Origin of the sequence: Rheinheimera sp. EpRS3 (assembly GCF_001513785.1) — a bacterium.
Taxonomy (GTDB): domain Bacteria; phylum Pseudomonadota; class Gammaproteobacteria; order Enterobacterales; family Alteromonadaceae; genus Alishewanella.
In genome coordinates, this window is sequence record NZ_LNQS01000011.1 from 114996 (window position 1) to 172666 (window position 57671).

At 50.0% G+C, this 57671-nt stretch carries 51 protein-coding genes (2 of these 51 cut by a window edge); 28 read left to right on the plus strand and 23 right to left on the minus strand.

Annotated features, from left to right (window positions below; genetic code table 11):
- From mtnC to AR688_RS18495, 4 genes are all read left to right on the plus strand, one after another.
- Window positions 1–582, plus strand: the 3' portion of a protein-coding gene (mtnC, locus tag AR688_RS18480; protein ID WP_068237604.1) for an acireductone synthase. Its footprint begins 102 nt before the window's first position; only the last 582 of its 684 coding nucleotides appear in the window; its start codon lies beyond the left edge, outside the window; its stop codon occupies window positions 580–582.
- A complete protein-coding gene (locus tag AR688_RS18485; protein ID WP_068237608.1) occupies window positions 579–1121 on the plus strand; it encodes a 1,2-dihydroxy-3-keto-5-methylthiopentene dioxygenase in 543 nt (180 codons plus the stop codon). Before mtnC ends, AR688_RS18485 begins: the two co-directional genes overlap by 4 nt.
- 271 nt (window positions 1122–1392) lie before the next feature.
- The gene (locus tag AR688_RS18490) at window positions 1393–2259 is read left to right on the plus strand and encodes a LysR family transcriptional regulator (protein ID WP_231732174.1); all 867 of its coding nucleotides are present in this window, start codon (window positions 1393–1395) and stop codon (window positions 2257–2259) included.
- Between the two features lie 165 nt (window positions 2260–2424).
- Window positions 2425–2949, plus strand: a complete 525-nt coding sequence (locus tag AR688_RS18495; RefSeq protein WP_068237610.1) for a hypothetical protein — start codon at window positions 2425–2427, stop codon at window positions 2947–2949.
- 213 nt (window positions 2950–3162) lie between these two features.
- Here the strand turns inward: AR688_RS18495 and mtnA are convergent, their stop codons facing one another.
- Complete coding sequence (mtnA, locus tag AR688_RS18500) at window positions 3163–4188, minus strand: S-methyl-5-thioribose-1-phosphate isomerase (protein ID WP_068237613.1); 1026 nt, start codon at window positions 4186–4188, stop codon at window positions 3163–3165.
- An 87-nt stretch (window positions 4189–4275) separates the two neighbouring features.
- Here mtnA and mtnK point away from each other — a divergent pair, with 87 nt between their 5' ends.
- Window positions 4276–5478 carry an S-methyl-5-thioribose kinase gene (gene mtnK, locus AR688_RS18505; RefSeq protein WP_068237616.1) on the plus strand — a complete coding sequence of 401 codons (1203 nt, stop codon included), beginning with the start codon at window positions 4276–4278 and terminating at the stop codon, window positions 5476–5478.
- Between the two features lie 76 nt (window positions 5479–5554).
- Here mtnK and AR688_RS18510 read toward each other — a convergent pair whose 3' ends face one another.
- Window positions 5555–6154, minus strand: a complete 600-nt coding sequence (locus AR688_RS18510) for a redoxin domain-containing protein (RefSeq protein WP_068237619.1) — start codon at window positions 6152–6154, stop codon at window positions 5555–5557.
- A 37-nt stretch (window positions 6155–6191) separates the two neighbouring features.
- Window positions 6192–8252 (minus strand): protein-disulfide reductase DsbD family protein, encoded by a 2061-nt coding sequence (locus AR688_RS18515; protein ID WP_068237623.1) that lies wholly within the window; start codon window positions 8250–8252, stop codon window positions 6192–6194.
- 236 nt (window positions 8253–8488) lie between these two features.
- Between AR688_RS18515 and AR688_RS18520 the strand changes: the two genes are divergently transcribed.
- The 3 genes from AR688_RS18520 (at window position 8489) to msrA (ending at window position 13421) form a co-directional block, all read left to right on the plus strand.
- Complete coding sequence (locus tag AR688_RS18520; protein WP_068237626.1) at window positions 8489–10732, plus strand: TonB-dependent receptor; 2244 nt, start codon at window positions 8489–8491, stop codon at window positions 10730–10732.
- A gap of 257 nt (window positions 10733–10989) precedes the next feature.
- Window positions 10990–12072, plus strand: a complete 1083-nt coding sequence (gene ltaE, locus AR688_RS18525; protein ID WP_068237629.1) for a low-specificity L-threonine aldolase — start codon at window positions 10990–10992, stop codon at window positions 12070–12072.
- 77 nt (window positions 12073–12149) lie between these two features.
- Complete coding sequence (msrA, locus tag AR688_RS18530; RefSeq protein WP_068237783.1) at window positions 12150–13421, plus strand: peptide-methionine (S)-S-oxide reductase MsrA; 1272 nt, start codon at window positions 12150–12152, stop codon at window positions 13419–13421.
- Window positions 13422–13506: 85 nt separating this feature from the next.
- Here msrA and AR688_RS18535 read toward each other — a convergent pair whose 3' ends face one another.
- The 6 genes from AR688_RS18535 to AR688_RS18560 all read right to left on the minus strand — a co-directional run bounded on the left by AR688_RS18535 (window position 13507) and on the right by AR688_RS18560 (window position 24997).
- Window positions 13507–16005 carry a S8 family peptidase gene (locus AR688_RS18535; protein ID WP_068237632.1) on the minus strand — a complete coding sequence of 833 codons (2499 nt, stop codon included), beginning with the start codon at window positions 16003–16005 and terminating at the stop codon, window positions 13507–13509.
- A gap of 2 nt (window positions 16006–16007) precedes the next feature.
- Window positions 16008–17057, minus strand: a complete 1050-nt coding sequence (locus tag AR688_RS18540; protein WP_231732176.1) for an AAA family ATPase — start codon at window positions 17055–17057, stop codon at window positions 16008–16010.
- A 152-nt stretch (window positions 17058–17209) separates the two neighbouring features.
- Window positions 17210–18550 carry a mechanosensitive ion channel family protein gene (locus AR688_RS18545; protein ID WP_068237635.1) on the minus strand — a complete coding sequence of 447 codons (1341 nt, stop codon included), beginning with the start codon at window positions 18548–18550 and terminating at the stop codon, window positions 17210–17212.
- Between the two features lie 54 nt (window positions 18551–18604).
- Window positions 18605–19492, minus strand: a complete 888-nt coding sequence (locus AR688_RS18550; RefSeq protein WP_068237639.1) for a DMT family transporter — start codon at window positions 19490–19492, stop codon at window positions 18605–18607.
- A 196-nt stretch (window positions 19493–19688) separates the two neighbouring features.
- Entirely contained in the window at window positions 19689–22319 is a 2631-nt protein-coding gene (gene ppc, locus AR688_RS18555; RefSeq protein WP_068237641.1) for a phosphoenolpyruvate carboxylase, read from the minus strand.
- Between the two features lie 167 nt (window positions 22320–22486).
- Window positions 22487–24997, minus strand: coding sequence for a TonB-dependent receptor plug domain-containing protein (locus AR688_RS18560; protein ID WP_068237645.1), 2511 nt, complete (start codon window positions 24995–24997; stop codon window positions 22487–22489).
- Window positions 24998–25331: 334 nt separating this feature from the next.
- Here AR688_RS18560 and AR688_RS18570 point away from each other — a divergent pair, with 334 nt between their 5' ends.
- Window positions 25332–26075 (plus strand): LytR/AlgR family response regulator transcription factor, encoded by a 744-nt coding sequence (locus AR688_RS18570; protein WP_068237651.1) that lies wholly within the window; start codon window positions 25332–25334, stop codon window positions 26073–26075.
- A gap of 68 nt (window positions 26076–26143) precedes the next feature.
- The gene (locus tag AR688_RS18575) at window positions 26144–26857 is read left to right on the plus strand and encodes a VC0807 family protein (RefSeq protein ID WP_068237653.1); all 714 of its coding nucleotides are present in this window, start codon (window positions 26144–26146) and stop codon (window positions 26855–26857) included.
- On the opposite strand, the gene AR688_RS18580 is transcribed toward AR688_RS18575, so the two are convergent.
- Window positions 26844–27680 carry an ion transporter gene (locus AR688_RS18580; protein ID WP_068237657.1) on the minus strand — a complete coding sequence of 279 codons (837 nt, stop codon included), beginning with the start codon at window positions 27678–27680 and terminating at the stop codon, window positions 26844–26846. The genes AR688_RS18575 and AR688_RS18580 overlap by 14 nt on opposite strands.
- A gap of 293 nt (window positions 27681–27973) precedes the next feature.
- Here AR688_RS18580 and AR688_RS18585 point away from each other — a divergent pair, with 293 nt between their 5' ends.
- The 4 genes from AR688_RS18585 (at window position 27974) to AR688_RS18600 (ending at window position 30936) form a co-directional block, all read left to right on the plus strand.
- Entirely contained in the window at window positions 27974–29449 is a 1476-nt protein-coding gene (locus AR688_RS18585; RefSeq protein ID WP_156420354.1) for a pectate lyase family protein, read from the plus strand.
- Window positions 29450–29759: 310 nt separating this feature from the next.
- Window positions 29760–30065 carry a hypothetical protein gene (locus tag AR688_RS20295; RefSeq protein ID WP_068237660.1) on the plus strand — a complete coding sequence of 102 codons (306 nt, stop codon included), beginning with the start codon at window positions 29760–29762 and terminating at the stop codon, window positions 30063–30065.
- Between the two features lie 103 nt (window positions 30066–30168).
- On the plus strand, window positions 30169–30384 hold the full coding sequence (locus AR688_RS18595) for a hypothetical protein (protein ID WP_068237663.1): 216 nt from the start codon (window positions 30169–30171) through the stop codon (window positions 30382–30384).
- 120 nt (window positions 30385–30504) lie between these two features.
- Complete coding sequence (locus tag AR688_RS18600) at window positions 30505–30936, plus strand: HD domain-containing protein (protein WP_068237666.1); 432 nt, start codon at window positions 30505–30507, stop codon at window positions 30934–30936.
- Between the two features lie 199 nt (window positions 30937–31135).
- On the opposite strand, the gene AR688_RS18605 is transcribed toward AR688_RS18600, so the two are convergent.
- On the minus strand, window positions 31136–32308 hold the full coding sequence (locus tag AR688_RS18605; protein ID WP_068237669.1) for a cystathionine beta-lyase: 1173 nt from the start codon (window positions 32306–32308) through the stop codon (window positions 31136–31138).
- A 215-nt stretch (window positions 32309–32523) separates the two neighbouring features.
- Here AR688_RS18605 and AR688_RS18610 point away from each other — a divergent pair, with 215 nt between their 5' ends.
- Window positions 32524–35022 carry a TonB-dependent receptor plug domain-containing protein gene (locus AR688_RS18610; RefSeq protein WP_068237672.1) on the plus strand — a complete coding sequence of 833 codons (2499 nt, stop codon included), beginning with the start codon at window positions 32524–32526 and terminating at the stop codon, window positions 35020–35022.
- Window positions 35023–35080: 58 nt separating this feature from the next.
- On the opposite strand, the gene AR688_RS18615 is transcribed toward AR688_RS18610, so the two are convergent.
- The gene (locus tag AR688_RS18615; protein ID WP_068237675.1) at window positions 35081–35851 is read right to left on the minus strand and encodes an EAL domain-containing protein; all 771 of its coding nucleotides are present in this window, start codon (window positions 35849–35851) and stop codon (window positions 35081–35083) included.
- A 228-nt stretch (window positions 35852–36079) separates the two neighbouring features.
- Here AR688_RS18615 and ubiD point away from each other — a divergent pair, with 228 nt between their 5' ends.
- Genes ubiD through fre form a run of 3 tightly spaced genes read left to right on the plus strand, consistent with a single transcriptional unit; the run spans window position 36080 to window position 38579 of the window.
- Window positions 36080–37570, plus strand: a complete 1491-nt coding sequence (ubiD, locus tag AR688_RS18620; RefSeq protein ID WP_068237678.1) for a 4-hydroxy-3-polyprenylbenzoate decarboxylase — start codon at window positions 36080–36082, stop codon at window positions 37568–37570.
- Window positions 37567–37845, plus strand: coding sequence for a 2Fe-2S iron-sulfur cluster-binding protein (locus AR688_RS18625; RefSeq protein WP_068237682.1), 279 nt, complete (start codon window positions 37567–37569; stop codon window positions 37843–37845). The genes ubiD and AR688_RS18625 overlap by 4 nt, the downstream gene beginning before the upstream one ends.
- 26 nt (window positions 37846–37871) lie before the next feature.
- Window positions 37872–38579, plus strand: coding sequence for an NAD(P)H-flavin reductase (gene fre, locus AR688_RS18630; protein ID WP_068237687.1), 708 nt, complete (start codon window positions 37872–37874; stop codon window positions 38577–38579).
- Between the two features lie 44 nt (window positions 38580–38623).
- Here fre and AR688_RS18635 read toward each other — a convergent pair whose 3' ends face one another.
- The gene (locus tag AR688_RS18635) at window positions 38624–39943 is read right to left on the minus strand and encodes a TonB family protein (protein WP_068237690.1); all 1320 of its coding nucleotides are present in this window, start codon (window positions 39941–39943) and stop codon (window positions 38624–38626) included.
- Between the two features lie 162 nt (window positions 39944–40105).
- On the opposite strand from AR688_RS18635, the gene AR688_RS18640 reads away from it, so the two are divergent.
- Window positions 40106–40516 carry an acyl-CoA thioesterase gene (locus AR688_RS18640; protein WP_068237693.1) on the plus strand — a complete coding sequence of 137 codons (411 nt, stop codon included), beginning with the start codon at window positions 40106–40108 and terminating at the stop codon, window positions 40514–40516.
- Here AR688_RS18640 and AR688_RS18645 read toward each other — a convergent pair whose 3' ends face one another.
- The 9 genes from AR688_RS18645 to cyaY form a co-directional block, all read right to left on the minus strand.
- Window positions 40517–41239, minus strand: coding sequence for a hypothetical protein (locus AR688_RS18645; RefSeq protein ID WP_068237696.1), 723 nt, complete (start codon window positions 41237–41239; stop codon window positions 40517–40519). It abuts the gene before it with no gap.
- 103 nt (window positions 41240–41342) lie between these two features.
- Window positions 41343–42734 carry a Type 1 glutamine amidotransferase-like domain-containing protein gene (locus tag AR688_RS18650; protein ID WP_068237699.1) on the minus strand — a complete coding sequence of 464 codons (1392 nt, stop codon included), beginning with the start codon at window positions 42732–42734 and terminating at the stop codon, window positions 41343–41345.
- A gap of 343 nt (window positions 42735–43077) precedes the next feature.
- Entirely contained in the window at window positions 43078–43599 is a 522-nt protein-coding gene (locus tag AR688_RS18655) for a DNA-deoxyinosine glycosylase (protein ID WP_068237702.1), read from the minus strand.
- Window positions 43580–44659 carry a heme biosynthesis HemY N-terminal domain-containing protein gene (locus tag AR688_RS18660; RefSeq protein WP_068237705.1) on the minus strand — a complete coding sequence of 360 codons (1080 nt, stop codon included), beginning with the start codon at window positions 44657–44659 and terminating at the stop codon, window positions 43580–43582. Before AR688_RS18660 ends, AR688_RS18655 begins: the two co-directional genes overlap by 20 nt.
- Window positions 44656–45792, minus strand: coding sequence for a uroporphyrinogen-III C-methyltransferase (locus tag AR688_RS18665; RefSeq protein WP_068237707.1), 1137 nt, complete (start codon window positions 45790–45792; stop codon window positions 44656–44658). The genes AR688_RS18660 and AR688_RS18665 overlap by 4 nt, the downstream gene beginning before the upstream one ends.
- On the minus strand, window positions 45789–46556 hold the full coding sequence (locus AR688_RS18670; RefSeq protein WP_068237710.1) for a uroporphyrinogen-III synthase: 768 nt from the start codon (window positions 46554–46556) through the stop codon (window positions 45789–45791). Before AR688_RS18670 ends, AR688_RS18665 begins: the two co-directional genes overlap by 4 nt.
- Window positions 46553–47482 carry a hydroxymethylbilane synthase gene (hemC, locus tag AR688_RS18675; protein ID WP_068237713.1) on the minus strand — a complete coding sequence of 310 codons (930 nt, stop codon included), beginning with the start codon at window positions 47480–47482 and terminating at the stop codon, window positions 46553–46555. The genes AR688_RS18670 and hemC overlap by 4 nt, the downstream gene beginning before the upstream one ends.
- Window position 47483: 1 nt before the next feature.
- Window positions 47484–48164, minus strand: a complete 681-nt coding sequence (locus tag AR688_RS18680) for an alpha/beta hydrolase (protein ID WP_068237716.1) — start codon at window positions 48162–48164, stop codon at window positions 47484–47486.
- Window positions 48165–48190: 26 nt separating this feature from the next.
- Complete coding sequence (gene cyaY / locus AR688_RS18685; RefSeq protein ID WP_068237789.1) at window positions 48191–48508, minus strand: iron donor protein CyaY; 318 nt, start codon at window positions 48506–48508, stop codon at window positions 48191–48193.
- 71 nt (window positions 48509–48579) lie between these two features.
- Between cyaY and lptM the strand changes: the two genes are divergently transcribed.
- From lptM to xerC, 5 genes are read left to right on the plus strand one after another with little or no spacing between them, the layout of a single operon-like run.
- Window positions 48580–48768, plus strand: coding sequence for an LPS translocon maturation chaperone LptM (lptM, locus tag AR688_RS18690; RefSeq protein ID WP_068237718.1), 189 nt, complete (start codon window positions 48580–48582; stop codon window positions 48766–48768).
- Window positions 48755–50011, plus strand: coding sequence for a diaminopimelate decarboxylase (lysA, locus tag AR688_RS18695; RefSeq protein WP_068237792.1), 1257 nt, complete (start codon window positions 48755–48757; stop codon window positions 50009–50011). The genes lptM and lysA overlap by 14 nt, the downstream gene beginning before the upstream one ends.
- Before the next feature lie 12 nt (window positions 50012–50023).
- Window positions 50024–50854 (plus strand): diaminopimelate epimerase, encoded by an 831-nt coding sequence (gene dapF / locus AR688_RS18700; protein ID WP_068237721.1) that lies wholly within the window; start codon window positions 50024–50026, stop codon window positions 50852–50854.
- Entirely contained in the window at window positions 50851–51507 is a 657-nt protein-coding gene (locus tag AR688_RS18705) for a DUF484 family protein (protein ID WP_068237724.1), read from the plus strand. The genes dapF and AR688_RS18705 overlap by 4 nt, the downstream gene beginning before the upstream one ends.
- Window positions 51494–52432 carry a tyrosine recombinase XerC gene (gene xerC, locus AR688_RS18710; RefSeq protein WP_068237726.1) on the plus strand — a complete coding sequence of 313 codons (939 nt, stop codon included), beginning with the start codon at window positions 51494–51496 and terminating at the stop codon, window positions 52430–52432. The genes AR688_RS18705 and xerC overlap by 14 nt, the downstream gene beginning before the upstream one ends.
- Before the next feature lie 194 nt (window positions 52433–52626).
- Here the strand turns inward: xerC and AR688_RS18715 are convergent, their stop codons facing one another.
- A complete protein-coding gene (locus AR688_RS18715) occupies window positions 52627–53073 on the minus strand; it encodes a DoxX family protein (RefSeq protein ID WP_068237729.1) in 447 nt (148 codons plus the stop codon).
- A 159-nt stretch (window positions 53074–53232) separates the two neighbouring features.
- On the opposite strand from AR688_RS18715, the gene AR688_RS18720 reads away from it, so the two are divergent.
- The 4 genes from AR688_RS18720 to uvrD all read left to right on the plus strand — a co-directional run.
- On the plus strand, window positions 53233–54147 hold the full coding sequence (locus tag AR688_RS18720) for a LysR family transcriptional regulator (RefSeq protein WP_068237795.1): 915 nt from the start codon (window positions 53233–53235) through the stop codon (window positions 54145–54147).
- Between the two features lie 5 nt (window positions 54148–54152).
- The gene (locus AR688_RS18725; protein WP_068237798.1) at window positions 54153–54851 is read left to right on the plus strand and encodes an HAD-IA family hydrolase; all 699 of its coding nucleotides are present in this window, start codon (window positions 54153–54155) and stop codon (window positions 54849–54851) included.
- Window positions 54852–55102: 251 nt separating this feature from the next.
- A complete protein-coding gene (locus tag AR688_RS18730; protein ID WP_068237731.1) occupies window positions 55103–56326 on the plus strand; it encodes a multidrug effflux MFS transporter in 1224 nt (407 codons plus the stop codon).
- A 111-nt stretch (window positions 56327–56437) separates the two neighbouring features.
- On the plus strand, window positions 56438–57671 hold the 5' portion of the coding sequence (gene uvrD / locus AR688_RS18735; protein WP_068237734.1) for a DNA helicase II. The gene runs 938 nt beyond the window's last position; the window shows 1234 of its 2172 coding nt (coding positions 1–1234); its start codon is at window positions 56438–56440; its stop codon lies off the right edge, out of view.

A 57671-nucleotide genomic window follows, 5' to 3' on the forward strand; every position in this document is an offset into this window, starting at 1 on the left:
TTTATCCGGGCCAATACGACACAGCCCGATGTAGCAACCGCGCTGGCCACCTGCCGCGAACTGATGCAGCAGCCTGAAGCCAGTGCAGAGCAGATTATTACCCAATTACTGGAATGGATAGCTGAAGATAAAAAAGTAACACCGTTAAAAACCTTACAAGGTATGGTGTGGCAACATGGCTACCAAAGCGGTGCTTTTACCGGCCACCTGTATGCCGACGCAGCTGAACAATTACAGCACTGGCACAACCTTGGTATCAGGCTTTATGTCTATAGCTCTGGTTCTGTGCAGGCACAACAGCTGTTGTTTCAGTACAGCGACTATGGCAGTTTAACGGCGTTGTTTAGTGGTTATTTCGACACCCGTGTTGGCGCCAAAGGTGATATTTCATCTTATGCCGCTATTTTGCAGCAGTTACAGCTGCCGCCAAAGCAGGTGTTATTTTTGTCTGACGTAGTAGCCGAACTCGATGCCGCCAGAGCGCTGGGTATTGCCACAGTGCAATTGATCCGTGAAGGCCAGCCTGCAGCAGATCACTCCATTGCCCACAGTTTTGACCAGATCCAGGAGCAGATACCATGAGCCGGTTAACTGTTTATGCCAGCGACAACGCTATAACCCCGTTGCTTGACACCAGCGACAATGAACAGATCTGCACTGAGCTGGCCAAAGCAGGCATCCGCTTTGAGCAATGGCAGGCCGGCGCGACCGTAACCGCTCAAAGCAGCAACGACGCTATCCTGCAGGCTTATGCGGCAGATATTCAGCGCTTAAAACAAGAACGTGGTTATATTACTGTTGATGTTATCTCGCTTAGTGCCAATCACCCCGACAAAACCGCGTTGCGGCAAAAATTTCTGGCAGAGCATACACACAGTGAAGATGAAGTACGCTTTTTTGTTCGTGGCCAGGGCCTGTTTTGCCTGCACATTGCCGGTAACGTGTATCAGGTGTTATGCCAACAAAACGACCTGATCAGCGTACCCGCAGGAACCACACACTGGTTTGATATGGGCAGTGAGCCGGAATTTACCGCCATACGGCTGTTTAACAATGCCGATGGCTGGGTAGCCAACTTTACCGGTAATGCTATAGCCCGCAATTTTCCCCTGCTGGCATAGCCCTGCGCCAGTATACTGATATAAATAACAATTTTTCTACATATCGAATTATCAGCAGCTATATTTTGATGCAATTGCTGCGCTAAACTGGCGCAGTCAACCTGCAGTCTCGATCACTAAGCTATGATTTTACTTGTGATCAGCATTGGTGCAGTTTATGCAGTACGTTAAGCATAAATTCAGTGTTGTTAATCATAATGCAACCTTCGTCGACTATAACCATCGGCTAACAAATGAGATTGAGTGCTACATAATGCCAATGCATACACCCATGCGCGGCCTGCGTTGTTTTTGTGTCGCGGCAGACTGTTTAAGCTTTAAAGAAACGGCAAAACGGCTGTACCTGACACCCTCTGCGGTAAGCCACCAGATTAAACAGCTGGAAGACAACCTCAACCTGCAATTATTTGAACGTCAGACCCGTGCCATAGTGCTGACAGAAACCGGCAAACGTTTTTATCAATCTATTCAGCCGCTGATGCAGCAACTGGCCGCGACAATAGGCGAATTCAGCCAGGTACAACGGATGCTGGAAGTCAGTATTTCGATGCCCGAATTTTTTGCCAGTGAATTATTTGTGCCCCGGTTGATTGGCTGGTCAGAACAATACCCAAATATTAACCTGAAGCTGGAAACGGTAAAATCACGCCGCGACAGCCAGAAATACACCGATCTGTCGATTATTCTGTCGGGTAAAAAGCCGGAAGAAAACATCTCCTACGATTTATTCCCCATCAGCTATGTACCAGCCTGCAATGCCCAGCAGTACCAGCAATGGCACAGTAAAGGCTATCGCATTCTGGAAAAGGTGCCGCTGCTGTTGCATCAGGCCCGCCCTTACGCCTGGCATCGCTGGGCAGAACACGTGGGGTATCATAATTTCAGGCCAAAACAAATTATCCAGCTGGACAGCATGTTCAGTGTAGCGCGCGCTGCACAGCAAGGCTTAGGTGTTGCGCTGATCCCGCTGCCTATCAGCAATGGCTGGTTCAGCAACGGCAGCCTGCAGCGTTTGTTCGAGCAAGAACTGCTTAGCCGCGATCGCTACTATCTGGTGCGGCACGACAACGATCCCCACCGCGATGAAATTCAGTTGTTGATCGACTGGATCTTGCAAAGCTTTCATTTAGATAAGTAAACTCCTCCCCTCTTTCGTTGTATGACAAACATTAGCGACTTATAGGTGAATTTATTTCACCTGTCGCATTTTTTTTTATCGTTTGTCAAGTTTAGTGCTTTTGCTCAAACTTACACCTGCAGACCGATAGCGGCTGCCTGGATGGGAAATTGGGAGCAACACACTATGAAAGCGAGATCAGTTAAATTAGGCAGTTCTTTGGCGTTGATGCTGATGGCCTCGGGTTCATTTCTCGCATCAGCCAACACCAATGGCTATAAAATGGTACTTATTGAAGATACTCCTGGCGTAGCCGCCTTACAGGCCGGCCAATTTGATCAGGGTATCAGCGAAACATTAAACAGCAGTGCAGAAGTAGATAACTTCTCACGTCAAATGAGCCTGTGCGTTGGCTTTACCAAAAGCGGCAAACTGGAGCAGGCATCAGGTGCATGCGACAGCGCGGTATCTGCCTCACAGCAGTTTCACCAGGTTAGCAGCAGCGACAAGCGTGAAATGCGTGCTTACGCTCTGACTAACCGTGGCGTACTGCGCCTGTTACAAAACAATAACCTGTCAGCACTGGCCGACTTTAAACGCGCAGCTGAGTTAAACCGCAGCGACGTAAATCAGCACAACCTGCAACGGTTAGAGTTAGCACTGAACAAAGCCAACAACGGCTTAGACATCGCGATGGTGTCAGCAGAGTAAGTAACTTCTGCGATGTAACAGTAACAAAGGTTATTGCAGAGTAAGCGCCTGCATTAACCTCAAAGGAAACAACCAGCAGTAAACAGAGTAAGCGCCTGTTTACTGCAACAAAGATTACACTCCCCCGTGTATGCAGAGTTACTACTCCCCGGTGTAACTCTGCTTTTTTTATTTGTGCCCGATAAAACATCATGGCAACGACTGCAACAGCCGTTAAGCAAACTGCTTTAACACCCCGGCGGCGATATCAGCTTGTGAGTAAACGCCGGTATCCAGCACCCAGCCGGTAACTAACGCCGCGGGTGTTACATCAAACGCCGGGTTAAATACCACCGCATCTTCCGGTGCCCAAATCGCTGTGCCAAAAGCTCCGCTGACACCGCGAACTTCATCACCATGGCGTTGCTCAATCGGTATAGCGCTGCCGTCACTGCAGGCTAAGTCTACCGTGGTATGCGGTGCCACCACATAAAATGGCACCTTGTGATAATGTGCCAGCACCGCCAGCGAGTAAGTACCGACTTTATTAGCGAAGTCACCGTTGGCGGCGATGCGATCGGAGCCGACAAAAATACGGTCGACCTGACCGCGGGCCATTAGCATGGCGGCCATATTGTCACAAATAAGCTGATATGGAATACCCAACTGCTGACATTCCCACGCCGTTAAACGCCCGCCCTGCAGCAATGGCCGGGTTTCATCTACCCACAGGCGGATATTTTTACCCTGCTGATGTGCCAGATTAATTACGCCGAGGGCAGTACCTACACCAGCTGTGGCCAGGCCTCCGGTATTGCAGTGCGTTAACAGCTGTTCGCCCTGCTGTACCAAAGCGGCGCCATGGCGCGCCATATTCAGGCATAGTTGTACATCTTCAGCGAACAGTTGCCCGGCACAGTCAATAGCAGCCGTTTTAAAATCACTCTGTGCCAGTGCTGCTATCATGCTGTCGAGGTTATTCATCAGGTTAACTGCCGTAGGCCGGGCTGCACGCAGCACTTCTGCATCCAGTAACAACTGCTCACGGCTGTCGCCCACGCTGGCCCTGTAGGCCAATAATAAACAAGCACCAATACCAATAGCAGGCGCACCGCGTAACTGTAGTGCTTTAATCATGGTAACCATGTCGTTAACTGTATGGCACAGAAGCCATTTTTGTTGTTGTGGCAATAAGGTCTGATCCAGCACATACAATTCACCCTGTATGGTTTTCAGGCTGAGTGCCGTTAAGTTTTTCATAGCTTATTCCTGTTTAGCGTTGCAGACGTCTATAAGGTTTGCGATTATGCAGCCCTGCTATTTTCAACACAAGCGATGAGAGCCAGGATGACAGACTACCGTACCTTTACCACTGACGATGCAAAGCGCTTTGCCGATGAGCACAGCGGCCTGTTTGGCGATCACAGTAAATTAAGCTGCGAAGAATTTGGTGACGGCAATCTGAACCTGGTATTTCGGGTTGAAAACGACAAAGGCACCAGCCTTATTGTAAAACAGGCGTTGCCTTATGCCCGCTGTGTAGGCGAAAGCTGGCCGCTGACAGTAGACCGGGCCCGCATTGAAGCCGAAGTATTGTTAAAACACCGCAAATTGTGCCCGGACCATACCGTAGAAGTGCTGCATTACGATGCCACACTTGCCGCCATCCTGATGGAAGATTTAAAAGATTACCGCATTGCACGTACTGAGCTAATAGCCGGTAAACAACTTGAACATCTGGCACCACAGCTGGCGACCTATCTGGCCAATACGCTGTACTACACCAGTGATTTCGCCTTAACAGGCCCAAACAAAAAGCAGCAGGTTGGCCAGTTTTTAAACCCGGAGCTGTGTCTGATTACTGAAGATTTGTTTTTTACCGACCCCTACTGCAACCACGAGCGCAATAATATTCACAGTGAAATACGGAATGACGCCCTGCAACTATGGCATGACGAAGCGCTGCAAGCCGAGGTGGCACAACTCAAAGCCGGCTTTTTATCTCAACCTCAGGCGTTACTGCATGGCGATGTGCATACCGGCAGCATCTTTATTAATGACGATAACTGTAAACTGATCGATGCTGAATTTGGCTTTTATGGTCCTATTGGCTTTGATGTTGGCAGCCTGATAGGTAATTTGCTACTGAACTACCTTGGTCATTTCGGCCTGACACAAGACACTGACACTCGCCAGCGCCATCAGGATTATCTGCTGTCGCAAGTACAAACCTTGTGGCAGAACTTTGAAAAGCAATTTAAACAGCTAATGAGCAATGAATGCCGTGAACCGACACTGCAAAACAGCGTATACCAGCAACGCTTTATACAGCAGGTGTTTGCCGATGCTCTGGGTTATGCTGGTTGTGAGCTAATCCGCCGTACAGTTGGCCTGGCCCATGTTGCCGATTTAGACAGTATCAGCGACGGCACCTTACGCGGGCAGAGTGAGCGCAAAGCGCTGAAGCTGGGCCGCGAACTGATTATGCAGCGCAACGAGCTTGCAGGTATAGAACAAGTCCTTACGCTGGTACGATACCTGCAAAATTAACCCGGGGTAAAAAAGCCCTCCATCAAAAAGACACCACGGCCATTTATCTGGCTGTGGTGTCTGTGTTGGCAGCTAATTAATACTTAATGCTGCAACCATAAGGCTTGGTAACGGCCGGGTCGGGCTTTCCACCAGCTAGTACAGCTTTGGCGGCGTTGGCAAAAAGTGGTGTGGCTTTGCTGATATCGTCCACTTTGGCAGACGGAATACTGTCGATACCCCCCATATACTGCAGCACACCGGCTTTATCGATGACATACATATGTGGTGTGGTTTTAGCGTCATAGGCTTTACCTACTACACCGCTTTCATCAAATACCACGGCCGTAGGTGCTGCATCGCGGCTGGCGGTAAGCTCATCTGCTTTAGCCGGGCTAACATGCCCTTGTTTGCCCGGTGCCGAAGAAATAACAGTAAGCCATACCACATCCTGCCCGGTCAGGTCACTCTGCAGCGCCTGCATATTGCCACTGTAATGTTTCACTACAAACGGGCAATCATGGTTAGTCCATTCCAGTACCACATTTTTACCGGCAAAATCTTTTAAGCTATGGCTATTACCTTTGGTATCCACCACAGTAAAGTCAGGGGCCGCTGTGCCTACTTGTGGTGCCGCACTTAAACCCAGTGACAATAATGCTGCCGAGGCAGTCAGTACCAGATGACGTAATTTCATAATGTTTACTCCTGTATTATCCAGGCCTGTCAGGCCGTTAAGGTTGACTACTCAGTCGCGCTAACGTCTGCGGCAAAGTGTCAGGGGTTAAAATCTGTGGCAGTACTTGTGGCGGCTGTCCCGGCCAGTACAACACATACAACGGCACACCATCACGCTGATACAACCGCAAATACTCGGTTATAGCGCTGTCACGCAGTGTCCAGTCGCCTTTTAAGTAAGTAACATCGTACAACGCCAGCGCGGCTTTGCTGCTGTCAGTGTTTAGCGCCATCCGCTCGTTTACCAGACAGGTAATACACCAGTCTGCGGTCATATTAACCAGCACCGGCTTACCCTGCTCACGCAGCTGCTTAAGTGTAGCGGCAGACCACGGCTGCCAGTGTTGTGTATCACTGCTTTGCACCTGTGGTGCTGCCTGTTTGGGCGCCAGCACAGGTAACACCAAAGCAAGCAGCACCAGCAACAGCGCAAAACCTGCACCAACGCGACCAGCCTGAGCCAGTTGCTTACGGCCCCATAACCAGCACGCAGCGGCCACACACACCAGGCCAATTAACAGCAATGCCTGAGCATCAACCCCGGCCTGACGGCCATATACCCACAGCAGCCAGACTGCACTTAAATATAACGGATACGCCAGCACCTGCTTTAATGTGTCCATCCAGGCACCGGGTTTGGGTAATAGCCGGGCAAAACCCGGCACAAACGCCAGTAACAAAAACGGCAGTGCCATGCCCAACCCCAACGCCGCAAATACCAGCAGCGCCACAGGGGCGCTTTGGGTTACCGCATAGCCCAGTGCAGAGCCCATAAAGGGCGCGGTGCATGGACTGGCCACCACAACTGCCAGTACACCGGTAAAGAACGAGCCTTTGCCACCTTTAGCGGCAGTAAGCGCTCCGCCAGTGTTCATCAAGCCCAAGCCAAATTGCACAACGCCGGATAAACTTAACCCCAGCGCAAACAGCAAATACACCAGCAACGCCACCATATAGGGGCTTTGTAACTGAAAGCCCCAGCCAATAGCAGCTCCGGCGGCACGCAACATAATAAGCAGCAACGCCAAGGTAACAAAACTGAGTACCACTCCGGCACTGTAGAATAGCGCATCACGCTTTTGCTGTGCCTGTTGTGTGCTGTTAGCAGCAATACTCAGCGCTTTTAGCGACAATACCGGGAATACGCAGGGCATTAAATTCAGGATCAGGCCGCCGGCTGCGGCCATCAGTAAAATTAACCACAACGCCGTGCTGCTTTGCTGGCCCTCAGTTACCAGAATTTCGGCAGCTGTTTGACGGCTTTTTGTCAGTTGCACACTGTAGGCAGTATCTGCACTCACCAATACCAGTTCAATTTGATCATCCACGCCGGAAAAATAGGTATTTAGTGGTTGTTGCAGCAGTAACTGCGTGCCCTGCTGGCTGATTTGCTGCTTTGCTGCATGATCAACCAACTCAGTGGCCGCGACAAAAAACACCGTTATATCTGTCGGTTGCTGCCAATCGATTACGGCAGAAAAAGCCCCGCCGGAGGTATCAAACTGGCCACTGATATTAAGCGGCTGCGGCAGTTGCTGCTGGGCCTGGCGAAATAAAGCGCTCTGCTCGTCCGCTAAAAGAGCATTGCTGGCTACCGATAACGTCAGGCTGAATTGTGCTTCGGCCGGAATACAGATTTCTTCACATACCAGCCAATCGGCCTGTAACTGAATATCAATAGTGTCAGAGGCATAATCAGCCGCAATGCTAAGATCAGACAGCAAAACCGTGTTGCCTTCAAAACCGTAATTTACCAACGGCGGTATAGCGATAGCATGTGGCGTCGGCCATTGAATATCACCAGCCGTTACGCCTTCAGGCAACTGCCAGCTTAAGCTGGTCGCCAGGCCCGAGTCACCGGGGTTTTGCCAGTAGGTATGCCAGTGTTCATCCGGCACAAAATGCAGCGCCAGCCGCACAGTTTGCCCCGGCGTTACCTGCTGATACTCACTTACCAATTCTGCTTTAAGGTGTTTTGCCGTTTGCCAGCCGGTAGTAGCTGCATGCCCGCTTATCAGCATACTGCAATAAAACAGCAAAAAAATTACCCTGCGCATAGCTCTCTCATATAACGCTCTCAAATAGTGCATTTGTGTATCGATACGAGCCTACACTGCTTTTGATCATGCCACCGACAAAATAACCACAAAACTCCGCTAAGTTGAGTATTTTTTGCGACAAAATGCTATATTAAGCCCGTTTAAACGTAACAAATGCTGTGGTCACTCCAGCAAATTAACCGTTAATAAACGCACACAAAAAAATCGCAATCCTCAACAAAAGGTTCATCTTAATGAAGCTATTTACTAAGTCGGTGTTGTCAGCGGCCATTCAGGCCGGCCTGTTTAGTGCAGCTGTTGGTTTTTCTCCTGTGTTACTGGCACAGGAAAGTGACAAAGACCAAAGCGGCAAGCAGCAGGAACTGGAAACCATTACTGTTACCGCGCAAAAGCGCAGCCAGAGTATTCAGGAAGTGCCAATCTCTATCGCCACCCTGTCCGGCGAGAAGTTTGACACCATTTTCTCTTCCGGTGATGACATTACAGCTTTGGCCATTAAGGTGCCAGGCCTGTATGCCGAAACCTCTAACGGTCGTGCGGCACCACGTTTTTATATCCGTGGTTTGGGTAATACTGATTTTGACTTAGCTGCATCACAACCGGTGTCCATTATTATGGATGACGTGGTGATGGAAAACGTGATTTTAAAAAGCTTCCCGCTGTTTGATGTGCAACAGGTAGAAGTGATCCGCGGCCCGCAAGGTACACTATTTGGCCGTAACACTACAGCCGGTATTATCAAATTTGACAGCGTAAAGCCAACCCAGGATTTTGATGCCTATGTTAAATCTACCGCCGGCACCCTCGGTATGTTTAACCTGGAAGGCGCTGTGGGTGGCGGTTTAACCGATGAACTCTCTGCACGTATGTCACTGTTATCACAGCATCGCAGTAACTGGGTAGACAACAGCTACACCGGCGAAAGCGACGTTATGGGTGGTTACAATGAACGCGCCGGCCGGTTACAGTTTTTGTATGAAACAGCCGACTTCGATGCGCTGTTAAATGTACATTCCCGCAATTACGACGGCACATCGAGCCTGTTTCGCAAAAATATTCTGACTCCGGGCAGCGACAAGCTAAACGAAAATTATGATCGCGATACGGTGGCTTATGACGCTGATGGCTACAATCGCCAGAGTTACGATGCCTGGGGCGCCTCACTGAAGTTTGACTTCCGCTTTGATGGCATGACACTTACCAGCATTTCAGCACTGGAGCGCGCAGATGGCGGCGGTATTGGCGATATTGACGGTGGCAATCCCGGCCAGGCCGGTCCTGCTAACCCGGACAATGCGGTCACTGAAGATCAGTTAAAAGATTTAAAACAGTATACTCAGGAAATCCGTCTGGCCAGCGACACCTCTGGTCCGCTAAGCTGGCAGGCCGGTGGTTTTTACTTCGACTCAACCTTTGGTGTAAACAGTATTGACGGTTTCTTCGGTGCCACTGAAGTGTTCCACGGCAATACCAGTTGGGCGCTGTTTGGCCAAACTACCTATAAATTCACCGATAAACTGGATGTTACCGCCGGTATCCGTTATACCGACGATGTAAAAACCTTCTCGGTAGGCCAGCAAAATGTTGACGGCTTTGCTCTGGTTATCGGCGCAGCACAAATTCAGCAGTATGATCCCATCAAGGTATCTGACGACCAAATCAGCTGGGAGCTAAGCGCCAACTACCGTTTAACCGATAAAACCAGCTTATTTGCCCGTGTGGCAGAAGGTTTCCGTGCCCAGTCTATTCAGGGCCGTGATGTGGCGTTTGAAGCACCGCCGTCAGTCGCTGATTCAGAAACCATTACGTCATTTGAAGTGGGCGCTAAATCAGACTTACTGGACAACACCTTGCGCCTCAATGGTGCGGTATTTTACTACACCATTGACGACATTCAGTTATCTGCCATTGGGGGTGAAACCCAAGGCAACCAGCTGATTAATGCTGACAAAGGCGTCGGTTACGGCTTTGAGGTTGACTTTGATTACCGCGTGCTGACCAACCTGAGCCTGGGCGGCGGTTTTAGCTACAATAAAACCGAACTGAAAGACGACAACTTAACAGTAGCACCATGCGGCTCTGGCCTGTGTACCGTGCTTGACCCGCTTAACGCGCAGGATTTAGCACTGATCAACGGTAACCCGTTCCCGCAGGCGCCAAAAACTATTCTGACGTTAAACGCGCGCTATGATTTCCCGGTACAGGGTGGTGAGATTTATGTTTACGGCGATTATCAGTTACAGGGCAAAACCAACCTGTTTTTGTATGAATCAGCCGAGTTTAAATCAAACAACAACTACGAAGCCGGTTTACGCCTAGCCTATGTTAATTACGACAGTAATTACGAAGTAGGTGTGTTTGGCCGTAATATTACTGATCAGGACAACCTGAAAGGTGCTATCGACTTTAGCAACCTGACTGGTTTTGTTAACGAGCCTCGCACCTTTGGTGTTGATTTTAAAATCAGCTTTTATTAATTGCTGAGTTAGGTATAACAGCCGGTTCGTCTGTATTGGACGAACCGGTTTGCTCACACCAACACGCCGTAAACCCATCCCTGGGGGCTCGATTCGGCCATCCTGGCCTGCAACGGTTGGCTTAGAGCAAACCGCTTCTCCCTATGGCGTTCACATCACTTTCATCCAGCGAATAAATCTGCGCTTTCATCGATTCTGATTGCACACTTGCTTTGCCCCACTTAGTCTGTCGCCATAGTATTTTTCTGGAGCAACACATGCCGGATTTTCGCAGCGATACCGTAACCCAACCTTCTCTTGCCATGAAAGAGCGCATGTTTAACGCAGCTTTAGGCGATGACGTGTTTAACGACGACCCCACCACGCTGGAATTACAACGCTACGCTGCAGATATGCTTGGCTTTGAAGCCGCACTGTTCGCGCCCAGTGGTACCCAAACTAATCTGATTGCCATGATGAGCTATTGCCAGCGTGGTGATGAAGCCATCGTCGGCCAGCAGTGGCATACCTACAAATGGGAAGGCGGCGGCATGGCGGTATTGGGTTCTATTCAGCCGCAACCGCTGGAGCTGCAAAACGACGGCACCTTGTTGCTAAGCGATATTGCCGCAGCAATAAAGCCCGACGATCCGCATTTTGCCCGCACGCGCTTAATTGTGATTGAAAACACCGTTGGCGGTAAGGTATTGCCGCTTAGCTATATGCGTGATGTAGCAGCACTGGCAAAAGATAAAGGCCTGGCCTGCCATATTGATGGTGCCAGATTAATGAATGCCGCTGTGGTGCTGGCGCCACAACATAATGTTACGCCACAGCAAATGGCACGCGAGCTGTGCACGGATTTTGATTCAGTATCGCTGTGTTTATCTAAAGGTTTAGGCTGCCCGGTAGGGTCGTTATTGCTGGGCTCAGCTGATTTTATCGCCCGGGCTAAACGGGTGCGCAAAATGCTCGGTGGTGGTATGCGCCAAACCGGCATTCTGGCAGCCGCCGGCCTGTATGCGCTGGAGAACAATATTAATCGTCTGGCAGACGACCATGCTAACTGCCAACGTTTAGCCGATGGCCTGGCCGTATTAGCGGCGCAGCTACCGACACTGCAGGGCCAACTTAGCGTTTTGCCGGTGCAGAGCAATATTTTATTTACCGACATCAGCCTTGAGCTGGCAGAGCGCTTATTACCTTATCTGGCAGAGTGCGGTATCAGGCTTACCAGCAGCAATTACCAGAGCAGCAACGGTGCTATTAAACGCGTACGCTGGGTGTGCCACCTGCAAATAAGCAGTGCTGATATTGAGCAAACACTGCAGCATATTACCGATTTCGCCAGACTGAATTAACCCAAATCTGAAAGCAAATGCACCTTTTGCCTGTCTGTTACGTAAGCAGTAAAACGCAACAACAGGCAGAGGTAATTATGGCCCGCTCCACGTTATTAAAACTCTTTACGGCGTTAATGCTGCTTGGCAGCACCGCACAGGCGCAAGACAACACTATGCCGGCCACACGCCACACCGACACTATCGTGGTGGGTGCAGGTTGTTTCTGGGGGGTAGAAAAACGCTTTGAAGCTATGGATGGCGTAATTGATGCCGTATCCGGCTATGCCGACGGCAATGGCGTACAACCCACTTATCGCGCTATTACGCAAAAGCGCAATCAACATAACCCGAACAACCATGCCGAAGTGGTGCAAATTACCTTTAACCCGGCAGTAATCAGCCTGACTGCTTTGCTGCAGCACTACTTTGAAATGCATGACCCAACCCAGCTTAACCGCCAGGGTAATGATATTGGCACCCAATACCGCTCCATTATCCTGACTAACAGCCAGGCGCAGGCTGATGCTGCACAGCAGGTGCAGGCCGAGTATCAGGTATTGCTCACCCAAGCCGGTTACGGTGCTATTACCACGCAAATAAAGCCGCTGCGCGGTTTTTTCCCGGCCGAGCAGTATCATCAGGACTATATCGCGAAAAACCCTAACGGCTACTGCCCCGATCATTCCACCGGCGTGCGTTTTGCCGGCGATAATAAAAGCCAAACTGCAGCGGTGGATAACAGCGCTTTGCTTAGCGGTAAACACATACTGGTGATAGATTCTGAAAACTACTGCCCGTACTGTGAAAAATTTAAAGCCGAGGTGGCAAACAGTTACCAGGGCGATATTCCGCTGCATTTTCGCTATGCCAACGCAGTTAATGGTTTAACGTTGAACACCCCCACCTGGGCTACGCCAACTATTATTTTGCTGCAAGACGGCAAAGAAGTATTTGGCCGCCAGGGTTATTTAGGCCCGGACGAGTTTTATCTGTTACTGGGTAAATTTAAACTCGGCGACACTGAGGCTTTTGATGTCGCGTTTGATAAAGGCACCGACGGCCGCTTTTGCCAGCAATATGAAATTTTTAAAAACACCCCGGATGGTGTTTTTACCGATAAGTTAAGCGGTGCAGCCCTGTTTGACACCCGCGACCGCTTTGACTCCGGCACCGGCTGGTTGTCCTTTACCAAAGCCGTTAACGGTGCGGTAATTGAAAAGCCGGACAACCGCTATGGCATGCGCCGCACTGAAATCCGCGCCAAAGTATCCGGCATTCATTTAGGCCATGTGTTTAACGACGGCCCCAATGGCAGACCGCGCTATTGCATTAACGCTACCGTGCTGGACTTTGTGCCGCGGGATTAGGAGTAAAGCTTTTAAATGAGCTATACCAGAATGGTACCCTTACATAGGTTAAGAGTTACTTGAACGATAAATTTATATATTAGTTTCAGCCAATTGGCACCACGATTGGAATTCGATTAGCCAATACGGTTGTGATTGCAGTATACAAGTCAACATCCACTGTAGGCGCTTCTATTGAGATGGTTAAAGAGTATCTGGCGCGTTTATTGTAACGCTCTAATTTTGTACGAGTACGCCACCAACCCATGGCCGGATAAATCACTAACATTCCTCGTTCAGCTAGTTCTGCGGCAGACCCTGTCCAGACATCTTTATGCACCGAGCCTTTATTGCGAAAATCGCCAAGTAACCAGTGAGGATCCGCCGGAGCTTTCTTACTTCCCAGCTCTTCTGATTGGGCATCTCTTGTCATACGTTGCATGAAGTCCTGAACAGACTCAAGCGGCCGTTTGACATCGAAACGCAACTGATGACTTGGGTATCTGTATTTGCTGGTGACATTTCGACTGGAAGGATTAGGCTCAATGAAATACGACAACGTCACAGTCATTTTTACAGCTACTTCACCAAGAGCCTGTAGTTCTGCTTTTGGCCACGGAAGGTCGTGCAAGTGCATATCTTTCGTTGTTGGCGGCCCTTTGATTTTTTCAAATGGTTGTAATTCGTCCTGAATCACCATGATCAGAGAATTGTTCAAACTCCACAGTGCTCTGTTTAAATCAGGCACTCCATACCCTACGGTCCTCGCTAGCCTGTGCGCTTTTTGGCGTTCAGTCTTTAAGTTAGGGTCTTTAATCTGAGCCTTCATGGCGTCTGTCCAATCCGCGGAATGAACCATTAAAGCTCTGACCGTTTCCGGCCATAATTCTGGATAGTAGGACAAGATTTCAGCAGCAAATTTAACCGCAAGTCCGGTCGCTGCACTCGTTGCGTTGAAGGTAGTTAAAAGTCGTCTCTGAATGTCGTGCGACGTTGTCAATAATTGCAGACTTGGTAGCTCTACAGGACTGATGTTGTCTACTGCAACATTCCCCCCTTCGAAAACGACCTCTGGTTTTATTGGCGCATCAGGCTCCCAAAGAATGGACGTTGAACTATGCGGACACAAACCTCCGTCTGGAGCAAGAACAGTGAATTGCTGAGGATTTGCATCTGAGATCTGAATTTTACGAGTATATGCGCCTATCGTCAGTGCATTCCAAGATTGGGCAGGATCATGAATATCCTGAACTTCATTATATTTTGGGTATTCAAGCAGATTACTAAGGCTGGCGTCAGCATTTCCAGCGCAAACCAAAAGCAATCTTCTATACTGATTTTCGCCCAGATAATCTGACGCTAAAGCATCAACGGTTGACGACCAAGTTGATGGACGTCCTCTATCACGAGACTTCAAAGCGGATAATGCTAATGTGTAAACACGTTTTCGCTCAGGATTCTTTATTTCGACTTCCGATATGCCATCAGATGTAACATTTCCGAGATGCTTCCCTTCATTATCGCCGGGATAGCGCAGTAATTTTGAAGACTCAATTCGATACCGAATCTCGACTTGGCTTAGCTGACTCAGCGGCTCAGTTAAATCACCCCATATCGCTATGCCTGCCATTTCAGTGCCATGGCCATCACTGTCTGCCGCATCCCATGTTGGATCTACCACGGACAAATCAGCGGCTGAGCATACAGGTTTAAGAAGCGGATGTTCAATATTGACGCCTGTATCCAGAATGCAAACGTAAGGAGAGTCATCGGATGCGGTAAAATTAGCGCGCTGAAGCAAGTCAGTTGACCAAGCACGTTGCTCTTCGATATTTAAATTATCGAAAAAATCAGCAGTCGTCTTTGCCTTTCTGATCTCAGATATTTTGCTTAATAATAGTGCCGATGACGACAACGCAGCGAGATTGCCACGGACTAACAGCACTGTGCGTTCAGGAAATTCCAGGACGCTATCAGACACTGCTAATTTCGCAATCGCTGCTAACTTTTTGAAATCATGAACAACTGCAAGCCTGTCGGTCAGAACGGGTAACCATACCTCAAACCAACTGATTTCATCTGCTGATTGCGGGTATAACTCTGGAGCATCAGTCCATAAATTCTCTACGGCAGTTTTCCGGATACGTTCGATGACATTAAGCAAAGAGTGATTTTTAGGTCCCTTTTTACCATTTTTAGCGGGATCCATATATTCAGCGATTTTGCGCTCAAGTACATACAGCTTGCCATGCGGAACAAGAATGGACACCGTTATCTGCTGTCCTGCCTGTGTCATATTTAACACTTCTATGCCAGCTCTGACATCGGCAAGTTTTTCAAACTCAAAGTCATAAGCCGTATCCGCATCAAAGCTTATTTGTAACCCAAACGCGGACTCTAACTCATATTCTTCGGCTTCTTGTGAAAGTAAAATTTCATGAGGTTTCAAGGCTGTAAGCTCTTGTTGAAGCTTAGCTCCGTGAGTCTGTTGATTTCTCTGCGGAATTTTTGGTGTGATTATTACAGGTTTAGGATAGGTGTACTTCTGAGGCTGGCCGTTCTGACCAATGATTATATGTCGCTTTACATCCCTGTTTTCAGCCATCTTTACTCAATATCCTCGCTAAAACTCTTTTGCATAGTTCGCCTGTCAATAATTGCAGTTTCAAGTGCCGGCATAGTTACTTTGTCATACCCGTGGATCAACATATCTTTTATCGCTTCTTCTGAAGCTCTGGTGATTTCGGCACTGCTCAACCCTAAAGCCATATCGGGTAATTTCTTCCAGGGAAAGTTTCTGGTTACAAATGGTGCCAATCGATTCCTGAATAGGGTCACGACTTCGTCTGCTGTTGGCAGCTCATATCGGATAACATCATCAAAGCGACGGAATAGAGCGTTGTCCAGTATTTCAATGTGATTGGTAGCGCAAATAATTAAACTGTTGGAATCATCTTGCTCAATCATTTGCAGAAAACTATTCAGAATTCGACGTGCTTCACCTACATCATTGGTACTGGAACGCTGAGATCCTAAAGCGTCAAACTCATCAAAGAAGTAAACCCCGCGAACATTGTTTATCGCATCAAAAACTTGGCGGAGCTTTGCAGAAGATTCCCCCATAAATTTGGTGATCAGAGCATCGAGACGAACCTGAAACAACGGATAATGCAGTTCACCAGCAAGTATTGACGCAGTTAGTGTTTTGCCTGTACCTGGAGGGCCAACAAGAAGAATTTTACGACGTGGCGATAACCCATGACTTTTTAGCTTTGTCATGAACTGCTGTTCGCGAATCAATCTAACCAGTTTCTGCTTTAGCTCATCTTTAGTTATTAACTCAGATAATCTATTTTTGGGTTCAGAAGCAAACAGAAGCCCGCTAACGTCTTGGATGCCCTTTGCTATAGAAATGGGATTATTTTTAGCCGAAACAGTTTTTTTTCTGGAAAGCTCGACTAAATCTCTAAGTTCCTGAGCTAGCTTACCATGACCATTACGTGCTTCGTGTGCCGCTACCTGTAATGCTACAGACAAAAAGCGATCGTCATCTTTATCAAGATGCGATTTTAATAACGCTTTTAATTGCTCTGAACTGGCCATGATAAATGCTCTTAAGTTTATCCCTAAACTTGTTTCTAATGCATACTGAAACATGCTGATCATTTTTACATATAAAACCCCAAGCTGCCACCCAACTAATGGATATAGCCTTCCATTAATTCCACTCAGTTTAACTTCTGCAACAGAGTGGGCTTTTGAGAGCCCGACAGTCCCGGCAATAACAACTGCTAACAGGGTAATTAACCTTACACCGGCTTGGCTGTTGCTTTACTCTCCGGTAGCAGGTTTTCCTCGTCTGACTGGCTTAATTCAGCATTAAATTGCTGCTCAATACTGTCGTCGGTACTTACATCTACCGTAGCGTTAATACTGTCAGGTTGCTTTGGCTTAGCAGGGGCTGAAGCCACTGGCAGCACCGGAGTCTTACCATGCCCGGCGTCAGTTTCAGCCATATGGATGCGGTAAATCGGCTCCGGCATTTCAATACCGGCGTTATCAAAGGCGGCTTTAACCAGCCGGATAGCTTCGCTGCGGGCTTTTAAAAAGTCCGTTTGCTGCTGATCGATCCAGGCAAATACGCGCACGGTAACGGCACTGTCGCCTAACTCCTGCACCAGTACACGGGGCCTGGGCTCAGTTAAAATACCCGGCATAGCCTGCAAGGTTGCAATAGCCAACTGGCGCACCACAAGTAAATCGAGATCAACTGACACCCCAACGTTAAATTCAAACCGGCGCAAAGGATTACGGGAAAAATTGGTCATAGGCGAGGTAATTATCAGGCTGTTAGGAATGCGTAAGTGGTTGCCATCCAATGTCATCAGCACGGTATCACGCGATGTTAACCGCATTACTTTGCCGGTCATATCGTTTACCTGGATCGCATCACCAATGGCAAAAGGATTGCGGGTGCTTAGCAATACCCCGGCCAGATAGTTTTCTACAATATTGCGAAAAGCAAAACCCAGTGCAATCCCAATAACCCCGGCTACTCCCAGCATGGCACTGACCAGCGCAGTAGCATCCAGTAACTCAAGGGCGATCAAAATGCCAATACTGGTGATAATTAAGCGGACAAAGCGCATACCCAGATTGGTGGCCAGCTCGCTTAGCCCGAAACGACGCAACAAAGCACCGCGGTCAGACAGCCAACTACCCGCCAGCGCAAATACGAATACCGCCAGCACTGCCAGCAATAACAGAGGCAGCATTTGTACCGTGGTACTGAGCATTTCGCGGAATTTCTCAGCGGCAGGTTCCAGCCGGGAGCGCACGGCAAGTTGTTCCTGCAACTGGTTTTGCACATACACCACACCTTCCAGCCGGCTGGCAATGGTGCCAACGTCACTTTTCAATTGAGTATTGCCGATTTCGCCGCTCAGTGTCAGCACACCGGCCTGCACATTGATCTCAATATGCTCCATGCCGGTTATCGAGGTGGTAATAGCCCGCAGGCGCTCAGCTATCGCCTGATCCTGAGTGGCATTAACCACCTTAATGGGTGGCGCTTCGGTATTATCCTGTGGCATGGCAATGCCATAACCTGGCAGCCAAAACAATATAACGGCTACTAGCAGTGCTTTCATCCGTTCTCCGGTTTTGCTTTAGGTAACAGTACTGTAACTATAGCAGCCGGCTAATTACAACTGAGCGCGCTCTGCTAATACAAGCACTGACGGGGCCGGTTTATGCCGCAGTGCCAGGGCTAAACCGGTCAGGATAATCAATAGCACACCGCCAAGTTGCAGTATGCTTAAGCTTTCGTTAAACAGCCACCAACCGGCCAGAATAACGGTAACCGGCTCCAGATAGGCCAGCGTAGCATAAACGCGGGTGGGCAAATGCTGCAATGCTACTATGGCGCAATAAATAGCAATAAAACCGGGGAAAATACCGGCCAGGGCTATCCAGATAACATCATCTGGCTTGGGTAAGCTGATACCGCTTAAAAACGGCAGTACGCAACAGGCGCCTATAATCAGCTGGTAAAACGTGCGCTGCAATTGCGAATGCGCAGGCAAAGCGCGGCGGTTTAGCAGTAAAAAGCCGCTGTAAGTAAACAGCGACAGCAAGCCAAACAGTAGCCCAGGCAGCTGCGCGGCGTCTAACACCAGATCAAATTTAAATTGCTGCAACATGGCAAAACCAAGGAATGACAGCACAATCAGGCTGCTGTCAGGTAAATCGAGCCTTTCCTGCAGCAACCAGTGCGCAATAAAAGCCGACAGCGGTGGCGCCAGATAGACCAGCATAATGGCATTGGCCAGGCTGATATATTCGATAGCCGTTAAGAAACACAGCATAAAACTGGCCAGCAGTACGCCGTTTATTGCCATGCGCCAGTCGGGTTTGCCTTTTAATAAGCTAAAACGGCCGGTTAAACCGACAAACAGCAGCAAACATATACCGCCGACAGCTAAACGATAGAAGGTTAACTCGGCCGCCGCCAGGCCGCTATAGCGGGCGATAATACCACTGCTGGCCATCGCCACTGCTGACACCAGCGCTAATAGCGCATATAAACCCATAATATTGCACAATCCTGATAGCATCGGAATAGGGTTTACTCACACCGACACGCCGTAAATACGTCCCTGTAGGCTCGATTCGGCCATCCTGGCCTGCAACGGTCAGTTTAGAGTAAACCCTATCCCTCAGTAGAAAATCGGATTCACATTATGCCGGTTTTACATACTCTTAACGAGATAGCTGCACCGAAAACGCCTAGCCGGAATTTCGCATACCTGCGGCAATACCGGCGATGGTAACCATTAACGCCCGGCTAATCATCGGGTTTACCCGCTCAGGCTGGTGCCGCACGCGGTACAACAGCTCAGCCTGCAGTATATGCAGCGGGTCAACATAAGTATTACGCAGCATGATCGACTCTCTAATCCAGCTCTCTTTTGCCATTAGCGTATCGCTGTGAATAAGCTTCAGCAGCAGTTCGCGATCAGCGGCCAGTTGGCTGCGCAGGCTTTGGCCTAAATGCTTCAGCTCGTCCGGCACCAGCACCTTGTCATAATAAGCGGCTATTTCGCTGTCGGCTTTTAAAAACACCATTTCCAGCATCGACATACGGGTAGCAAAAAACGGCCATTGTTGCTGCATTTCATCCAGCAAAGCGGCTTTGTCCTGCTTGGCGGCGTTGGCTAAGGCGCCGCCGGCCCCGAGCCAGGCTGGTAACATTAAACGGTTTTGCGACCAGGCGAAAATCCACGGTATTGCCCGCAGGCTTTCCACACCACCGCTGGGGTTGCGTTTAGCCGGGCGGCTGCCAAGCGGTAACTGGCCCAGCTCCTGCTCGGGCGTGGCCGCACGAAAATACGGCACAAAGTCTTTATCGTGCCGCACCACACCACGGTAAACCTCACAGGAGTCATCTGCCAGTTGCTGCATTAAATCGCGCCAGCTTTGTTTTGGCACCGGCGGAGGTAATAGCAGGCCTTCGAGCACGGCGCTGGCATACAGCGCCAGGCTGCGCTCAGCCAATTGCGGCAGTCCGAATTTAAAGCGGATCATTTCGCCCTGCTCGGTTACCCGCAAACCACCGGCCAGTGAACCCGGCGGTTGCGATAAAATAGCGGCATGCGCCGGGCCGCCGCCACGGCCGATTGTACCGCCACGGCCATGAAACAGCGTGAGCTGTACCTTGGCTTGCTGGCAAATGGCTACCAGCGCTTCCTGGGCACTGTACTGCGCCCAGGCAGCAGCAAATACCCCGGCATCTTTGGCCGAATCGGAGTAGCCAATCATCACTTCCTGTTTGCCGTTAATATAACCACGGTACCAGTCGATGCTGAGTAGCTTGCGCATACAATCCGGTGCGTTTTGTAAATCGCTTAGTGTTTCAAACAATGGCGCTACCGGCATCGGGAAGCTGATACCCGCTTCTTTTAACAGCAGTTGCACTGCCAGTACATCAGACGGTTTACCGGCCATTGAAATAACATAGGTGCTTAGCGCTTCGCTGCCATGGCGGGCGACAATATCGCAGGTATCCAATACTTCCTGTACATCAGCAGACGGCTGCCAGCTTTTCGGAAACAACGGCCGCCGGTTAGCCAGCTCGGCCAGTAAAAAGGCCTGGCGGGCGCCTTCGTCCCAGGCGGCATAATCGCCCAGCCCCAGATGCTGGGTTAATTCGCCAAACACCTGCGCATGGCGGCCAGCGTCCTGGCGGATATCCAGCTTTAATAAGGTTAAGCCAAAAGCATAAGCGCGGCGCAGGGTATCAAGTAACTTGCCGTTGGCAATAACGGCCATGCCGCAATCCAGTAACGACTGATAACACAGCAACAAGGGTTCAAGTAATTGCTGGTTATGCCAGATCAAATCGTTAGGCCGTTGCAAACGGTCATGTTTTAACGCTTCAGTTAACCAGTCGCGGCTGTGCAATAAGCCGGTACGCAGTTTATTCAGCACCAGCCGGTACGGCTCACTGGCGTCACCGGCTACTTCGCGCAGCGCTGTATTAGCCTGATACATCGATAATTCACTGCTGAGTAAATCTAAATCTTTAGCGAATAAGTCTGCCGCTTTCCAGCGGCTGAGTAACAACACCTGACGGGTAACCTTAGCGGTAACAAAAGGGTTTCCGTCGCGATCGCCGCCCATCCAGGAAGAAAACTTTACCGGCGCGGCGTCCAGCGCCAGCCCCTTGCCGGTGGCATCAATCAGCTTGGTATCCAGCTCACGCAAAAAGTCAGGTATCGCCTGCCACAGCGAACTTTCTATTACCGCAAAGCCCGATTTAGCTTCATCTACCGGGGTTGGCCGTTGTTCACGAATTTCATTGGTATGCCAGGCCTGGGCAATCAGTTCACTTAAACGCAGCTCTACTTTTTGTTGCTGCGCTGCACTTAGCTCTTGCTCCAACTCAGTTAAACAGGCGGCAATTTCGGTAAGTTTATGGATAAGTGTACGCCGCGACACTTCCGTCGGGTGTGCAGTCAGCACCAGTTCAATTGATAAATTGGCTACTGCCTGTTCAACTTTGCTGCTGTCCAGTTGCTGCTGTTGCAATAAACTGAATAACTCCTGCAGCGGCTCGGGCTTTTCAATGCTGGTGTGGCCAATACGGCTGATGGTATGGTGCTGTTCAGCCAGGTTAGCTAAATTCAGAAACTGGGCAAAGGCCCGTGCTACCGGCAATAATTCGTCGTCAGTTAAACTGCGCAGTACCTGCTTCAGCTTGTCGGCCTGCGATTCATCACCCTGGCGTGCCGCCTTGGATAACAAGCGGATCTGTTCTACCCGCTCCAGCAGTGCATCGCCCAATTGGCTGCGGATAGTGTCGCCCAGCTTTGTTCCCAGCAAGCCCACATTGGCTTTAAGTGCTGCGTAATGATCCATTCTCGTTGCCTCGGTTACCCATGTTGCACCACCCTAGCGCGTTATACACTGGTACTCAACAATGATTGATTACAAAAGCGGCAACAGAATTGGTAATACCAAATAACCAGAAAGTTAAAAGCAAAAAACCCGCCATTGCGGCGGGTTTGGTATTACAACAGCAAAACTTAGAACTTGTAAGTTACGCCACCGTAGATCTGACGACCGATAGTGTCGAATACTTCGGGCACTGTGCCACCGTCGCTGCCATTAGCAACACGTGAAGGCTCTTCGTCGGTCAGGTTTTTCACACCCAGTGATACACTCAGGCCATCAGTAATAAAGTAACTGGCAGCAACATTGTGATATAGCACGGCGTCAATACGTGAACCATCGGCTAAGTACTCTGTTTTACCGATATAACGGTTAAAGTACGTTACGTTCCAGTCACCTTGGCCAGCCTGAATGCTGAAGTTGTTACGCAGTTCAGCATAGCCACCGAAGTTACCATCGATGGTGTTGGTGTAATCCAGACCGTCTTGCTTAAACTTCAGTAACCAGGTGGTATCGTTGTTGATATTCCAGGTTAAACCTAAGCCTTCAAAGCGATAGGCAATGTTTAAGTCAATACCGCTGGTATCCTGATCACCTACGTTAGTTAACGGGTTAGTAAAGTTAGATAAATCACCCTCTGGCGTAATGCTGAAGGTTTCACAGGCAGTAACATCACCGGCAAAACAGTTATTTAAACCGGCTTGTGCATCTAAACGCGTAATAGCGTTTGATACTTTAAAGCGCCAGTAATCCACTGTCATTGACAGGCCTTCAATTTGCGCAGGTGATAACACCACACCGGCGGTGAAAGATTCTGACTCTTCCGGCTCAATATTGGCATCTGAGGTGTAGTTCACCAGAATTTGCGGGTCTTGCTCATTGCCCCATGGATCATCCAGGTAATCATAAGAACCTGTGTTACCACCGAACAGCTCACTAACATTAGGCGCGCGGAAACCGGTAGCGGCTACACCACGGAACATAATCTCGTCTGACAGTTCATAGGTTAAACCCACTTTCCAGGTGCTGGCTTTACCGAAGGTAGAGTAATCATCAAAACGCAGCGCAAATTCACCGGTCAGTTTTTCACTGAATGGCACGCTAACTTCCTGATAGAAAGACACAACTTCGTAGCTGCCATTAGTAGGATCTTGCTGGGCTGCAGTGCCTTCACCGGCCACAATTACCGGGTCCGGGTTGTAGAAGCCGCTGTCACGGCGGTATTCAGCACCCACAGCAAAACCTACAGCGCCAGCGCTTAAATCAAATAAATCACCGCTTAATACACCGGCAACAATATGCTGCTTATTGCCACCGTTGGCTTGCTCAAAGTAGCCGATATCATCAACAATAGCCGGCGTTAATGGCGCACCGCTAAACCAGGCAGCCTGATTCGCATACACAGAATCAGCCATATTTACAGCATTAATTGAATTAGCTACTGAAGTGTCTGCTTCGTTTTTACCAAAGGTGTAAGACACATCCCAGTTCATACCGGTGTGAACATCCAGCGTACCGGCTAAACCGGCCGATAAACGTAAGGTATCGGTGTCTTGCTCATATACCCGCGGGCCAACATCATTAGTACGACGGCGGTAATTAATACGGCCGGTATCATCTGCTGCCAGGCCACCAGCAGTCATAGCGGGTGTCAGCGTAATACATTGCACCAGATCAGCACCTGGCGCACCGCAGACATCCAGCATAATGTCGCCTGGCTGAGCAGCCAGTTGCTGATCTGATTTACGTTTGGTGTACAGCGCATCGGCAGTAAATACCAGATCATTACCCAGCTCTTGGGTTGCGTTAGCAAACAGGCTGTAACGCTTGCTTGGTGTCTGGTACCAGCTGTCTTGAGTAAAATCATAACCCGTGCTGCGATCTACCCACTGCCCCTGGGCATTTTGTACTTTACCACCCAAAGTACCGGTAGGAATAAACGAGCTTGCGCCAGCCTCTGTCCAGTCACGATCAGACTGAATAACGCCTTTACGGTCTGAGTAAGCCGCACCAATAGTATAGTTACCGCGGTCAGTGCTAAAGCCATACAGCGCACTTAGCTCGCCGGTTTCACCGTCGCCTTTGTCTGTGCTGCTGCCGTTTAAATCAACCTGAAAGCCTTCAAAATCTTTTTTGGTAATAATGTTTACCACACCGGCAATGGCGTCAGAGCCATATACTGCAGAAGCGCCGTCTTTTAAAATTTCAACGCGGGCGATCATCGCTACCGGGATAGAGTTTAAGTCCACTGCACTGTCAGCACCTGAACCTGAGTTAACCATACGGCGGCCGTTCAGCAATACCAGAGTACGTTGTGAACCCATACCACGTAAGTCTACCTGAGCAACACCGTCTGCACCGTTGTTGGTGGTTGAGCCCACTGCAGCACCAGCCATAGAGGTTTGCGCCTGCAACAGCTGGTCAACCGACGTAAAGCCTTCCATGCGGATAGCTGCTGCGTCAATTACAGTAATAGGTGATGCGGTTTCCATGTCCTGACGCTGAATGCGCGAACCGGTTACTTCAATACGTTCAACCTTGGCAGTTTCTTCCTGTGCTACTGCCACAGAACTGAAGCCAACTGCAGATACCGGCGCAGCCAGCAAAGCAAAGCGCACTGCTTTGCCGATAATAGATTTTTGCATGTTATTCCCCCTGGAAGTCTTCAATGAGACTGCCGTTGTTATAAGTGGTGGTTTTTCCGGCGCTGACGCTACTGTTCTTTTGTTACCAATACCAGCACAAATACGCCAACACGGGGTTTGCCGTGACAAACAGGAGGAAATACAGTGTCGGCATACTATGCTGTATAAATTTGTAAAAATTGCCGCCAAAGCCACAGAAATTAAGGCCAACGCTATTTGGTAACTTAACGGCCTCTGTTACACTGCGCGCCCTTTAAGCCCCATGGGACAGGGAACTGACATTCATCAACTTGGTCAGAGCTGTTCCACGCTGTTAATTTTTCCCGAGTCGGATATGAAACTAAGCTGTTTAATAGTGGACGACGAACCTTTAGCCAGGGCTGGCATAAGACACCTTTTAAGTCAGCAACAGCAATTTGAAATTGCCGCTGAGGCAGATAACGGCAACGATGCCCTGCGCTTAGCAGAGCTGCATCAGCCGGATATTATTTTTCTGGATATACAAATGCCGGGGCTGGATGGCCTGAATGTGTTTAAACAGCTGGCGAACAAACCGGCCGTTATTTTTTGCAGCGCCTATGCCGAGCACGCAGTTACTGCCTTTGATTTAAGCGCAGTGGATTACCTGCTTAAACCCTTTAGTGCCGAGCGGTTTCAGCAGGCCCTGTTTAAAGCCTGTGGCAAAATAATTGATAAGCTAGGCCGTAACAGTGAAAAAGCTGAGCAAGGTAGCGACTACATAGAGCGTATAACGATACGTGATCCGGGCCGGTTACGTATTGTTGAAGTTAACGATATCAGTTGGATTGAAAGTGCCGGTAACTATGTCGATATTCATGTGTATTCACAGCAAAAAAGCTACCTGCTGCGCGATACCATGGCTGCGATAGAAAGCAAACTGGACCCGGCCATCTTTGCGCGTATTCACCGCTCGTCTATCGTCCGTAAAAGCGACATCATTGAATTGCGCCCCGGTGATAAAGGCGATGCCGAAGTGGTGTTAAAATGCGGCACGCTGCTTACCATGTCACGCCGCCACCGCGCGGCATTGGCAGAGCTGTTTGGTCAGATAGCCTGACAGCTTAGCTGCTGGGCAAAGGGTAAAAGCTTGGTATACTGCCAGCACCGAAGATTAGGGTAAACACCATGACAACAGAGCAGCACACAAGCACACCTGCCAAACAAAAAAAATCAGGCTTTCTTAGCAATTTACTGATTAACGTCGTGATCCCGGCGGTAGTGTTAAGCCGCTTTAGCGGTGAAGATGCACTGGGGCCGGTATGGGCAGTGGTGGTGGCACTGGCATTTCCGCTGCTGTTTGGTGTGTGGGAGTTAAAACAATCCGGCAAGGTTAACTTTTTTTCGGTGTTGGGTATTGTCAGCGTATTACTGACCGGTGGTATTAGTTTACTGCAGCTCGACCCTTCTTATATTGCCATTAAAGAAGCACTGATCCCGGGCTTAATTGGCGTTATTGTGCTGGTAAGCCAATACACGCCCTATCCTTTTGTAAAAAAGCTGCTGATCAACCCCGAACTGCTGGATACCGACAAACTGCATCAGGCTTTAGCAGCGCAGAATAACAGCGCAGAGTTTGACCGGCGCATGGCACGGGCCGGCTATATTGTCGCCGCGTCGTTCTTTATGTCATCGGTACTGAATTATGTGCTGGCCAAAGCCATAGTGGTAAGCCAGCCAGGCACCACCGCTTATGCCGAAGAGCTGGGCCGGATGACCTGGCTTAGCTACCCGGTAATAGTGGTGCCCAGCATGATTATGCTGCTGGGCTCCGTCTGGTATATTTTCCGGCAGATCGGCAAATTAACCGGCCAGTCACTGGAAGATTTTATTCTGCAGTAGGCGCTTTTAACTGCGAGCGCAGTGCTACCAACTCCTGTTGCAATTGCTGCATCTGTAGCAGCAGTTGCTGCTGCGTGGCTTTATCGGCGTCGTGCTCGGCCTGGTGCTCTTCATCGTGCATACTTTGTACGGCATTAACAATTACCGCGATAAACAAATTAAGCATGGTAAAGGTAGCAATAAGAATAAAAGGCACAAAAAACAGCCAGGCATAAGGAAATTGCTCCATTACCGGCCGGGCGATACCCATAGACCAGCTTTCCAGTGTCATTACCTGAAACAGCGTATAAAGTGATGCGCCTAAACTGCCAAACCAGTCTGGGAAGGCCTCACCAAACAGTTTGGTCACCATAACCGCTGCTACGTAGTACACCAGGCCCAGCACCATAGCAATTGACAGCATGCCATTGAGTGACTGCACCAAAGCGCCGACAATTTTGCGCATCGATGGCACAAAAGTTAACACCCTCAGTACCCGCAGCACACGCAGTGCCCGCAATACCGAAAACGGCCCGCTGGCAGGCAACAACGCAATAGACACCACGATAAAATCAAACACGCTCCAGGCATCTTTAAAAAAGGCCAGCCGGTGTACATATAGCCGCAGCAGAATCTCCAGTACAAACACCGTTAAAATGGCCTGGTCCAGCAGATAAATTGCCGGCCCCGCCACGGCCATCACGCCCGGCATGGTTTCCAGCCCCAGTGTGGCAGCGTTAACCAGGATCAATGCCAGCAGCAGCCGCTGCACGGTATTGTTTTCAATAAAATGCTTACACCGCTGCTGTACCGACGGCGCTGTTGTTACTACTTCACTGCTCATGCTGCACCTCAAATTAATCGCTGCGCCATTGTATGTCAGCCAAGGCGCAGATCAATTACCTAAAGGCCTGCATCAGCAGAAAAACTTGTCTGATAAATTTATTACATGCTAAAAATTACTTTTAATTTACCTTTTATGATCAAGGTGTTGGTTTTAGCCCTGCGGAAAAATTCTGATATCCACTACAGCTTCCAGATATGGAATAGCCAGTATCAAGCCTCTGTTGCAGGCTTAACCCGCACCGGCAATAACAGCGGTGCTACAAAAAAATAAATCAACAGAGGATAAGGCAAATGCAATATGGCAAATCAATACGCTTGTCGGTATTAACTACTGCGCTGGCATTCAGCGCTGTGGCACAGGCAAATAATCTGGCAATTACCGGCCCGGGTGCTGGTGCTGACGGTTCCAGCAAAGCCAGCGGTGTCAGTTATGGCGATGTAAAAGACGCCAACCTGCAAAGCTACTGGCAACCGTCCAGCAACAGCGGGCAACGGGTGTCGGTTAAATGGAGCAGCGCTATCAGCGCTAATCAGGTGATACTGCGTGAGCAGGGTAGTAATGTAACCAGCTGGCGGCTGGTGAATAATGACAACGGCGCGGTACTTGCTACCGGGACCAGCATAGGTAGCAACAGAACAGTTAACTTCAGCACTGTTAGCGCAAAAAAACTTAACCTGGAAATACTGACCGCCAGCGGTGCGCCGCGTATTGCTGAGTTTGAAGTGTATTTAAATACCGATGGCGGCAACCCGCCCGATCCAACCGACCCTACTGACCCAACTGACCCGACCGATCCTGAACCCGGCCCAATCACCTCTTGTGCTGCATCACCGCAAGGCTATGCCTCGCTTAACGGCGGCACTACCGGCGGCAGCGGCAGCAATGCAGTAACCGTAACGGTAAGCACCGGCGCTCAGATAGTGTCGGCACTGCAAAACCGTGATTTAAACCGGCCACTCACTATCCGCGTTAACGGCACTATTACGCCGGGTAACTCTGGCGGAGTCAGTAAGTTTGATATAAAAGACATGGATAACGTTAGTGTTATCGGTGTGGGCAACAATGCGTTGTTTGATGGTATCGGCATTAAAATCTTCCGTGCTAATAACGTGATTATCCGCAACCTTAAACTACGCTACGTTAACACCGGCGATAAAGACGCCATTACCATTGAAGGCCCGGCGCGCAATATCTGGATTGATCACAACGAAATCTTCAACAGCCTGGATGTCGGTAAAGATTTTTACGACGAGCTGATCAGCGGTAAAAAAGACGTTGATAACGTAACTATCTCTTACAACTACCTGCACGACAGCTGGAAAACCTCGTTGTGGGGCAGCAGTGATTCCGACAACTACAACCGCCGTATTACCTTTCACCATAACTACTGGCATAAGGTAAATTCACGCCTGCCGCTGTTCCGCTTTGGCCAGGGCCATATTTACAATAATTACTACAACGACATTCAGGACACCGGTATTAACAGCCGGATGGGTGCGGTAATTCGCATTGAAAACAATGTGTTTGAAAACGCGAAAAACCCGATAGTGTCGTTTTATTCCAGCGGCTACGGCTATTGGGACACCCGCGGTAATAGCTTTAGCAATATTACCTGGCAGGAATACCCAAGCGACGGCATTATCGCCGGGCCAAATGTACAGCCAACAGCAGTGCTAAACCTACCCTACAGCTTTAACCTGTTAGCCACCAATCAGGTAAAAGCCCACGTACTGGCCAACGCCGGCGTAAATAAATGTAGTTTCTAACCAAAGCAGCAGGCGGCAGCGCCGCCTGCTTAACTGCCCCCCACCTCAGTACTAGGCGACAAATAAAACGGCCATAAAACCAAGTAAATATAAATGGTTAAAGCTCCAGTAATTACGCCTGAGTTTTTTATCAACAACTTGCGGGTGCCTCACCCGTAATTTGCTGGCTCAAACCTGCTACAAGTTTAAAATGCTTGATTTACAAACAGCTACAAGCCTAGACTGGATGCAATTTTGCAACTTGCGGGATCTTAAACACGCAACTCGCGGGTTTTGATCCTCTGAATAAGCTGTTATGTGACTCGATAAGATGAAACTACCAACAAAGAATGAAATTATCACTGGCTGCATATTCCTGCTAGTTGGGGTGTTGATATTGGCTTTTTTGCCAAAGTTTTCAAATGTTGGCTGGTATGCAATATTTTTTGGAATCACAGTGTATGGTTTTCCAGGGCCTCAACTCAGAGAAAAGTACAAACAAACAGAGGAAACAAAGGCGCGTTGGCGGCAAATTGCCAAAGCTGAAAGTTCAAAAAGCTTAAGCTGGTGGGCATCTCCGTTTCCTTATGCTTTATTAGTCTGTTTAGTAGTGTTTGTTTTTGCAATCGTCACATAACAAACAAATATTATCGCCAGCAAAAAGCGCTGGCTGCGACGTCAACCCGCTGCGCGGCTTTCCGCGCTAAATTTGGGCGTTATAAGCTTATAAGGAGTTAAGTTTGAATATCAATGCAACTGTTCTAGGTCAGTTTTTTATATTTTTTATCCCTTTAATGGGGATACTCAGTTATTACTTAGGAAAACGAAAAACGCAGACGCCAAAGCTGGCGACATTTTTTGGAATTCTGTTGGCTTTTATTCCTCCGTTCGCACTTCTTTATATAATGGTTTTGATCATTAAAAATGATATCCATCATGCAGAAAATCCGAGATAAAGCAGTGTTCGACGCTTATGACAAGGCCAGTCTGCATCGCTCCCTTTGGTCGCTGGACCTCAAACCGCTGCGCGGGTTTCGGCCTGTACTGCGAGCGTTATGTCACGGAGGGCTTAAAAAATGGCAACATTAGAACGAGCAATTGAGATCGCTGCGAAAGCGCATGCTGGGCAGGTCGATAAAGCCGGGCAGCCGTATATTTTGCACCCTATTCAGGTAATGCTTCGGGTAACAGGCACAGAAACCAGAATCGCTGCAATCCTTCACGATGTGATAGAAGACTCTGAATTCACCATCGAAGATCTCCGAAAGGAAGGTTTTTCCAATGTGGTTTTGCTGGCGGTAGCCGCACTTACAAAGCGCGAAAATGAAAGCCGCATTGATGCGGCCTTAAGGGCTTCTGAAAACGAGATCGCTCGAATCGTAAAGTTGGCAGATAATGCAGAAAATATGGATTTGAGTCGTATCGCCAACCCCACGGACAAGGATTACGCCCGGTTAAAGGAATACGAAAAGGTGAGGGAAATTCTGATTGGGAGCAGCAACGCCTAACCGGGCGGCTATTATATTGTGAATTTCCCTTTAGCCACGCGTGTTAAACGACGTTAGGCACTCATTATGAAAGCATTAGAGCTACAGAAAAATTACTCTTCGAAGGGTGCAATTCAACTAATTTAGCAGTATTAAGCCGAGGGGGATGATGCTTTTTTTCTGGCCGCGTTAGCGGCCAGCTTATTGTGCAAGCGCCGGCTCAGCTTACCTGATTAAACCGGCTAAACGCTGCTTCCAAATCTGCCAGTAAATCTTCTACATCTTCCAGGCCTATATGCAGGCGGATTAACGGCCCGCTGTAAGCCCAGGTGGTGGCGCTGCGCAGGTTTTGCACTTTCATCGTGGCGGTAATTAAACTCTCAAACCCGCCCCAGGAAAAGCCCATTTTAAAATGCGCCATACCTTCAACAAAAGCTTCTACCTGCTGCTGGCTACCCTGCTTTAACACAAACGAAAACAAGCCGTTGCTGCCGCTAAAATCACGCTGAAAAATGCTGTGGCCGGGGTGTGTTGGTAGTGCCGGGTGTAGCACAGTTTCAACCTCCGGCCTTTGCGCCAGCCAGTTGGCTACTTTAAGTGCACTTTGCTCGTGCTGTTTTAACCGTACCGACAAGGTGCGCAAACCGCGCAGCGCGGTGTAGGCGTCGTCGGCAGAGGCGCAATAACCCATTAAATAGCTGTGTTCGCGCAATTGCGGCCAGTGTTTTTCATTGGCACTGGCGGTGCCCAGCATCACATCAGAATGGCCGACAATATACTTGGTGGCCGATTGCACAGAGATATCCACCCCCAGCTCAAATGGCTGGCATAAAATGGGCGAGGCCCAGGTATTGTCCAAAATAGTGACGATATTATGCTGGCGCGCCACGGCGGTAATGGCCGGAATATCCTGCATTTCAAAGGTTAACGAGCCTGGCGATTCGAGAAAAATCACTTTGGTATTGGGCTTTATTAAACTGCTAATCGCCGCACCTATTTGCGGATCGTAATAGCTTATGTCAATTCCCAGCCCGGCCAGCAGCTTGTCGCACAGGCTGCGTGTTGGCTCGTAGGCGCTGTCAACCATTAACAGGTGATCACCGCTTTGTAAAAATGCCAGCAGTGCCCCGCTAATGGCTGCGGCACCGCACGGATACAACGCACAACCGGCGCCGCCTTCCAGCTCGCAGATGGCTTCTTGCAAGGCAAAATGGGTATCGGTGCCACGGCGGCCATAAAACGGCACCCGGTTACCGCGATTTTGCGTGGCATGTTTTAACTGGGCAAAGGTATCAAACACTATGGTAGAGGCCCGCACCACTGGCGGGTTTACTACGTTGCCGGTATAGCTTTTGCTGCGGCCAGCATGAATAAGCCGGGTATCTTTTTTCATTTTTCTGCCCTTGTCAGTAAACCATTTCAATTTAAGTCGGGTATAAAGACTTCTGGATGTCTGCAATATAGCTGCTATATTGCCATAAGGTTAAACGCTTGTCGTCTGCTGCAGTAATAGTTGAAGCACGTAACCAACTTTGGATCTCGCCAAGCCTTGTTTGACAAAGGTTACAACGGCATCTAGGGTTTTGAAAATAACCAGGAGAAAAACAAATGCGCAACTTTACCCTTACACCCTTAACACTGGCTATTGCCGCAGTTTTTATTACCCCAGGGTTATCTGCGCAGCAAGCTGGTTCAGCCGCAGCAGCGGAAGACGAAAAAATAGAGCAAATTGTGGTAACCGGCACCCGGGTAGCCGGCCGTTCGGTATCCGATACCGCCGTACCTATCGATATTGTCAGCGCGGTTACGCTGGAGCGCTCTGGTACAACAGAGCTGAACCAGGCGCTGTCGGTGGCCTTACCGTCATTTAACTTTCCCCGCCCCGGCCTGGCCGATGGTACTGACACTATCCGCCCGGCAACATTGCGCGGCTTGGGCCCGGACCAATCACTGGTGCTGGTTAACTCAAAGCGGCGCCACTCAGCGTCTTTGGTTAACGTAAACGGCACTGTTGGCCGGGGTTCGTCGGCGGTGGATCTGAATACTATTCCAATGGGCGCAGTAAGTGCTATTGAAGTACTGCGCGACGGCGCCTCAGCCCAGTATGGCTCGGATGCTATTGCCGGGGTGTTAAACGTACGCCTGCGCGAAGCCAGTGAAGGCGGCAATTTTACGGCCTCTTACGGTTACCGTGAAAGTAACTACACCACGCCCACTACCCCGCCGCCAGATGGTGCCAACTGGAGTGCACCAGACCGGATAGAACGTGGTGTCAGCGATGGCGAAACGATGAATTTATCGGGTTGGAAAGGCTTTAATCTGGCCGATCAGGGTTTTGTTACGGTAGCCGTTGAATACAAAGATGCTGATCGCACCGAGCGTGGTGGCTACGATCATCGCCAGCAATATCCGCTGGTAAACGGTGAGTTTGACCCTCGTGAAGCAACAATAGAACGTTTTAATGCCTGGTACGGCGAGCCTGAAGTGCAGCAGTTTACCTTATTTGTAAACGCCGGTCTGGATGTAGGCCCCGGCAAACTTTACAGCTGGCTGAGTTATCAGGACAGAGCGGCAAAATCCGGCGGTTTCTTTCGCCGGGCAATAGATGATCGTAACGTTATTGAAGTACACCCAGATGGCTTTTTGCCAATTATTGCCCCCGATGTTACCGACACTAGCTCCGCAGTGGGTTATGAATGGGACATGGGTGACTGGAGTTTTGATGCCTCTGTGGTGTACGGTTTTAACGAAATGGAATTTACCATTGAAAACACCGTTAACCGCTCAATTGGCCCCAGCAGTGCAACCGAGTTTGACGCCGGTGGTTTTAACTATGATCAGGTTGTCGGTAACTTTTCTGCGGTAACATCGTTCGATGTACCGGCTTTAGCCTCACCCGTTAACCTGGCAACAGGTGTTGAACTACGCCGTGAAAGCTACACCATTTTTGCCGGAGAGCCAGGCTCTTACCTCAACGGTGGTGTATTGCTGCCCAACGGCAACCCTACCCAATCGGGTGCGCAGGTGTTTCCGGGGTTCAGGCTGGCTAATCAGGTAAATGAAAGCCGTGAATCGGTTGGCGTTTTTGTCGATCTGGAAGCTAACCTTACTGATAACGTTTTAGGTTCTGTTGCCGTGCGGGCAGAAGATTACTCCGATTTTGGCAGTAATGTTACCGGTAAACTGGCGCTGCGTTACGATATTACCGACAGCTTTGCGCTACGTGGTTCATTGCAAAATGGCTTTCGTGCACCATCGCTGCAACAGCAGTATTTTACCAGTACTTCAACCAACTTTATCAACGGCGTGCCGTTTGATATCACGACCTTTCCGGTTAATGACCCGGTTGCTGTGGCGTTAGGCGCCCAGCCGCTGGACGCAGAAGAGTCGGTTAACCTGTCGTTAGGTACGGTATTCCGTATCGGTGATGTGTCTGTCACTATTGATGGTTACCAGATTGATATTGACGACCGTATCGTGCTGTCAGAAAACCTTACCGCAGCGAATGTGCGCGATTACCTCACTGATCAGGGCTTTATCGGCATAGGTGGCGGCCGCTTCTTTATTAACGGCGTAGACACCGAAACCAAAGGTATTGATCTGGTTGTCAACTGGGCATTACCTACCGATGCACTGGGTGATTTTGACTTAACCTTCGTGGCTAACTACAACGAAACCAAGGTTACCCGCACGCCGCAAACCGACGAGCTGGCCGCATTGGACCCGGCACCTGAGTTGTTTGGCCGCGTAAACGTGCTGACCTTTGAAAAAGGCAACCCGAAAGACAAACTGGGAGCTATTGTAAACTGGAGCCACGAGCGGGTTGGTGCCACCTTACGGGCCACACGCTATGGCGAGGTGCTGACACCGGGTACCACCGCAGCAACTGACTTTACGCTGGGTGCCAGAACATTGGTAGATATTGAGGGCAGGCTTGATGTTACTGACAGCTGGCGGCTGGCGGTAGGTATGGATAATATCTTTGATCAATACCCAGAAGCCTTCCCGGTGTCATTAAACAGCACCGGCAATACACCTTACTCTAACTACTCACCGTATGGCCGTTCGGGCCGGTTAATTTATGCCAAAGTAAGCTACAACTTCTGATAACACCTATTCTGATAAAACCAAGGCGCCTTTTTTGATAAAACTAAGGCGCCTTTTTTCACAGCAGGTTATTGATCTGCCCGCTTTCAAGCAGCACTTCTAACTGGGGTTTGGCAAAATAATAGCCCTGCAGATAACGAATACCCACTGATGTCAGGTAATCCAGCTCGGCTTTAGTTTCAATGCCTTCTGCCAACACTTTGGTGCCCTGCAATTCGCATTGCGCTATGGTTTGCTCAACAATAAATTGCTTGGCCGGGTTTTGCTCTATATTGCGGATCAGCTGCATATCCAGCTTTAAGATATGTGGCTTTAGTTCAATCAGCCAGTCAAGGGTAGCGTAACCCGAGCCGTAGTCATCAATAGCGGTTTGAAAGCCGCGCCTGGCATAACTGCGAAAAATACGGTTTAAATGTTCTTTATCCGGGATTTGCTCACCTTCGGTTACTTCAAAAATCAGCCTGCGCAGGTCAAAACCATATAAATCGGCAGCCTCAATGGTGGCTTTAATACAGGTGTCGGGGTTGTATACTGCGTTAGGCAAAAAATTGATATGCAAAAAGGTGTTACAGCCTAAGCGGGCCGCTGTTTCGATGGCTTTTACCCTGCAGGCCTGATCAAAGTAGTATTTGTTGTTGTCATTAATATGCTGAAACACCCAGCCAGCGCCCTCGCCCTGCGGCCCGCGCACCAGCGCTTCATAACCAAATATGGCTTTGGTTTGCCAGTCGATAATCGGCTGAAATGCCATACGGATCTGAAAGCCCAGCGCCTCGCCGCTTAAACAATCACGGCAGGTTTGTTGTTTAATACTGTCGGGAAACTGCATAAACTGTTAGTTAACTTTAGCCATCTGATGAGCTGACTTTAACGTTGTTAGCGCTATCTTGCCAGTGATATTGTCCCGATATGCACTTTTGCCAATACCCGGTTTACGCATCGCAGCCGCATAGCAGGCTAAAACTGGCATGAGCAGCACAGAGCTGTATAATGTCATCATTCTGATCTAAGTGGCATTTGTGGCGTAACTATGCCCTTTTGCTGTTAAAAGGCCGCTATGAAATACAAAGATTTACGTGATTTTATTGCACAGCTGGAGCAACGTGGTGAACTGGTACGGGTAACCGCTGAAGTAGACCCAGTACTGGAAATGACCGAAATTGCCGATCGCACCCTGCGCGCTGGCGGCCCTGCGATTTTATTTGAAAACCCCAAAGGCAGCCGTATTCCGGTACTGGCCAACCTGTTTGGTACCCCGCAGCGGGTAGCACTGGGTATGGGCCAGGAAGACGTTTCTGCACTACGTGAAGTAGGCAAATTACTGGCTTTTTTAAAAGAGCCCGAACCACCAAAAGGCCTAAAAGACGCCTTTAGCAAGCTGCCTATTTTTAAGCAGGTGCTGAATATGTCGCCCAAACAGGTGAAAAAAGCCCCCTGCCAGGACGTTGTACTTAGCGGCGATGAAGTTGATTTAACTCAACTGCCTATTATGACCTGCTGGCCCGGCGATGCCGCGCCGTTAATTACCTGGGGTTTAACCGTGACTAAGGGGCCGCATAAAGAGCGGCAAAACCTCGGTATTTACCGCCAGCAGTTGCTGGGTAAAAACAAACTGATTATGCGTTGGCTGTCGCACCGTGGTGGCGCGCTGGACTTTTACGAGTTTCAAAAAGCCAACCCTGGCCAGCGTTTTCCGGTGGCGGTGGCGCTGGGCGCGGATCCTGCCACCATTTTAGGCGCGGTAACACCGGTACCGGATACCTTATCAGAATACGGCTTTGCCGGTTTATTGCGTGGCGATAATACTGAAGTAGTTAAATGTATCAGCAACGATTTGCAGGTACCAGCCAGCGCTGAATTTGTGCTCGAAGGTTACCTTGAGCCGGGCGAAATGGCGCCCGAAGGCCCGTACGGCGACCACACCGGTTACTACAATGAAGTAGATAACTTTCCGGTATTTACCGTTACCCATATTACCCGGCGCAAAGATCCTATTTATCACAGCACCTATACCGGCCGGCCGCCAGATGAACCCGCCATTCTGGGCGTGGCGTTAAACGAAGTATTTGTGCCGATACTGCAAAAGCAGTTTCCGGAAATTACCGACTTTTATCTGCCGCCTGAAGGCTGCTCGTACCGGCTGGCTATAGTGACGATGAAAAAGCAATATCCCGGCCACGCTAAGCGCGTGATGATGGGGGTATGGTCATTCCTGCGCCAGTTTATGTACACCAAGTTTGTCATTGTCTGCGATGACGACATTAACGCACGCGACTGGCAGGATGTAATTTGGGCTATTACTACCCGGATGGACCCGGCCCGCGATACCACACTGGTAGAAAACACACCGATTGACTACCTCGATTTTGCCTCGCCGGTATCAGGCTTAGGCTCAAAAATGGGTATGGATGCTACCAATAAATGGCCGGGCGAAACCACGCGCGAATGGGGCGAACCGATAGTAATGGACCCGGCAGTAAAACAACGCATAGACGATATCTGGCCAACGCTGGGTATTACACTGCCGCTAAAGGACACCCCGCTGTGAATTATCTGGTTACTATCACACCGGCACAGCTGAGTTTTGCTGTGCAGCAAGATGAAACTATCCTTGCGGCAGCGCTACGTAATGGGATAGATTTTCCACATCGTTGCCGCCAGGGCGTGTGTACCAGCTGTGTCTGTAAGCTAAAAAGTGGTGAGGTGCGCTACAACGAACCGCAACCGCTAACCGAACTGGACAAACAACAGCAGTTTACCTACTGTTGTTTAGCCTACCCAAAAACTGATCTGGTTTTACACCACCCTTTTATCCGTGGCTAAGCCGTAAGGCCATTGCGAAGAGCACTATGACAACAATTTCCTGTAATGTAGATTTAATCGAAGCCCTCACCCCAACCGTAAACCGGGTGTTGTTAACGCCGGCACAACCGGTCAGTTTTGCCAGTGGCCAGTATTTGCAGCTGTGTTTAAGCGACAGCGATAAAAGGCCGTTTTCCATCGCCAGTATACCGGGCCAGCGCCAGCTGGAACTGCATATTGGTGGCGCAGTTGCCGATCCTTACGCCAGCCAGGCATTGGCGCACCTGATGCAACAACATCAGCAACAACTACCGGTGCTGGCTGAAATTGGTTTAGGCAATGCCCAGTTTCGCGCCGACAGCGAGCGGCCACTTATTTTACTGGCTGGTGGTACCGGGTTTTCTTATATCTACAGTATTGCGCAAACAATAGCAGCAGCAAATATTGACCGGCCGGTATTTATGTACTGGGGCGTGCGTGAGCAAAGCGCTTTGTATCATGCCGATATTATGCAGGCCTGGGCAGCACAAAACAGCAAATACCGCTTTATTCCGGTGGTACAAAACCCGGATGATAGCTGGCAGGGCCGCAGCGGCATGGTACACGAAGCCGTGTTAAATGATTTTGTCTCACTGGAGGCCTACGACATTTACGTAGCCGGGCCTTTTGCTATGGCAGGCGTAGTACGCAATGCCTTTATTGAACAAGGCGCCCAGCGCGAGCATATGTTTGCCGATGCTTTTGCCTATATCTGACATAAAAAACGCCCTTCACGGGCGTTTTTCCAATGTGCTTAACGCTACATAAACTGTTGTTTCATCTCTTTTGCCGGCGCGTAACTTTTTGCTATTGCCTGCTCTAACAGCGCCATCCCCTGCTCACGCTGGCCTTCCAGAATAAGCCGGGTTCCCGTCCATGCCATTACTTCAGCATCATCTTTGCCCAGTAAATAGTCTTCCCACTGTTTATCATATGCAGCCATAATGCGCTGCGCATCGATATTGCCGTTCTTCGCCGCTTGCTCCCACCAGAACATGCCAGACATTGAACGGGATAATCTTAAATATGGCGTGACACCAATACTTCTTGAGCCTACAACATCTGAATTGCGCACAATGCGGTATACATCAGTTTCAACCTTACCTTTGAGTTTCAAACCGATCAGGCTGGTTAATTCGCTCCTGGGCTCAAACGTAGCCTTGATGTGTTCGGTAATAGTGCCATCTTGTGCTACACGCACTACTGCACTGCCCCAAAAACCGTCAAAAGCGGGTTTTAATGTCGGAAGACTTTCAAATAACGAAAAATCAGCTTGTGCCACTAGTGGCAGCTCTGGGTCATACCAAAAGCCATTACCACTTTGGATCTCAATCAGAGACAACAAGGTCCCTAAAGCCAATTGGTGTTGTGGTGATCCTAATACTGCATAATCCCAAAGTTTATTGCCCAAAGCGATTTTCTCTACTGAGGAAACCTTCACTCCACCACTTAGTGAATAATCAAGCCTGACATTCAGTAAATGTTTCTGCTCGCTGGGTTCATAACGCCATTTTTTTACTGCTCTCACCGCAGACTTTTCAAAGGTATTTTCAGGAAAAGTATCCAGAGTATCGACTGCAGTAACAGTGCCCGTTTCATCTACCAGAAAACGGATTTTTACATAACCAAACACGCCATTAGCTACTGCACTCTTGGGGTATTCCGGCGGCACTCGCTTGACAGGTTGCGGCAAACTCACATCGCGCGGTTTATCTAAGTCTGTTGCTACAATCAATAAACTGCGTTTTAGCTGCGCAAACTGCTGAGTTGCCTGTTCTAGCTGCTGTTCTGACGCTTTTGCAGATAACGTTGCCAGTAATGCTGATGCTTGCTCATGCTTTAACTCTGCCGCCAACATAAAGTACGCCAGAGCTTTGGTTAGGTCTTTTTCCTGTCCATCGCCCTGATAGGCCATGGCCCCCAGATTAAAAGCTGCCAGCTCGTTAGCTAAGGGTAATAACTCAGTAAACTGCTGCTGCGCTTCAGTATAATCTTTCTGATCATATGCTTTTAACGCTTCCAGCATATCTGCATGCGCAGCGGTGCAACTCAATAATGCCAACCATAGCCACTTTTTCATCCCTAACCTCTTTGTAAGTAATATGCATCAAACTTTACCTTAAGCATCAATATTTGTAACGTTGTTTATGCTTTGTATCATTTATCAACTCAACAGATCACTGGTTTGGCCAGTTAATCTATGCCACAATCATTGCACCGAAATTAAGCACAGAGGCTTAACTTGAAACACAAAACTGTAATTAAAGTACGTGGTTACCATTTAGATATTTACCAGCATGTCAACAATGCCCGTTATCTGGAATTTTTAGAAGAAGCCCGCTGGGGTTATCTGGAGGACAGCGGCGATATCGACTGGTTTGCCAAACACAATCTGGCCTGGGTGATTGTAAATATCAACATTAACTACCGTGTTGCCGCCACCATGGGTGATCAGCTGGAAGTGTTTACCCGCTTTAGCAAAGTAGGCGGCAAAAGCGCTGTGGTAACCCAGGAAGTGCGTATTGCCGGTAAAGATGCTATTGCTGCTGATGCGCAGGTTACTTTTGTTTGCCTGGATCAGAAAACCGGTAAGGCAGTAGCGATTGAAGGCGAGCTGAAAACGCGTTTAGAGCAGCATATTGCTGAGGCCTGATTAGCGTTTGCTGTGTTTTTCCAGCGCCTGTTTCAATAAGGCGCTGCTATTCTCCTCGTCGCCGCAGGGTACTACCGCGCTGGAGGTCATCAATGCTTCAAAACCTTCTTTAGCCGGGTCAGCGAAGCGACATCCCCCTTTGGTGCGGATCAGCTGCAAGCCATTATCCAGCTGTGCAAATACCTGCAGCGCCGGATCCTTGCTTAGCTGCAGATGGCGTTTCTCTACTGTGATTTTCGCCGGTTGCTGTGCCTGTAAAAACTGCTGATAACTTGCTGCCGCGGCCTGCTCCATAGCTGCTGGAGTTGTGGTTGCCGCCCGTTCCAGGCTGCGCTGTGCAAGGCCGGATTGCGGGGCAGGCACAAGCTGCTGAGTAACCAATTGCGTTTGCGGCGCAGGCGGAGTATCCGGTCGAGCTTGCTCAACCTTTTTGCTATCTGCAGTGTCCAGTAACTTTGAAGATGGCTTTGCAGTAACGGGTTTTGCGTCCGGGGTAACCGGCTCCGGCCCTGTATCAGCTTCCGGCTGTGCTTGCTGTGTGCTTACAGGCAGCGGCTGATATAAATAAGAGACTACCGGCTCAACGTCCTTCGGTTTAACTGCCGGCGTAAACCGCACTTGCAGCAAAGCTGCCAGCAGTACCGCATGCAGCAACAGCGCCGGCACTGCCGCGCGGCGATAGGTCTGCAGCAAGCGCTTTAACGTAGTAGTAACACCAGACAAGAAATGGCTGTCCCTGCATCTGCTGTGGTTGAGTCAGCATCAGACCAGCGGGACAGCAATAAATTCCGCTATCGCAGTAACTTAGCAGCGATAGCGTTTAAGCTCAGTACGGATTGGTCGGGCTGTAAAAGCTGCCGCTGCGGCCATCTATGCTTAACAGGGTTGGGCTTACTGCCGTGCTGTTAGTCAACAGGTTATAACTTTGGCCAGGCAACAGCTTATAACGTAGCAGGTTATTGATAATCACCGGCTGGCTACAGCTGGTTTGCTGGTACTGCGTTTGGCTGTCGGCGCGCAGTACATAGACTTCATGGCTACCATCTACCACAGCGTTGCCGTTGGCGGTGATAAACAACGAAGTCGCTTCAGATACTGCCACTACGCGGCCACTGCTGCCAAGCTTAGCCTGAAACACTGCCGAACGGCCCATGCGGTCGCGCTGTTTAAAGTGAGTATCGGTAATAATGCCGTCTAACAGCGGCAATGTGAGAAAGTAGCTGCTGATATTCACTGTTTCATGGCAAAAATCGGTTACCGCTTCTGAGCTAATCGCACCCAGCACACCATCCGGATCGTAAATAAATTCACTCAACACATGGTTACCCGCCGAGGTACCACCGACGGCCCCGCCTTTGTTATACACATGCATTAACGCATCCTGCACCTTAGTGCCCTGCCACTGGTTCAGGTAATCTGACTGATCACCACCGGCGATAAAGACAAACTCGGCACTGCGGATGGCCCAATCGACATAATCGCTGTTGGCCTTGGTGCGGGTGTTAACGATAAGCGTCTCTACCGAGGCAGCATTTGTCAGGTCTTGCAGGTAATCGTTATAGGCTGCCGTGCCGGAGGTACGCAGCACCACTACATTACCGCCTTTAATATGCGGTTCTATCCGGTTGCTGAATGCCGCGTCAACATCAGCGCCACCGCCCATCAGTAACAGCGCCGGCGAGGTTAAACTGACGCAAACATCGCTGCTACCACCCAGTACGGTTGCTGATAAGCCACCCGGTTTAGCGGGCCTGGCGCCATAACTGCAATTTCCCGGTTCCGGCTCTGGCTCCGGTTCAGTGCCGCCGCCAGCGCCGTCAAAGTTTACCGTCAGTTGATAATTGCCGGTACCACTGTAACGGGTGACCTTAATAAAGTGCGGCCCGGCCGGTGAGGCAACATAGGTACCGCTTTCCGGGTTAGCGCTGCTTTGACCGGAGGCAATGTAGCTGCCGCTGGCGCGGTATAGAAACCAGTCAAAGTCAGCATTGTTGCCATGATTCAGGTTAATACTGATGTCACCGCCGGCGCTGGTGTCAAACGCATACCAGTCCTGATCGGTGCGGCTGCCAATGGCTGCCTGCACCGTTGTGCCGCTACACAGCGGGCCATCGGCCTCGCTTTCGTTATTGTTATTTTCGCTTTCTTGTTGCAAACAGGCCTGCGCATTGCCACATAGCAATAGCGCAACTACGCCTAACAGACTTAGTGCTTTCATTTTTTACTTCCTGCTTATTGTGTTGTTTTAGGAAATGGCCTAATGGCCGCAGTATTTCGCGCAGCAAAATGCCGTGCGAAAAATTCTGGTATTAGCTGAAGGGGAAATTGCTACTCGTCAAACCACTCTGACAGGTGGTAATCAGTTGAACAGTCGTGCAGGTTTGCGGGCCGGGCGACCCACTGCTGATAGTTTACAGCGCTGCATAACATTATTGGCATAACACAGCCGGATGACAGTTCAATTACTAATCAATATTGTTTGCTGCGCCGGATCTGTCAAGCCAATAACCAGCTTTATGTAAAAAAAGCCGACACGTACCGAAATTGACAAAGCACAGCAGCTAACGCAAATAAGCGCTAAGCTGACGCCATTGTTGCAGCTTTTCGCTAAAGCTCAGGGATGCATGCGCCGGGCTGGTGGAAGGTAAGCTAAGCAGTTGCAACTGTGGCGGCACTATATGCAACGGCAGCACATAACGTTTAAAACTCTGCAGGGCTTTAGCGCCATTAAAACCAATGGCGGTCAACTGTGGCTGGGTGGCAAAAAAGCCGGCAAAGTCATTTACCTGCTCATCGCGAATAGCACTGTCTAAACTGCCGGCACGGCGGCAACGGCCAATGACATCCCACAAGGCAACGCCGGCGTTGGTCAACGCCTGCACTTTTGCGTCGTAGGGTAAGGCTGCAGAGAAGCCGGCCAGCTCTGCCATAACCGGCCAGAACAAATTACGCGGATGAGCATAATATTGCTGTTGCGTCAGCGAAGCGGCGCCCGGCATACTGCCAAGTACCAGCACGCGGGCGCCCGGCTGGCTTAAGGGCGCCATGCCGGTCAACACATTGTCAGCCAAGCTTTGGCTCATATTGCCGGGCTTTTTGCAGCGCCAGTTCGGCTTGCTCCAGTTCCCCCTCTTGCTGTGCTAAATAGGCAAGCAGGGCATATAAATAGCCATTGCTGCCATGATCACGCAACCAGTTTTGGGTTTGTTTACGTAATTTCAGCACCGACTTCCCCAGCGGTATTTGCCGGATGTAAGGCAACAACTGCGGCAGCTCTGCCAGTTGTAAATGGCTTAGCAGCAGCTTTTCGGCCGCATCATTCTGGCCACTTTGCGCCAGTGCCCAGGCACGGCCAATGTTCGCGGCAGTAGATTTGCGCTCTTTGGCCGGTAAATTTTGCCAGTACTCTGCGCTTTCATCAAAACGCTGTTGCTGGCTTAGCTGGCTTATTGCCGCCGGATAAATATTAAAGCGCTGCTGCTGCCATTTATCTTTATCAAACCATTGCTGATTAATCGCCGCCGGTATCATCTGCAATAATTGCTGCCATTGTCCGGCTTGCTGCAATGCATATAAATACAGCTGGCCCAGGCCTTTGTCTTCGGTGTCTGCCGTCACTTTTTCAGCCAGCAACACGCATGCCTGCGCGGCCTGACCTTGCTGTAACAGTAAATCAGCCTGGATAAAAACCGTACTGCTGTTGTCTTCAGTCATGGTTTCAATATGGCTGTTGGCCAAAGCGACATTACCGGCATAAAACGCAGCATAAGCGGCCATCAGGCGCTTTTCGCTGTGCATAAAGTCATCGGCACAGGCTTTGGTTAAATGCTGGCTGGCCAGCTGCCATTGCTGTTTAGCATAGGCCTGCAGCCCTAACTCAAATGCCTGCTGGGCTTTACGCTGGCGGCGCCAGCGGAAAAAGTTAAATGATAGATGCTGTAAACGCAATAATTTACGCAGCAGCATAGTCACTAACCACAGCGTTGCAGCAGCCAATACCAGCGCGACAATTAAACCCAGCGCGGTCATTTCAAATACCCGCCCGGCCAGAATCACTTTGATATAGCCGGGGTTGTTTACCAGCGAGGGCCCAAGCAACATTGCTGCTGCAAGCACCAGAATGAGCAATAGCCAGCGGATCATAAGCCGCTCTCCGTCAGTTGCTGCTGATATTGCTGCAGTTGTGCCAGGCTGGTTAACGGCGATGCCTGCGGCACAGCAACGTCAACTGCAGCCAGCGAGGCCAGGTGCTGGCTTAACTGCATCACAGTTTCATCTTCACTGCTGAAATAACGCTGTAACTGATCACTGGCTTGCTGCAATGCTGCAGCATATACCTGCGGCTGTTTTTGCATTGCCGCCAGCTCTGCCAGCAGCAGCTGCTGATTTAAGCTTACACGCAGCATCAGCTGTTGTTCGGCGGTTAAACTAAAGTAATCCTCTGGTACTGCGGTGCGTACCTGAATTAATTTGCTCCAGCTTTGCTGCCAGTAGTAGCCCAGCGTCTGGCGCCAGTTCTGGATGTCGGTGTCTGGTTTTAGCTCAGGTTGGGCGGCTTTGTCCTGCTGCTTTAACGGTAATGCCATAGTTAACTTACGCATTTGCTGCAGCTGAATATGTACTTTGGTTAAATCCGGCAGGGTAATGTGGCTTAATTGCTCATTATCTGCCGCTATAGCCTGGCGTACAGGTAACAATGATGGATCGTCCAGATTAGCCAGCTTTTCATCAGCACTGGCCAATAATGCACGGGCGGTAGCGAAATCCTGCTCTAACCAGACTTTTTGTGACGCCAGTTGCAGCAGATATTCTACTTCTGCCAGCAACCAGTGCCGTGGTGGTGCACTGTCACGCTCTTGCACTAACTGCCGTAGTGCCTGAATTTGTGCCTGGCTTTGTGATGCCAGTTGTTGCTGTTGTTGCACCAGGTTTTGCTCAAGCTGCGCCAGCCGCTGCTGTTGTTCTGTTTGCAACTGCTGTTGCAGTTGCGTGCTGCTGTCTTGTTGTTGCTGGCTTTGATCGGTTAAGCGTTGCTGATTTTGTTGCAAAGTATGCGTTTGCTGCTGCAAATTTTGCCATTGAGGCCATGCCCAGTAGTAACCGCCTGCGGCTAAACCGCCTCCCAGCGCCAGTACCAGCAATAAACTTAAACCACCAGTAAAGCTACCCTTGCTGCGCACTGTTGGTTCGGTTTCTATTTGTTGCTTTAACTGCTGCAATGGCGCGTCCATTTCTGTTGCGCGCTCTTCTGTTGCACGCTCTAAGGTGTCACTCATTGATATTCCCTCTTAAGCTGGCTTATTGCAGCCAGTAACGCACTGTCATTGGCATTATCGGCAAGCGTAATACGCTCAGCGGCGATACCAAGCGCTAAAGCACTGTCTTGCATGCGTGGACTAACCAGCACCCAGTCACACTGTTGCAACCAGTGATGATGCACGGCGCTGATCACACTGAATAACTGCTGTAAAATCTCATTGCTGGTAGCCACAATACAACGAATGCCCGCCAGCTGCCACTGCTGGCACAGCAAAGCGCCGTCCAGCGGCAGCGGCACACGCTTATAGCTTTGCACATAACGTACTGTTGCACCGCGGGCTACCAGGCTCTGTTTAATCAGTTCGCGCCCGGCATTGCCACGCACTACCACTATTTGTTTACCTGCTACCTGCTGCAACTGCGGTAACTGCAGCAAACCTTCACTGCGCTGATCTTCAGGCACTATTACTTCACGCGCCAGCCAGCGCTGTAACGCCGATGCGGTAGTTTGGCCTACGGCAAATAACGGTGCGTTAAGTAAAGCAGCATCTGTTTGATTTTGCAGACAACTTACCGCACTGACACTAACAAACACCAGCATATCGGCATGTTGCAAAAACTGTTGATCCTGCGGTTTCAGCGCCATCTGGGCAGTGGTGATCAGTGGCTGATACAAATAGGCAATGCCGCTTTCGTCCAGCGTGGCCAGCAGGTTATCTGCCTTACCGGCCGGCCGGGTAATTAAAAACGGTATGGCCTCTATTGCTGTGCGCTCTGTCATGGCGCAGCCTGATATACCGCCTGTAAAATACGGTCTGCACCTTGTGACAGCAGGTATTCTGCCAGCTCGGCACCTAGCTGTTCGCCCTGTGCTACCGGGCCACGCAACTGATGGCGGATAATTTCGCTGCCATCCACGGCCCCTACCAGGCCACGCAACCACAGACTATCGCCTTCTATTACGGCAAAAGCACCAATAGGTACCTGGCATCCGCCCTGCAATTTACGGTTCATGGCCCGTTCGGCTAATACACAGCTGCGGGTTGGCGCGTGCTCCAGCGGTGCCAGCAATTGCTGCACGGCATTATCATCGCTGCGACATTCAATACCTACGGCGCCCTGGCCGTTGGCAGGCAGGCTGGTTTCTACCGGCATTAAGCTGGCTATCCGCTGCTCAAAGCCCAGCCGGATCAAACCTGCTGCGGCCAGAATAATAGCGGCAAACTCGCCGTTATCCAGCTTCGCCAGGCGGGTATTAACATTACCGCGCAAATCGCGTACGGTTAAATCGGGCCGCAAGGCTTTTATCTGGCACTGCCGGCGCAGGCTGGATGTACCCACCACGGCGCCCTGCGGCAGCTGATCTAAGCTTTTAAACTGGTTAGAAACAAAAGCATCCTGCGGGTTTTCCCGCGGGCAGATGGTATGCAGCATCAAGCCAGGCGGGAAATCCACCGGTACATCTTTCATACTGTGCACGGCAATATCGGCGCGCCCTTCCAGCATGGCTTGCTCAAGCTCTTTAACAAACAAGCCTTTGCCGCCGATTTTGGCCAGCGGGGTATCAAGAATTTTGTCACCCTGCGTCGACATCGGCACCAGTTCTACTGTCAGCTGCGGATGATGGCGTAGCAGCTCAGCTTTAACATACTCGGCCTGCCACAGCGCCAGCGCACTTTTGCGCGTTGCGATACGAATGTTGTTCATATTAACCTGCTATCGGGTTCAGTAAACGCCGCTGAATAAAACTGCTGATATCGGCCACTTCCTGCGCACAAACGCTGTGCGGCATCCGGTATTCGTGCCAGCTGACATTAAAACCGGTATTTTTCAGCGTATGAAATGCCTGCTGCCCTGCCGCCATTGGCACCACCGGATCCTGGCTGCCGTGCGCGATTAACACAGGCGTGGCTTTATTTATGCTGCTGGCTTCTTCTTTTAACTTATCTGGCGCGCACATATAGGTAGACAACGCCATTACGCCAGCCAGCTTATACGGCAAGCGCGGTAATAAATGCAGCGCTATAACGCCGCCCTGGCTAAAACCGGCCAGAATAATGCGCTCGCTGCTGATGCCATCGCTAATCAGTTTATCCAGCAATTGCTGCACTGCAGCGGCGGATTCGCGCACGCCGTCTTCGTCGGCGCGGTTGGCTAAATCCATGGTTTTTATATCGTACCAGGCGCGCATACGCATGCCGCCATTAACGGTAACCGGGCGCTCTGGCGCATGCGGAAATAAAAACCGTACACCGGCATCTGCCGGTAACCGCAGCTCGGGTACTATAGGCGAAAAACCGTGGCCGGAATCGCCCAGGCCATGCAGCCATACTACTGCAGAGCGGGTGTCGCCCTGCGCTTTAACATCAACAAAAGGAAGTAACGCCATTACACCATTCCAAAACGTCAGCGCGCTTAAGGCGCCAGATCAAGAGGCTTACCCGCCTGCTTAGCAGCGGCATCATTCAACAGCTGCCAGAACTCAGCACCGGTGCGGTTATCAATCCACTTATCGCCATGCCATTCAAAATGGTGGCCGTTAAATTTTGTCGCCACCCACAGTTGGTGCAGCGGCGGCTGCTTATTGATAATAATTTTGCTGCGGTCGGCAAAGCTGATACTAAGCAAGCCACCATGCGATTCATAATCCAGATCAGCATCGGCATCTTCTACCGCCTGCTCTACTGCCAACAGCGTATTGTCGGCCAATTCATCATATTCTAGGTCATTCATCTGCTTCACCTGTTTGCTTTTATCGCCAAGGATGCGATTATAGAGCGCAACCACCATAAAAAAATAACATCATGCACGCTTTTACAACCAAAGGTCCGCTGTTAACTGTTGCTGCCGCTATTATGCTGTGCAGCATGCTGAGTGCTTGTGGTCAAAAAGGTCCGCTTACCTTACCACAACCGGCACCTGAAGTGGCAGAACCGCAGCAAAACAACGCTAATCCAACCCAACCAACGGATGAACAACGTGGACCATTTTAATTATCAGCAAAACCGCCTGTTTGCGGAACACCAACCTTTAAGCAGCATTGCCGCCGAATTTGGCACGCCCTGCTATGTATACTCTCGCGCCACCATTGCCCAGCATTATCAGGCTTTTGCCAGTGCAGCATCAAAGCATCCGCACAGCCTGGTATGCTATGCCGTTAAAGCCAATAGTAACCTGGCTATTTTAAACCTGCTGGCCAAACTGGGCAGCGGCTTTGACATTGTATCCGGCGGAGAGTTGCGCCGGGTAATTGCCGCCGGTGGCGATGCGAAAAAAGTGGTGTTCTCCGGTGTGGCTAAAACGGAAGACGAAATGCGTTTTGCCCTGGAGCTGGGTATTAAGTGCTTTAATGTGGAATCTATTGCCGAACTGGACCGCCTGCAACTGGTGGCCAGCCGCATTGATAAAAAAGCGGCCATTTCTATCCGGGTTAACCCGGATATCGACGCCAAAACCCATCCTTATATTTCTACCGGTTTAAAAGCCAATAAATTTGGTATTGATATACTGCTGGCCCGTGATATTTACCGTAAGGCCGCCGGTTACAGCCACCTTGAAGTAGTAGGTGTAGATTGCCACATTGGCTCGCAGTTAACTGAAACCCAACCGTTTTTAGATGCACTGGAAAAACTGCTGACGTTAATTGATGATTTGGCCACTGATGGCATAGCGTTAAAACATATTGATATCGGCGGTGGCCTTGGCGTGACTTACGACAAAGAAACCCCACCCTCGCCGGCCGATTACCTGGGTAAAGTGGTAGAACGGCTAAAAAGCTACCCGCAGTTGGAACTGATTATGGAACCAGGCCGCGCTATTATGGCCAATGCCGGTGTGCTGCTGACCAAAGTAGAATTTTTAAAGCCGGGGCAGGAGAAGAACTTCGCCATTGTTGATGCCGCCATGAACGACTTAATCCGCCCGGCATTATACAGTGCCTGGCAGGCGATAGTGCCGCTGGAAATTAACACCGCGGCGCAGCCTGCGCTGTACGATATTGTCGGCCCGGTGTGCGAAACCGGTGATTTTCTTGGTAAAGACCGCGAGCTGGCCATAGCCCAAGGCGATTTACTCGCCGTGCGCTCAGCCGGTGCCTACGGCTTTACCATGAGTTCCAATTACAACAGCCGCCCACGTGCCGCCGAGGTACTGGTTGATGGCGAAAAAGTGCATTTAATCCGTGCCCGCGAACAATGGCAGGATTTATGGCGTGGCGAACAGATCATTACCGACTAATTAAGGGCGCTGATGTTGCTACATTTCACCAAAATGCACGGCCTGGGTAACGACTTTATGATGGTCGATGCGGTAAGCCAGAATGTATTTCTGACCAAAGAGCAGATTAAAGCGCTGGCGAACCGCAATACCGGCATTGGTTTTGATCAGCTGTTAATGGTTGAGCCACCCTATGATCCGGAGCTGGATTTCCACTACCGCATTTTCAACGCCGACGGCTCGGAAGTAGAACAATGTGGTAATGGCGCACGCTGCTTTGCTAAGTTTGTCCGCGCCAGGGGTTTAACCAATAAGCATAAAATTGGCGTTAGCACCAAATCCGGCAAAATAATGCTGTATGTTGAGGCTGATGGCCAGGTTACAGTAAATATGGGCGTGCCACAGCTGGACCCGGCACGAGTGCCGTTTAAAGCGCAAAAGCAGGAAATTACCTACATACTGCGCGCAGAAGAACACACTATTCTTTGTGGCGTAGTATCGATGGGCAACCCGCATGCTGTGGTAGAAGTAGACGATGTCGGCACTGCGTTGGTGCACCAGCAGGGCCCATTGTTTGAACACCACGAACGCTTCCCCGAGCGCGCCAATATTGGTTTTATGCAAATAGTCGCCCCAGGCCATATTAAACTGCGGGTATGGGAGCGCGGTGCTGGCGAAACGCTGGCCTGCGGTACCGGCGCTTGCGCTGCCGTGGTGGTAGGCCAGTTACAAAAAAAATTACAGCAGCAGGTACGAGTAGATTTACCCGGCGGCAGCCTGCAAATTCGCTGGAACGGCCCGGGCCAACCGGTAAAAATGACCGGCCCGGCAGAACATGTTTATGACGGACAAATACAGCTATGACAGATAGCCTTACCAAGGACAAAGACCTGCTAGCCGCCCATGTGGTGTACGACTACCTGCAGGATCACCCGGAATTTTTTCAGCAATACCCACAGCTGCTGGCCAGCTTACGGCTGCCACATCAGCAACGTGGCAGTGTGTCGCTGGTAGAGCGCCAGTTGGAGCTGCAGCGCGAAAAAATTCAGGCGCTGGAAGACGACATTACCCGATTAATGTCGGTAGCACGGCAAAATGAACAAATATTTCTGGCATTTAACCAACTACAGGCACAATTGCATCAGGCCACCAACCTGCAGGATGCCGAAACCAGCCTGCAACAATTTACCGCAGCCATGCCTTATGTGCAGGAATGCCGTTTACTGCGCTTTAGTGACGAGCAAAGCCGTAACCCGTTTCAGTTGTTGCTGTCACGCCGGCTGAACCAGCACGGTATTTATTTAGGCCGGTTAAATAAAGAAGAACAACAGGGTTTGTTTCCCTCGCATATTCACTCGGTGGCGCTGATCCTGATCAGTAGCCAGCAGCAACCGCTGGCATTACTGGCCTTTGGCAGCGAGCAGGACGATCACTTCCAACCATCAATGGATAAGCTGTTTATCAGCCATCTGGCCAGCATTTTAGCCCAGCTGTTACCGGGTTATGACGCAGCCTGACACGCCGTTATCGCCGCAGTGGCAGCAGCCGCTGCAGGCTTTCTTACAGTATTTACAATTTGAGCGCGGCTACAGCAGCAAAACGCTGGACAGTTATCAGCGCCAGTTACAGCAACTGGCGCTTAGTATCGCTGATGCGGATGCCCACTGGCTTAATCTGACAGAAGATCAGTTAAAACAGCATATTATCGGCTTGCGCCGCAGCGGCGCCAAACCACGTACCATAGCGTTAAAAGTGGCAGCGCTACGCAGTTTTTACCGCTTTATGCAGGCGCAAGATAAACGCAGCGATAACCCGGCGCAGTATTTATCAGTACCTAAGGCCGCACGCAGCCTGCCAAAAAACCTTAATGTGGATCAGCTAAACCACCTGCTGAGTTTTGACAGCAACGACGATATTCTTGCCTGTCGTGATAAAGCCATGCTGGAGCTGTTTTATTCATCCGGTTTGCGGCTGGAAGAACTGGTCAATGCCGATATCAGTGATATCGACTGGCAACAGCAGTTACTGCGGGTGACAGGTAAAGGCTGTAAGCAACGGATAGTACCGGTAGGTAAAATTGCGCTGGCAGCTTTACAACACTGGTTAAAACAACGCCCGGCGTTTAGCGCCAAGCTGCCAGAAGAGGATGCCAATGCGCTATTTGTCAGCAAACAGCATAAACGCATCAGCACCCGCCATGTGCGCGAACGGGTGCAGTTATGGGCGAAACAACAGGGTTTAAACCAGCATGTACACCCACATATGCTGCGCCACTCATTCGCCAGCCATATGCTGGAATCCAGCCAGGATTTACGCGCAGTGCAGGAACTCTTGGGCCATGCCAACCTGAGCACCACCCAGGTATACACCCATCTGGATTTCGCCCACCTGGCTAAGGTATACGATAATGCCCATCCCAGGGCAAAGAAGAAATCCGACTGATCTGACTGAGGCAAATAAAGCAGAATCGGTTTGCTCTAAACCAACCGTTGCAGGCCAGGATGGCCGAATCGAGCCTACAGGGATGTATTTACGACGTGTTGGTGTGGGCAAACCGGTTCGGCTTAAACATCCGGGCTAATGACCTGAACATAAAAACGCCCGGCAGAGCCGGGCGTTTTCTTTGTTACTCCGCCTTAGTTAAAGCGCTTGGCCAGTAGGTTATCTACTGAAGCTTTACCGGCGCCGCTAAACAGCAGCGATACGCTGGCGGCTAACAGGGCTAAACCAAATTCGTAACCGTTATTACTCATAAAAAAGCCATGTTGCAAATGTACGGCCACTATTGCTACCAGCATGGCAATGCTTAATGCCAGCGCTGCCGGCCGGGTTAACAGGCCCAGTACCAAGGCGATACCACCGAAAAACTCTGCCGCACCGGCTAAAAACGCCATAACGATACCTGGCGATAAACCTATGCTATCCATCCAGCCACCGGTACCTTCCAGGCCGTAGCCGCCAAACCAGCCGAACAGTTTTTGCGCACCGTGTGCGGCAAAGATAATACCAACCGGAACCCGTAATGCTAAAGCAGCTATGCCGGCGTTTGAGCTTAAAATTTTGTTTACGATTGAAGTAGCCATAATGTCACCTGTCAAATTATTTAAAGTTAAGTTTACTGCCTCTCGACAGCACTCTTTGCGTCGATATAGTCACTATAGCCAAATAATTTTTACGGCAAAAGCGCAATGTTTTGACTACACTATTCAAAATATTTGAATTTAGCCTTAAATGAGCCTGCTATGCATAACGTACTGAGTTTAGACGCTTTAAGAGCACTGGATGCCATAGAGCGAAAAGGCAGCTTTGCCGCCGCCGCTGAAGCGCTGTATAAGGTGCCTTCAGCCCTGAGCTACACCATTGCCAAGCTGGAGTCTGATTTAGGCGTAGCTTTATTTGATCGCAGCAAACAGCGGGCGCAGTTAACCCCGGCGGGGCAGTTGCTGTTGGAGCAGGGCCGCACCTTATTGCATGCCGCTAACCAGTTGCAAAATGCGGTAAAGCAGCTGGATACCGGCTGGGAAACCCAGCTGATGATTGCCAAAGACAGTATTGTTCCGAATGCACCGTTGCTGGATGTGATTGGTCAGTTTTTGCAGCTGGGCAAAATTACCCAAGTGTTGGTAACAGAGGAAGTGATGGCCGGCGCTTGGGAAGCGCTGCAAACCGGTCGGGCCGATATTGCAGTTGGTGTATCCGGCGACTTACCCAAGGGCCAGTTTAATTTACTGCCGTTGGGTGAAGTGGAATTTGTGTTTGCCGTGGCGCCGCATCACCAATTGGCGGCGCTGGATCGCATTGTCGGTATTGAAGATGTGCAGCAGTTTGCCGCCATTGTTGTAGCCGACTCGGCACTGGACGCGCCGAAGCGCTCGTCCGGCTTATTCGATACCCGGCAGCGCGTTATTGTCAGTAATATGCAGGCGAAAATAGACGCACAAAAACAAGGCCTGGGTATAGGCTTTGTACCTCGCCATCTGATCAGCGAAGAGCTGGCACGCGGCGAACTGGTCGCTAAAGCCAGCAGTATACCCAGAGATAAACTTCCGCTGTATATGGCGTGGCAAAAGCACAGCCAGGGCCAGGCGTTAAGCTGGTTTAGTCAGTACTTGGCAGCAGTAAACTGGCAGCAGGTGTTTCAGCCAGCAACATGGTAGCGAATATGCAATTATTTAAAGCACTGAGCCAGGTTAGCGTATTGTCGTTTGATTTAGACGATACCCTGTACGACAACAGCCCGGTTATCGAAGCAGCCGAACAGGCTATGCTGAATGCTTTGGCACAACAGGCTCCGGCAAGTAAAGCCACAGACAGTGAGTTTTGGTGGCAACAGCGCTTAAAGCTGGCCAGTATTGAGCCTGAGATCCGTCATGATATTGGCCGCTGGCGCCTACTGGGAATTGAAGCCGGTCTGCTTGAATTGGGCTTGCCCTGCGCTGAAGCGCGGCGCGCTGCCGAACAAGGCTACGCTGCTTTTCTTGATGCCCGCACCAGGATAACCGTGTCGCCCGAAGTAACGCAGCTACTCTGTGCGCTGGCAAAACAGTATCGTTTAATCGCCATTACCAATGGTAACGCCTGTATTAATAAAATGGGTATCGGCGAACTGTTCGAATTTAGCCTGCAAGCCGGGCCAGATGGCCGGATGAAGCCCTATGCCGATTTATTTCTCTCCGCAGCTGAACGCCTACAGGTAGCGCCTGCGCAAATACTGCATATTGGCGACAGCCACCGCGCTGATGTGATGGGCGCGCTAAGCGCCGGTTGTCAGGCCGCCTGGCTGGATCACTATCAAAGCGCAGTAACAGTTTTGCCGCATATTCGCCTGACGGACGTATCGCAATTATCCGCGTTGTTGTGATCTAACAATCCTAACCGCCTGGCGGACATAGAGCACTGAGCATATATCAGCAGCCGTGATATCAAATATACAGGCCTCGCAGGCTTGCTGGCGTATATGTCACAGCACAACATCTGGGGCGCCTGTCGATTTACCGCAACGCCAATCGACTACCGTTAAATTTGTTTATATTACTCAACGCTATTGGCCTTACCAAAACACCAGGCTCCCCTCGCCTTATCCACGGCAGGCTTAAACAAGGAATACAGTGAATGTCTGATTACTCTACCCATGCGCCGCAGTCGCGTATTTCCACCGCTGAATTTACCTTACTGGTGGCGCTTATGATGTCTATTGTTGCCATCTCTATTGACGCCTTATTGCCTGCGTTGGACGCTATTCGTGCTGATATTGTGATGAGCCATCCGAATCAGGCGCAGTTGGTGGTCAGCGCCTTGTTTTTCGGGATGGCGATAGGCCAGCTGATTTGCGGCCCTTTGTCAGACGCTACCGGCCGCAAGAAAGTACTGAACGGTGGCATAGCGCTGTTTTTAGTGGGTACAGTGATATGTTATTTCGCTAATGATATCAATATCTTGTTATTGGGTCGTTTTGTTCAGGGTTTAGGCGTGTCCGGCCCTTATGTTTCGGCTATTTCTATAGTGCGGGATAAATACTCCGGCAATGATATGGCGCGTATTATGTCGCTGGTGATGATGATTTTCGTTATGGTACCGGCTTTAGCACCCAGCCTCGGGCAGGCCGTGTTATGGGTAGGCACATGGCGTGATATTTTTCTGCTTTATGTCGGCTATGCGCTGTTAATCGTGGTGTGGATTTTCTGCCGCCTGGAAGAAACCTTGCCCAAACCGCATCGTATCCCGATGAGCAAAAAAGGCTTTGCCGAAGGCTTTAAAGAAGTTATCCGTAATGTACCCACTGTATGCTACATGATTTGTATGGGATTGTTTTTTGGTAGCTTTATTGGCTATCTGAATTCGTCACAACAGATATTTCAGGATTTATTTAAAACCGGCGAGCTGTTTACCCTGTACTTTGGTTTGCTGGCTATAGTGTTTGGCGTAGCCTCATTGCTGAACTCACGTCTGCTGCAAAAATGGGACATGCAGCAATTATCCATCGGTGCTGTCTGGGGCATTATTATCAGCTCAGCGCAGTTTTTAGTGCTGCATTCAGCTATTGAAATACAGCTGTGGATGTTTTTACTCTACGCTGCAGTGCTGTTTTTTTGCTTTGGTCTGGTGTTTGGCAATATTAACGCCATGGCGATGGAACCTATGGGGCATGTGGCTGGCATAGCTGCAGCTATTATCGGTTCTACGTCATCCATTATGTCGATGTGCATAGGCACAGTGATAGGCCAAATGTATAACGGCACCCTTATTCCGGTGACTGCAGGTTTCTTCATCTTTGGCTGTATCAGTATGGCAATTTTAACCTTTGCCAATATCTATAAAACAAAACATCAACAGTAAGAACAATGGGGCGTTATCATTTGACTAACTGGTTATATATCCACTAACTACGCTTGGCCTGCTCAGCCAGGCTGCTATAATGGCCGCCATTATGCTTAGCGAGACTTTCTGATGGATGTATCTTACCTGCTGGACGGGCTGAACGATAAACAACGCGATGCGGTGGCAGCATCACCGCAACATATGCTGGTACTGGCCGGAGCCGGTAGTGGCAAAACCCGCGTGCTGGTGCATCGCTTAGCCTGGTTAATGCAGGTAGAACGGGTGGCGCCTTACAGCTTGCTGGCGGTAACTTTTACCAATAAAGCCTCGCAGGAAATGCGCAGCCGGATTGAAAGCACCATAGGCGTTAGCTTAAACAACCTGTGGATGGGTACCTTTCATGGCTTGTCGCACCGTATGCTGCGGGCGCATTACCAGGAAGCCGGTTTACCGCAGGGCTTTCAAATCATCGACAGCGACGATCAGTACCGGCTGGTAAAGCGGGTATTAAAAGCACTGAACCTGGATGAAAAGCACTGGCCGCCAAAGCAAATTCAGTGGTTTATTAATGCCCGCAAAGACGATGGCCTGCGCCCTGGAATGATCGACGCCGCCGGCGATTTCAGCTTGCAGCAGATGGTAAAAATTTATGCTGCTTATCAGGATATGTGCGACCGCGCCGGTTTAGTCGACTTTGCCGAAATACTGCTGCGCAGCTTTGAGCTGTTAAAACAGAACAGCGACGTACGCGGCCATTATCAGCAGCGTTTTCGCCATATCCTGGTAGACGAGTTTCAGGATACCAACGCTATTCAATACCAGTGGCTGCGGCTGTTAGCCGGCAGCAATGCCAAAGTGATGATTGTTGGCGATGATGACCAGTCTATTTACGGCTGGCGCGGCGCCCGGGTAGAGAATATCCAAACCTTCTTAAAAGACTTCCCCGATGTAGAAACTGTGCGGCTGGAGCAAAACTACCGCTCTACCGAAACTATTTTAAAAGCCGCTAATGCGGTAATTGCCAATAACACCGATCGCCTGGGTAAGGATTTATGGACCGACGGCGCTCAGGGCGAAGTGATCTCCCTGTACACCGCCTTTAACGAGCTGGATGAAGCGCGTTTTATTGTCGGCCGCATCCGCGACTGGCACAAACAGGGCGATCGCTTAAGCGAAGCGGCCATTTTATACCGCAATAACGCCCAGTCGCGGGTACTGGAAGAAGCGTTAATTCAGGAAGGCCTGCACTACCGTATTTATGGCGGCCTGCGCTTTTATGAGCGCCAGGAAATTAAAGATGCGCTGGCTTACCTGCGGCTGTTGCACAACCGTCAGGATGACGCTGCACTGGAACGCGTGATTA

Excerpts from the sequence above, each read along its gene's own strand:
- AR688_RS18485 (WP_068237608.1), top strand. The coding sequence starts at position 579 with ATGAGCCGGTTAACTGTTTATGCCAGCGACAACGCTATAACCCCGTTG.
- AR688_RS18490 (WP_231732174.1), top strand. The coding sequence starts at position 1,393 with ATGCGCGGCCTGCGTTGTTTTTGTGTCGCGGCAGACTGTTTAAGCTTT.
- AR688_RS18495 (WP_068237610.1), top strand. The coding sequence starts at position 2,425 with ATGAAAGCGAGATCAGTTAAATTAGGCAGTTCTTTGGCGTTGATGCTG.
- mtnA (WP_068237613.1), bottom strand. The coding sequence starts at position 4,188 with ATGAAAAACTTAACGGCACTCAGCCTGAAAACCATACAGGGTGAATTG.
- mtnK (WP_068237616.1), top strand. The coding sequence starts at position 4,276 with ATGACAGACTACCGTACCTTTACCACTGACGATGCAAAGCGCTTTGCC.
- AR688_RS18510 (WP_068237619.1), bottom strand. The coding sequence starts at position 6,154 with ATGAAATTACGTCATCTGGTACTGACTGCCTCGGCAGCATTATTGTCA.
- AR688_RS18515 (WP_068237623.1), bottom strand. The coding sequence starts at position 8,252 with ATGCGCAGGGTAATTTTTTTGCTGTTTTATTGCAGTATGCTGATAAGC.
- AR688_RS18520 (WP_068237626.1), top strand. The coding sequence starts at position 8,489 with ATGAAGCTATTTACTAAGTCGGTGTTGTCAGCGGCCATTCAGGCCGGC.
- ltaE (WP_068237629.1), top strand. The coding sequence starts at position 10,990 with ATGCCGGATTTTCGCAGCGATACCGTAACCCAACCTTCTCTTGCCATG.
- msrA (WP_068237783.1), top strand. The coding sequence starts at position 12,150 with ATGGCCCGCTCCACGTTATTAAAACTCTTTACGGCGTTAATGCTGCTT.
- AR688_RS18535 (WP_068237632.1), bottom strand. The coding sequence starts at position 16,005 with ATGGCTGAAAACAGGGATGTAAAGCGACATATAATCATTGGTCAGAAC.
- AR688_RS18540 (WP_231732176.1), bottom strand. The coding sequence starts at position 17,057 with ATGTTTCAGTATGCATTAGAAACAAGTTTAGGGATAAACTTAAGAGCA.
- AR688_RS18545 (WP_068237635.1), bottom strand. The coding sequence starts at position 18,550 with ATGAAAGCACTGCTAGTAGCCGTTATATTGTTTTGGCTGCCAGGTTAT.
- AR688_RS18550 (WP_068237639.1), bottom strand. The coding sequence starts at position 19,492 with ATGGGTTTATATGCGCTATTAGCGCTGGTGTCAGCAGTGGCGATGGCC.
- ppc (WP_068237641.1), bottom strand. The coding sequence starts at position 22,319 with ATGGATCATTACGCAGCACTTAAAGCCAATGTGGGCTTGCTGGGAACA.
- AR688_RS18560 (WP_068237645.1), bottom strand. The coding sequence starts at position 24,997 with ATGCAAAAATCTATTATCGGCAAAGCAGTGCGCTTTGCTTTGCTGGCT.
- AR688_RS18570 (WP_068237651.1), top strand. The coding sequence starts at position 25,332 with ATGAAACTAAGCTGTTTAATAGTGGACGACGAACCTTTAGCCAGGGCT.
- AR688_RS18575 (WP_068237653.1), top strand. The coding sequence starts at position 26,144 with ATGACAACAGAGCAGCACACAAGCACACCTGCCAAACAAAAAAAATCA.
- AR688_RS18580 (WP_068237657.1), bottom strand. The coding sequence starts at position 27,680 with ATGAGCAGTGAAGTAGTAACAACAGCGCCGTCGGTACAGCAGCGGTGT.
- AR688_RS18585 (WP_156420354.1), top strand. The coding sequence starts at position 27,974 with ATGCAATATGGCAAATCAATACGCTTGTCGGTATTAACTACTGCGCTG.
- AR688_RS20295 (WP_068237660.1), top strand. The coding sequence starts at position 29,760 with ATGAAACTACCAACAAAGAATGAAATTATCACTGGCTGCATATTCCTG.
- AR688_RS18600 (WP_068237666.1), top strand. The coding sequence starts at position 30,505 with ATGGCAACATTAGAACGAGCAATTGAGATCGCTGCGAAAGCGCATGCT.
- AR688_RS18605 (WP_068237669.1), bottom strand. The coding sequence starts at position 32,308 with ATGAAAAAAGATACCCGGCTTATTCATGCTGGCCGCAGCAAAAGCTAT.
- AR688_RS18610 (WP_068237672.1), top strand. The coding sequence starts at position 32,524 with ATGCGCAACTTTACCCTTACACCCTTAACACTGGCTATTGCCGCAGTT.
- AR688_RS18615 (WP_068237675.1), bottom strand. The coding sequence starts at position 35,851 with ATGCAGTTTCCCGACAGTATTAAACAACAAACCTGCCGTGATTGTTTA.
- ubiD (WP_068237678.1), top strand. The coding sequence starts at position 36,080 with ATGAAATACAAAGATTTACGTGATTTTATTGCACAGCTGGAGCAACGT.
- fre (WP_068237687.1), top strand. The coding sequence starts at position 37,872 with ATGACAACAATTTCCTGTAATGTAGATTTAATCGAAGCCCTCACCCCA.
- AR688_RS18635 (WP_068237690.1), bottom strand. The coding sequence starts at position 39,943 with ATGAAAAAGTGGCTATGGTTGGCATTATTGAGTTGCACCGCTGCGCAT.
- AR688_RS18650 (WP_068237699.1), bottom strand. The coding sequence starts at position 42,734 with ATGAAAGCACTAAGTCTGTTAGGCGTAGTTGCGCTATTGCTATGTGGC.
- AR688_RS18655 (WP_068237702.1), bottom strand. The coding sequence starts at position 43,599 with ATGAGCCAAAGCTTGGCTGACAATGTGTTGACCGGCATGGCGCCCTTA.
- AR688_RS18660 (WP_068237705.1), bottom strand. The coding sequence starts at position 44,659 with ATGATCCGCTGGCTATTGCTCATTCTGGTGCTTGCAGCAGCAATGTTG.
- AR688_RS18665 (WP_068237707.1), bottom strand. The coding sequence starts at position 45,792 with ATGAGTGACACCTTAGAGCGTGCAACAGAAGAGCGCGCAACAGAAATG.
- AR688_RS18670 (WP_068237710.1), bottom strand. The coding sequence starts at position 46,556 with ATGACAGAGCGCACAGCAATAGAGGCCATACCGTTTTTAATTACCCGG.
- hemC (WP_068237713.1), bottom strand. The coding sequence starts at position 47,482 with ATGAACAACATTCGTATCGCAACGCGCAAAAGTGCGCTGGCGCTGTGG.
- AR688_RS18680 (WP_068237716.1), bottom strand. The coding sequence starts at position 48,164 with ATGGCGTTACTTCCTTTTGTTGATGTTAAAGCGCAGGGCGACACCCGC.
- cyaY (WP_068237789.1), bottom strand. The coding sequence starts at position 48,508 with ATGAATGACCTAGAATATGATGAATTGGCCGACAATACGCTGTTGGCA.
- lptM (WP_068237718.1), top strand. The coding sequence starts at position 48,580 with ATGCACGCTTTTACAACCAAAGGTCCGCTGTTAACTGTTGCTGCCGCT.
- dapF (WP_068237721.1), top strand. The coding sequence starts at position 50,024 with ATGTTGCTACATTTCACCAAAATGCACGGCCTGGGTAACGACTTTATG.
- AR688_RS18705 (WP_068237724.1), top strand. The coding sequence starts at position 50,851 with ATGACAGATAGCCTTACCAAGGACAAAGACCTGCTAGCCGCCCATGTG.
- xerC (WP_068237726.1), top strand. The coding sequence starts at position 51,494 with ATGACGCAGCCTGACACGCCGTTATCGCCGCAGTGGCAGCAGCCGCTG.
- AR688_RS18715 (WP_068237729.1), bottom strand. The coding sequence starts at position 53,073 with ATGGCTACTTCAATCGTAAACAAAATTTTAAGCTCAAACGCCGGCATA.
- AR688_RS18720 (WP_068237795.1), top strand. The coding sequence starts at position 53,233 with ATGCATAACGTACTGAGTTTAGACGCTTTAAGAGCACTGGATGCCATA.
- AR688_RS18725 (WP_068237798.1), top strand. The coding sequence starts at position 54,153 with ATGCAATTATTTAAAGCACTGAGCCAGGTTAGCGTATTGTCGTTTGAT.
- AR688_RS18730 (WP_068237731.1), top strand. The coding sequence starts at position 55,103 with ATGTCTGATTACTCTACCCATGCGCCGCAGTCGCGTATTTCCACCGCT.